This is a genomic window from Paraburkholderia dilworthii, from assembly GCF_000472525.1.
GTDB classification, from domain to species: domain Bacteria; phylum Pseudomonadota; class Gammaproteobacteria; order Burkholderiales; family Burkholderiaceae; genus Paraburkholderia; species Paraburkholderia dilworthii.
In genome coordinates this window covers 1-57,671 of sequence record NZ_AWZT01000041.1, presented here as the reverse complement: position 1 = coordinate 57,671, position 57,671 = coordinate 1, and the positions used below count along the sequence as shown (strand labels likewise).

General features: G+C 63.9%; 48 protein-coding genes and 1 pseudogene (1 of these 49 running past the window's edge). 36 read left to right on the top strand and 13 right to left on the bottom strand.

The window, feature by feature from the left end:
* A protein-coding gene (gene kdgT / locus F759_RS0127375; RefSeq protein WP_027802673.1) for a 2-keto-3-deoxygluconate transporter crosses the window boundary here: on the top strand, positions 1–759 show its 3' portion. 258 nt of this gene lie to the left of the window's left edge; the window shows 759 of its 1,017 coding nt (coding positions 259–1,017); its start codon lies beyond the left edge, outside the window; it ends in the stop codon at positions 757–759.
* Positions 760–808: 49 nt separating this feature from the next.
* Here the strand turns inward: kdgT and F759_RS0127370 are convergent, their stop codons facing one another.
* Both F759_RS0127370 and F759_RS0127365 read right to left on the bottom strand, forming a co-directional pair.
* The gene (locus F759_RS0127370) at positions 809–1,387 is read right to left on the bottom strand and encodes a GNAT family N-acetyltransferase (protein ID WP_027802672.1); all 579 of its coding nucleotides are present in this window, start codon (positions 1,385–1,387) and stop codon (positions 809–811) included.
* Positions 1,388–1,551: 164 nt separating this feature from the next.
* Entirely contained in the window at positions 1,552–2,997 is a 1,446-nt protein-coding gene (locus F759_RS0127365) for an NAD-dependent succinate-semialdehyde dehydrogenase (protein ID WP_027802671.1), read from the bottom strand.
* 324 nt (positions 2,998–3,321) lie between these two features.
* On the opposite strand from F759_RS0127365, the gene F759_RS0127360 reads away from it, so the two are divergent.
* The 5 genes from F759_RS0127360 (at position 3,322) to F759_RS0127340 (ending at position 8,063) form a co-directional block, all read left to right on the top strand.
* The gene (locus F759_RS0127360; protein WP_027802670.1) at positions 3,322–3,525 is read left to right on the top strand and encodes a cold-shock protein; all 204 of its coding nucleotides are present in this window, start codon (positions 3,322–3,324) and stop codon (positions 3,523–3,525) included.
* Between the two features lie 98 nt (positions 3,526–3,623).
* Complete coding sequence (locus tag F759_RS0127355; protein WP_027802669.1) at positions 3,624–4,004, top strand: hypothetical protein; 381 nt, start codon at positions 3,624–3,626, stop codon at positions 4,002–4,004.
* 229 nt (positions 4,005–4,233) lie between these two features.
* Complete coding sequence (hpnJ, locus tag F759_RS0127350; protein ID WP_027802668.1) at positions 4,234–5,655, top strand: hopanoid biosynthesis associated radical SAM protein HpnJ; 1,422 nt, start codon at positions 4,234–4,236, stop codon at positions 5,653–5,655.
* Positions 5,652–6,812, top strand: coding sequence for a bacteriohopanetetrol glucosamine biosynthesis glycosyltransferase HpnI (gene hpnI / locus F759_RS0127345; RefSeq protein WP_027802667.1), 1,161 nt, complete (start codon positions 5,652–5,654; stop codon positions 6,810–6,812). Before hpnJ ends, hpnI (F759_RS0127345) begins: the two co-directional genes overlap by 4 nt.
* 114 nt (positions 6,813–6,926) lie before the next feature.
* Positions 6,927–8,063, top strand: a complete 1,137-nt coding sequence (locus F759_RS0127340; RefSeq protein ID WP_036025372.1) for a lysylphosphatidylglycerol synthase domain-containing protein — start codon at positions 6,927–6,929, stop codon at positions 8,061–8,063.
* On the opposite strand, the gene F759_RS0127335 is transcribed toward F759_RS0127340, so the two are convergent.
* Both F759_RS0127335 and F759_RS0127330 read right to left on the bottom strand, forming a co-directional pair.
* A complete protein-coding gene (locus tag F759_RS0127335) occupies positions 8,060–9,484 on the bottom strand; it encodes an ATP-binding protein (protein ID WP_027802665.1) in 1,425 nt (474 codons plus the stop codon). The genes F759_RS0127340 and F759_RS0127335 overlap by 4 nt on opposite strands.
* Before the next feature lie 3 nt (positions 9,485–9,487).
* Positions 9,488–10,144 (bottom strand): response regulator, encoded by a 657-nt coding sequence (locus F759_RS0127330; RefSeq protein WP_027802664.1) that lies wholly within the window; start codon positions 10,142–10,144, stop codon positions 9,488–9,490.
* A gap of 238 nt (positions 10,145–10,382) precedes the next feature.
* On the opposite strand from F759_RS0127330, the gene F759_RS0127325 reads away from it, so the two are divergent.
* The 3 genes from F759_RS0127325 to hpnK are packed head-to-tail and all read left to right on the top strand — an operon-like array spanning position 10,383 to position 12,978.
* The gene (locus tag F759_RS0127325) at positions 10,383–10,733 is read left to right on the top strand and encodes a hypothetical protein (protein WP_027802663.1); all 351 of its coding nucleotides are present in this window, start codon (positions 10,383–10,385) and stop codon (positions 10,731–10,733) included.
* Between the two features lie 12 nt (positions 10,734–10,745).
* Complete coding sequence (hpnI, locus tag F759_RS0127320; protein ID WP_027802662.1) at positions 10,746–12,119, top strand: bacteriohopanetetrol glucosamine biosynthesis glycosyltransferase HpnI; 1,374 nt, start codon at positions 10,746–10,748, stop codon at positions 12,117–12,119.
* The gene (gene hpnK / locus F759_RS0127315; RefSeq protein ID WP_027802661.1) at positions 12,109–12,978 is read left to right on the top strand and encodes a hopanoid biosynthesis-associated protein HpnK; all 870 of its coding nucleotides are present in this window, start codon (positions 12,109–12,111) and stop codon (positions 12,976–12,978) included. The genes hpnI (F759_RS0127320) and hpnK overlap by 11 nt, the downstream gene beginning before the upstream one ends.
* Positions 12,979–12,990: 12 nt before the next feature.
* Here the strand turns inward: hpnK and F759_RS0127310 are convergent, their stop codons facing one another.
* The gene (locus tag F759_RS0127310; RefSeq protein ID WP_027802660.1) at positions 12,991–13,914 is read right to left on the bottom strand and encodes a LysR family transcriptional regulator; all 924 of its coding nucleotides are present in this window, start codon (positions 13,912–13,914) and stop codon (positions 12,991–12,993) included.
* A gap of 325 nt (positions 13,915–14,239) precedes the next feature.
* On the opposite strand from F759_RS0127310, the gene F759_RS0127305 reads away from it, so the two are divergent.
* The 9 genes from F759_RS0127305 to F759_RS0127265 all read left to right on the top strand — a co-directional run bounded on the left by F759_RS0127305 (position 14,240) and on the right by F759_RS0127265 (position 26,564).
* On the top strand, positions 14,240–15,724 hold the full coding sequence (locus F759_RS0127305) for a UbiD family decarboxylase (protein WP_027802659.1): 1,485 nt from the start codon (positions 14,240–14,242) through the stop codon (positions 15,722–15,724).
* A complete protein-coding gene (locus tag F759_RS0127300; protein WP_244438923.1) occupies positions 15,717–16,373 on the top strand; it encodes a UbiX family flavin prenyltransferase in 657 nt (218 codons plus the stop codon). The genes F759_RS0127305 and F759_RS0127300 overlap by 8 nt, the downstream gene beginning before the upstream one ends.
* The gene (locus tag F759_RS0127295) at positions 16,370–19,447 is read left to right on the top strand and encodes a xanthine dehydrogenase family protein molybdopterin-binding subunit (RefSeq protein WP_027802657.1); all 3,078 of its coding nucleotides are present in this window, start codon (positions 16,370–16,372) and stop codon (positions 19,445–19,447) included. Before F759_RS0127300 ends, F759_RS0127295 begins: the two co-directional genes overlap by 4 nt.
* Positions 19,444–20,265, top strand: coding sequence for an FAD binding domain-containing protein (locus tag F759_RS0127290; protein ID WP_027802656.1), 822 nt, complete (start codon positions 19,444–19,446; stop codon positions 20,263–20,265). The genes F759_RS0127295 and F759_RS0127290 overlap by 4 nt, the downstream gene beginning before the upstream one ends.
* A gap of 32 nt (positions 20,266–20,297) precedes the next feature.
* Entirely contained in the window at positions 20,298–20,831 is a 534-nt protein-coding gene (locus F759_RS0127285) for a (2Fe-2S)-binding protein (protein WP_027802655.1), read from the top strand.
* Complete coding sequence (locus F759_RS0127280; RefSeq protein WP_027802654.1) at positions 20,824–22,431, top strand: AMP-binding protein; 1,608 nt, start codon at positions 20,824–20,826, stop codon at positions 22,429–22,431. The genes F759_RS0127285 and F759_RS0127280 overlap by 8 nt, the downstream gene beginning before the upstream one ends.
* A gap of 5 nt (positions 22,432–22,436) precedes the next feature.
* Positions 22,437–23,243 carry an enoyl-CoA hydratase/isomerase family protein gene (locus tag F759_RS0127275; RefSeq protein ID WP_027802653.1) on the top strand — a complete coding sequence of 269 codons (807 nt, stop codon included), beginning with the start codon at positions 22,437–22,439 and terminating at the stop codon, positions 23,241–23,243.
* A 102-nt stretch (positions 23,244–23,345) separates the two neighbouring features.
* A complete protein-coding gene (locus F759_RS0127270; RefSeq protein ID WP_027802652.1) occupies positions 23,346–25,088 on the top strand; it encodes a GMC family oxidoreductase in 1,743 nt (580 codons plus the stop codon).
* A 90-nt stretch (positions 25,089–25,178) separates the two neighbouring features.
* Entirely contained in the window at positions 25,179–26,564 is a 1,386-nt protein-coding gene (locus tag F759_RS0127265; protein ID WP_027802651.1) for an MFS transporter, read from the top strand.
* A gap of 84 nt (positions 26,565–26,648) precedes the next feature.
* Here the strand turns inward: F759_RS0127265 and F759_RS0127260 are convergent, their stop codons facing one another.
* The gene (locus F759_RS0127260) at positions 26,649–27,560 is read right to left on the bottom strand and encodes a LysR family transcriptional regulator (RefSeq protein WP_027802650.1); all 912 of its coding nucleotides are present in this window, start codon (positions 27,558–27,560) and stop codon (positions 26,649–26,651) included.
* A 155-nt stretch (positions 27,561–27,715) separates the two neighbouring features.
* Between F759_RS0127260 and F759_RS0127255 the strand changes: the two genes are divergently transcribed.
* Positions 27,716–28,564 (top strand): ProQ/FinO family protein, encoded by an 849-nt coding sequence (locus F759_RS0127255; RefSeq protein ID WP_027802649.1) that lies wholly within the window; start codon positions 27,716–27,718, stop codon positions 28,562–28,564.
* 36 nt (positions 28,565–28,600) lie between these two features.
* Here F759_RS0127255 and F759_RS0127250 read toward each other — a convergent pair whose 3' ends face one another.
* The gene (locus F759_RS0127250; RefSeq protein WP_027802648.1) at positions 28,601–29,941 is read right to left on the bottom strand and encodes a TAXI family TRAP transporter solute-binding subunit; all 1,341 of its coding nucleotides are present in this window, start codon (positions 29,939–29,941) and stop codon (positions 28,601–28,603) included.
* A 53-nt stretch (positions 29,942–29,994) separates the two neighbouring features.
* Here F759_RS0127250 and F759_RS0127245 point away from each other — a divergent pair, with 53 nt between their 5' ends.
* The 3 genes and pseudogenes from F759_RS0127245 to F759_RS41340 form a co-directional block, all read left to right on the top strand.
* Entirely contained in the window at positions 29,995–30,177 is a 183-nt protein-coding gene (locus F759_RS0127245; RefSeq protein WP_027802647.1) for a hypothetical protein, read from the top strand.
* Between the two features lie 414 nt (positions 30,178–30,591).
* Positions 30,592–31,338 (top strand): glucose 1-dehydrogenase, encoded by a 747-nt coding sequence (locus F759_RS0127240; RefSeq protein WP_027802646.1) that lies wholly within the window; start codon positions 30,592–30,594, stop codon positions 31,336–31,338.
* Positions 31,339–31,460: 122 nt separating this feature from the next.
* A pseudogene (locus F759_RS41340) lies at positions 31,461–31,677 on the top strand (2-aminoethylphosphonate--pyruvate transaminase); the annotation flags it as partial.
* A gap of 82 nt (positions 31,678–31,759) precedes the next feature.
* Here the strand turns inward: F759_RS41340 and F759_RS0127225 are convergent.
* The 4 genes from F759_RS0127225 to F759_RS0127210 form a co-directional block, all read right to left on the bottom strand.
* Positions 31,760–34,954, bottom strand: coding sequence for an Hsp70 family protein (locus tag F759_RS0127225; protein ID WP_027802645.1), 3,195 nt, complete (start codon positions 34,952–34,954; stop codon positions 31,760–31,762).
* Complete coding sequence (locus F759_RS0127220; RefSeq protein ID WP_027802644.1) at positions 34,951–36,813, bottom strand: Hsp70 family protein; 1,863 nt, start codon at positions 36,811–36,813, stop codon at positions 34,951–34,953. The genes F759_RS0127225 and F759_RS0127220 overlap by 4 nt, the downstream gene beginning before the upstream one ends.
* Complete coding sequence (locus F759_RS0127215; protein ID WP_027802643.1) at positions 36,810–37,391, bottom strand: DUF2760 domain-containing protein; 582 nt, start codon at positions 37,389–37,391, stop codon at positions 36,810–36,812. Before F759_RS0127215 ends, F759_RS0127220 begins: the two co-directional genes overlap by 4 nt.
* 392 nt (positions 37,392–37,783) lie before the next feature.
* On the bottom strand, positions 37,784–38,683 hold the full coding sequence (locus F759_RS0127210; RefSeq protein WP_027802642.1) for a LysR family transcriptional regulator: 900 nt from the start codon (positions 38,681–38,683) through the stop codon (positions 37,784–37,786).
* Positions 38,684–38,768: 85 nt separating this feature from the next.
* On the opposite strand from F759_RS0127210, the gene F759_RS0127205 reads away from it, so the two are divergent.
* From F759_RS0127205 to F759_RS0127165, 8 genes are all read left to right on the top strand, one after another.
* A complete protein-coding gene (locus F759_RS0127205) occupies positions 38,769–39,479 on the top strand; it encodes an NADPH-dependent F420 reductase (protein WP_322787118.1) in 711 nt (236 codons plus the stop codon).
* A gap of 335 nt (positions 39,480–39,814) precedes the next feature.
* Positions 39,815–40,822, top strand: a complete 1,008-nt coding sequence (deoC, locus tag F759_RS0127195) for a deoxyribose-phosphate aldolase (RefSeq protein WP_027802640.1) — start codon at positions 39,815–39,817, stop codon at positions 40,820–40,822.
* A 13-nt stretch (positions 40,823–40,835) separates the two neighbouring features.
* Positions 40,836–43,223, top strand: coding sequence for an aldehyde dehydrogenase family protein (locus F759_RS0127190; protein ID WP_027802639.1), 2,388 nt, complete (start codon positions 40,836–40,838; stop codon positions 43,221–43,223).
* A 138-nt stretch (positions 43,224–43,361) separates the two neighbouring features.
* The gene (gene rbsK / locus F759_RS0127185; RefSeq protein WP_027802638.1) at positions 43,362–44,324 is read left to right on the top strand and encodes a ribokinase; all 963 of its coding nucleotides are present in this window, start codon (positions 43,362–43,364) and stop codon (positions 44,322–44,324) included.
* 34 nt (positions 44,325–44,358) lie between these two features.
* Entirely contained in the window at positions 44,359–45,432 is a 1,074-nt protein-coding gene (locus F759_RS0127180; protein WP_027802637.1) for an ABC transporter permease, read from the top strand.
* Positions 45,433–45,533: 101 nt separating this feature from the next.
* The gene (locus F759_RS0127175; protein WP_027802636.1) at positions 45,534–46,538 is read left to right on the top strand and encodes an autoinducer 2 ABC transporter substrate-binding protein; all 1,005 of its coding nucleotides are present in this window, start codon (positions 45,534–45,536) and stop codon (positions 46,536–46,538) included.
* Between the two features lie 60 nt (positions 46,539–46,598).
* The gene (locus F759_RS0127170; protein ID WP_027802635.1) at positions 46,599–48,146 is read left to right on the top strand and encodes a sugar ABC transporter ATP-binding protein; all 1,548 of its coding nucleotides are present in this window, start codon (positions 46,599–46,601) and stop codon (positions 48,144–48,146) included.
* Positions 48,147–48,161: 15 nt separating this feature from the next.
* Entirely contained in the window at positions 48,162–49,244 is a 1,083-nt protein-coding gene (locus F759_RS0127165) for an ABC transporter permease (protein ID WP_027802634.1), read from the top strand.
* A gap of 151 nt (positions 49,245–49,395) precedes the next feature.
* Here the strand turns inward: F759_RS0127165 and F759_RS0127160 are convergent, their stop codons facing one another.
* A complete protein-coding gene (locus tag F759_RS0127160; RefSeq protein WP_027802633.1) occupies positions 49,396–50,121 on the bottom strand; it encodes a DeoR/GlpR family DNA-binding transcription regulator in 726 nt (241 codons plus the stop codon).
* 243 nt (positions 50,122–50,364) lie between these two features.
* On the opposite strand from F759_RS0127160, the gene F759_RS0127155 reads away from it, so the two are divergent.
* From F759_RS0127155 to F759_RS38690, 4 genes are all read left to right on the top strand, one after another.
* A complete protein-coding gene (locus F759_RS0127155) occupies positions 50,365–50,664 on the top strand; it encodes a DUF2934 domain-containing protein (protein ID WP_027802632.1) in 300 nt (99 codons plus the stop codon).
* 32 nt (positions 50,665–50,696) lie between these two features.
* Entirely contained in the window at positions 50,697–50,963 is a 267-nt protein-coding gene (locus F759_RS0127150; RefSeq protein WP_027802631.1) for a hypothetical protein, read from the top strand.
* A gap of 212 nt (positions 50,964–51,175) precedes the next feature.
* Entirely contained in the window at positions 51,176–52,231 is a 1,056-nt protein-coding gene (locus tag F759_RS0127140) for a glycosyltransferase family 4 protein (protein ID WP_027802630.1), read from the top strand.
* A 37-nt stretch (positions 52,232–52,268) separates the two neighbouring features.
* On the top strand, positions 52,269–54,092 hold the full coding sequence (locus tag F759_RS38690) for an HAD hydrolase family protein (protein ID WP_051377473.1): 1,824 nt from the start codon (positions 52,269–52,271) through the stop codon (positions 54,090–54,092).
* Between the two features lie 95 nt (positions 54,093–54,187).
* Here the strand turns inward: F759_RS38690 and F759_RS0127130 are convergent, their stop codons facing one another.
* Positions 54,188–55,099, bottom strand: a complete 912-nt coding sequence (locus tag F759_RS0127130) for an MBL fold metallo-hydrolase (protein ID WP_027802629.1) — start codon at positions 55,097–55,099, stop codon at positions 54,188–54,190.
* Positions 55,100–55,310: 211 nt separating this feature from the next.
* On the opposite strand from F759_RS0127130, the gene F759_RS0127125 reads away from it, so the two are divergent.
* Both F759_RS0127125 and F759_RS0127115 read left to right on the top strand, forming a co-directional pair.
* Positions 55,311–56,102 (top strand): phytanoyl-CoA dioxygenase family protein, encoded by a 792-nt coding sequence (locus F759_RS0127125; RefSeq protein WP_027802628.1) that lies wholly within the window; start codon positions 55,311–55,313, stop codon positions 56,100–56,102.
* 1,183 nt (positions 56,103–57,285) lie between these two features.
* Positions 57,286–57,671, top strand: a 386-nt coding sequence (locus tag F759_RS0127115) for a type VI secretion system baseplate subunit TssG (RefSeq protein ID WP_209440518.1), incomplete at its 3' end; no start/stop codon positions are given.

Genomic DNA, 57,671 nt, shown 5'->3' with positions numbered 1-57,671 from the left:
ATCGCGACTATCGTGGCGTCCCATTTCATTCCGATCGACGGCGTCAAGGCGGGGCTCTTTGCCGGGCTCTCGGTGCTCGCGATCACCACGTCGATGGATATGACCAACGGCGGTCTCTACGCGGCGGTGATGCAGCAGTACGGCACGAAAGAAGAGGCGGGCGCGTTCGTGCTGATGTCGGTCGAGTCGGGGCCGCTCGTCAGCATGATCATTCTGGGCGCGGCGGGCGTCGCGTTCTTCGAGCCGCGGCTTTTCGTCGGCGCGGTGCTGCCGTTTCTGGTGGGCTTCGTGCTCGGCAATATCGACAGCGACCTGCGCGAGTTCTTTGGCCGCTGCGTGCATCCGCTGATTCCGTTTTTTGGCTTTGCGCTCGGCAACGGCATCGACCTGAACGTGATCGCAAAGAGCGGCATGGCAGGTGTGCTGCTGGGCCTCGCGGTGATTGTCGTAACCGGCATTCCGCTGATTCTCGCTGACCGCTGGATCGCGGGCGGCAATGGCGCGGCGGGACTCGCGGCGTCGTCGACGGCGGGCGCGGCGGTGGCGAATCCTGCGATCATCGGCGAGATGATTCCGAGCTTCAAGCCGCTCGTGCCGGCCGCGACCGCGATGGTTGCGACCGCATGCCTCGTGACCGCGATTCTGGTACCGATGCTGACCGCGCTATGGGTGCGCCGCCATCACGCGAGCGACGCGCTGCGTGAGGAGTTGCGGGCGTCGAACGCAGCGCCGCTAAAGGAAAGCGACGTGCATGTGTGAGGCTTGCCGCTGAGCGGTGCTGTAGGCAAGCACGGCGCGGGGCCGCCATTCAACGCGGTCCCAGCTTCGTTTCGAGCATGGCCTTAACGTGCGCCCATTCGTCGTCGACGATGCTAAAGCGCACGGAGTTGCGCTTACGGCCGTCGGGCATGATGCGTTCATGGCGGACCACGCCTTCCTGTTTCGCGCCGATGCGCAGGATCGCCGCGCGCGAATTGTCGTTGAGTTCGTCGGTGGTGAACTGCACGCGCACGCATTGCATTGTTTCGAATGCGTGGCGCAGCAGCAGATATTTCGCCTCGGTATTCGCTGCCGAGCGTTGCGCCGATTCGCCGAGCCATGTGTGGCCGATTTCGAGCTTGCGATTCGCGCGGTCGATTTTCCAGAACCGTGTGCTGCCGATCACCATGCCCGTGTCGCGGCGCACGATCACGAACGGCATCACCGTTCCCGCATCGCGTCCCGCCAACGCGGTGTCGATATAGCCTTCGATCGTGTCGGGCCCAGGCACGACAGTGAGCTTGAGATTCCACAATCGGCCGTCGGCGGCTGCATCGAGCAGTGCTTGCACGTGGTCGCGTTCGAGCGGCCTCAGTTCGACCGTCGTTCCGGTCAGCGTGGGTTGCATGAGTTTCAAGGACGGTTTTGTCGATAGAAATAAAAAGTCCGCGAGCAAGAACTCGCGGACCCGGCACGGCTAGCAACAAACAGGCGCTGCGTGCGTTACGCATGTCTGATTGCACGCCTTAGTAAACACGTTACTAAGCGCGCGCTAAACGCGTTATAAGCGCCTTAGGACGACATCACCGTCACGGACTTCGTAACCAGATAGGCTTCCATTGCTTCCGGCCCGCCTTCCGAACCGTAACCCGAATCCTTCACGCCGCCAAACGGCATTTCCGGCGTAGGCGTGGCGGGCTGGTTGATCCAGAGCATGCCGACCTCCAACTGCTGCGACAGCAGATGCACGTTGCTGAACGACTTCGTGAACGCATAGCCCGCAAGGCCGAACGGCAGGCGGTTCGCCTCGGCAATCGCTTCTTCCAGCTTGTCGAAACCGCGGATTGCCGCGATCGGGCCGAACGGCTCGTTGTTGAACACGTCGGCTTCGAGCGACACGTTGGTCAGCACCGTCGGCGCAAAGAAGTTGCCTTCCGACCCGACCCGCTCGCCACCCGTCTCGATCTTCGCGCCGGTCTTGCGCGCGTCTTCGAGCACCTTGCTCATGGCCGTCAGACGGCGTGCGTTGGCGAGCGGCCCAAGGGTCGTGCCTTCCGCGAGGCCGTCGCCGAGCTTGAGGCTTTCGGCGTGCTTGACGAGCGCCGCGGCAAATTCCTCGCGAATGCTGTTGTGCACGAGAAAGCGCGTGGGCGAAATGCAGACTTGGCCCGCATTGCGGAACTTGGCGCCGCCCGCCGCCTTGACGGCGAGCGCGACATCGGCGTCTTCAGCGACGATCACCGGCGCGTGACCGCCCAGTTCCATCGTGGCGCGTTTCATGTGCGCACCGGCCAGCGCAGCCAGTTGCTTGCCAACCGGCGTGGACCCGGTGAAGGTGACCTTGCGGATCACCGGATGCGGGATCAGGTAGCCCGAGATTTCGGCCGGATCGCCGAACACGAGGCCCACGGTGCCAGCGGGCACGCCTGCTTCGACGAAAGCCTGCAGCAGACCTGCGGGCGACGCCGGGGTTTCCTCCGGTGCCTTCACGAGGAACGAACAGCCGCTTGCGAGTGCCGCGCTCAGCTTGCGCACGATCTGGTTGACCGGGAAGTTCCACGGCGTGAAGGCGGCGACCGGACCGATCGGTTCCTTCAGCACGAGTTGCTGCGCGGCGAGATTGCGCGACGGCACCACGCGGCCATAGAGGCGGCGGCCTTCGTCGGCGAACCACTCGATGATATCCGCCGCGGCCAGCACTTCGATCTTCGCTTCGGCAAACGGCTTGCCCTGTTCCTGCGTCATCAGACGGCCAATGTCCGACGCGCGCTCGCGCACCAGCGCGGCGGCCTTGCGCATGATCGCGGCGCGCTCGTGAGCCGGCACCTTGCGCCATGCTTCGAAGCCGCGTTGCGCCGCTTCGAGCGCACGGTCGAGGTCGGCGATGCCGGCGTGGGCCACCTTGCCGATGGCCTGGCCGGTGGCGGGGTTGACGACGTCGATGGTCTTGCCGCTCGCGGCATCGCACCACTCGCCGTTGATCAGAAGTCGGGTATCGGTATAGCTCGAAATTGCCATGCTGGTTCCTGTAAATGGGAAAACGACAGGCTGCGCGGCGTTCGGATAATGAGCCGAACCCGCGCGGCCGAGAATGGACTGCCGATAAGGAAACATCTTAGCTGATTGTGCTCAAACGCACCGGTGACCGCGCCGGTCACGCAGGCGCGGCACGTATCTTGCGACGCATGCTTTCGGGGCCGCAGCCTCCACCGGTAGAACGACGGTGAGGGCGAGCGCGCAATGAGCACGGCCGCGGCGCCGTCGCCTGAACAGGCGTACAGTCGAGCGGCAGTCCCGCCCCAAACTGCAGTCCAGCTAACCAGATGCACATGAGGAATCGACATGCCTACCGGTACAGTAAAGTGGTTCAACGACGCGAAGGGCTTCGGCTTCATCACACCCGACGACGGTGGTGAAGACCTGTTCGCCCATTTCTCGGAAGTTCGCGCCGAGGGTTTCAAATCGTTGCAGGAAAACCAGAAGGTCAGCTTCGAAGTGAAGCAGGGACCGAAGGGCAAGCAGGCAGCGGATATCAAGCCCATCTAAAGGGCAAGCGAGACGATAGTCAAACGACGGTGGCCGGTGTGCGCGCCCGGCGCACGGCCGGCACGTCGTGCCCGGCGCCGCGCGCACGCGAGGTTCATGTGGACAGGCAATCCGCTTACCAGGAAATCGACGCTAACGGCGGCGAAGCCTATGCGAAGTTCTTCGCCGCGCAAAATCCCGATGCTCCGCTGACGCCGTTCTGTCATCGCTATCTGTTCGAAAAAGAACAGGCGAGGGCTGGTGACGAGCGGGGCTTCGCATTGAAGTCGCTCGCGCAGATGGAGTCGTCGTCGCATGTGGCGCAAGCGGCGGCGAGCGCCTCGCGCGATGCGGCCAACGCCGCGCACACCTCCGCAACGGCCGCGCGGCGCTCTGCATTCTGGACGATGATCGCCGCCATTGCGTCGGCGCTCGGCGTCGCGGTAAACGCAGCGCTCAATCTCGGTTGGCTGGAGTGGGCGCGACACGTTGCACGTTGATCCGGCGGCTCCATCGAGCTACTGTGCAGGTCATTGGTAAGCATACCGAAACCAACTGGTAATCCGTGCGGGTGCAACGCCCGCTCGCCCCATCGTGCTTAAGGTTTCCTTCAGCTTTGCTCCGTAGCATCTGCGCGAATAAACGCCTTGCTCGCCGCCCGGCGAGCGCCGGTTCCGACAGTTGTTCGACAGAAAACAGAAAGCCCGTTCAAGGCTCGCTGGAGCATCCATGAAAACTCTGTTCTTGCAGGCGCCGTCGTATGACGGCTTCGATGGCGGCGCGGGGTCGCGTTATCAGGCGAAGCGTGAAGTGCGCTCGTTCTGGTATCCGACATGGCTTGCGCAGCCCGCCGCACTCGTGCCCGACAGCCGTGTGCTCGACGCGCCCGCCGATGGTTTGTCGGTCGATGCCACACTCGATATCGCGCAGCAATACGATCTGGTGATCATCCACACCAGCACGCCGTCTTTCCCCACCGACGCGCTTTTCGCGGAAGACCTGAAAAAGCGCAAGCCGTCGATGCTCGTCGGCATGGTAGGCGCCAAGGTCGCGGTGGACCCGCACAACTCGCTAACGGCGAGCGACGCTATCGACTTCGTTTGCCGCGAGGAATTCGACTTCACCTGCGAGGAAGTGGCGGCAGGCAAACCGTTCGCGCAGATTCTGGGTCTCAGCTATCGCGCGGCCGATGGCTCAATCGAGCACAACGCGGCGCGTCCGATTCTCGAGAACATGGACGAACTGCCGTTCGTCGCGCCCGTCTACAAACGCGATCTGAAGATCGACAACTACTTCATCGGCTATCTGAAGCACCCGTATGTGTCGATTTACACGGGACGCGGCTGCCGCTCGAAGTGCACGTTCTGCCTATGGCCGCAAACGGTGGGCGGACATCGCTATCGCACGCGTTCGGTCGAGAACGTGCTGGAAGAAGTGAAGTGGATTCGCGACAACATGCCTGAAGTAAAAGAGATCATGTTCGACGACGACACTTTCACCGACTTCAAGCCGCGCGTCGAGGAAATCGCCCGCGGTCTCGGCAAGCTCGGCGTGACATGGTCGTGCAACGCGAAAGCGAACGTGCCGTATTCGACGCTGAAGATCATGAAGGAAAACGGCCTGCGCCTGCTGCTGGTCGGCTACGAATCCGGCGACGATCAGATTCTGCTGAACATCAAGAAGGGTTTGCGCACCGACATCGCGCGGCGCTTTAGCGCCGACTGCCGCAAGCTCGGCATCAAGATTCACGGCACATTCATTCTGGGTTTGCCCGGCGAAACGCAGCAGACCATTCAGAAGACGATCGAATACGCGAAGCAGATCAACCCGCACACTATTCAGGTGTCGCTCGCTGCTCCTTATCCCGGCACGCGGCTTTACGAGCAGGCGGTTGAAAACGGCTGGCTCGAAGAGAACAAGGTGATCAACCTCGTGAGCAAGGAAGGGGTACAGCTTGCGGCAATCGGCTATCCGCATCTGTCGCGCGAGGAGATTTATCATCAGCTCGAAAACTTCTACAAGCGCTTCTATTTCCGTCCGTCGAAAATCTGGGAAATCGTGCGCGAAATGCTGATGAGTTGGGACATGATGAAACGGCGCTTGCGTGAAGGCGTCGAGTTCTTCCGCTTTCTGCGCGCACACGAGGCGTGAACGGCGCGCATGAGTTCGTCGCCGTCGTCGCTTATGCATGCGCCGCGTGTGCAGTGTTGGGCATCGGCTACACGATCGCGGCGAGCGTGCTGATTGGACGGTTCTTCGCGCGTGCGGCGGCCGAGCCGGGCAGCTTTCCGCCGGTAACGGTCGTGAAGCCGCTGCACGGCAGCGAGAGCGCATTGCTGCACAATCTGTCGAGTTTCTGCGAGCAGCGTTATCCTGGCCCCGTGCAGTTCGTGTTCGGCGTGCACGACCCGGCAGACCTGGCATTGCAAGCCGTCCACGAATTGCAGCGCCTGCATCCGCAAGCGGATATCACGGTCATCGCCGACACCGGCCTGTACGGCCCGAATCGCAAGATCAGCAACATCATCAATATGCTGCCGCACGCGCGGCACGAGGTGCTCGTGTTCGCCGATAGCGATGTCGGCGTCGGGCCCGACTATCTGCGCCACCTCGTCGGCGAACTGGAGAAGCCGGGCGTTGGACTCGTGACATGCGTGTATCGCGGCGAACCCGATCCCGGTTTCTGGCCGCGACTGTCGGCGGCGGCGACTCACTATCAGTTCTTGCCGGGTGTCGTGACCGGTCTCGCGCTCGGCCTCGCGCGGCCTTGCTTTGGGCAGACCATTGCACTGCGGCGGACCACGCTTGAAAAGATCGGCGGCTTCATGCCGTTCGTGCGTCATCTTGCTGAAGACCACGCGATAGGCGAAGCGGTGCGCGCAATCGGCGAGAAAGTGGCGATCCCGCCGTTTGCCGTCTCGCATGCCTGCGTGGAGGTCAGCGCGGCGCAACTCGTCTCGCATGAGTTGCGCTGGAGCCGGACGATACGCAGCGTCGATCCGCTCGGCCATCTGGGCTCGGCGTTGATGCATCCGTTCGCGTTTGCATTGCTCGACGTGGCGTTCTCGGGCGGCGCATCATGGGGTTGGCTGATTGCGGCGCTCGCCATGTCCGCGCGCTTCGTACTGAAGCTCTGCGCCGATCGTGCGTTGCGGCAGACACACAGCGGCCTATGGTTGCTGCCGATATCGGATATCGTTGTGTTTGCCATTTTTATCGCGAGCTTTGGGTCTTCGCGCGTGATGTGGCGCGGGTTCAGCTTCGAGGTGGACGGCGACGGCCTGCTGTCGGCCGCGCGGGACGAGTAGGGATGCATAGCGATGAGCGGCATAAAGTAGCGAACGAAGGGCAGCAATAATGCGCAGGTCTTCTGGACTGAACAACGAGCGGCAAGCCGCGCGCAGGGACGAGGTGTCCGCGTGATGAAGCATCTCGGCCGCCTCGCCGCGCTGACAGGGCTTGTCGCGTCGCTGTGGCTCGTCTGGCAGGACAACCCGGGTGCGGTGCTCGGCGCGCTGCGCGCGGCCGGCGCGGGTCTCGTGCTCGCGGCGCTCGCGCATGTGCTGCCGATGCTGGCGAATGCCTGCGACTGGCGCTCGCTGATTCGCGGTGCGAACCGGCCTCACGTCCTGAACATGCTGCACCTCGTGTGGGTGCGCGAATCCGTCAATAGCATGCTGCCGGTCGCGCGTATCGGCGGAGAAGTCGTGTCGTTTCGCATGCTTCGGCGTTGGGGCGTGCGGCCGTCGACGGCGGTGGCGAGCATCATCGCCGACATGCAGTTGACGGTGATCAGCCAGTTGCTCTTCACGATGGTCGGCATCGGCTTTCTGTTCGCGCATGCGCATTCCGACACGCTGCGTCTCGCCGGGCAACTCGCGTGGGGCGTGGTGGTGCTGACACCGCTGCTGGTACTGTTCGCGCTGGTACAACACGCCAGTCCGTTCGAGCGCATCACGCGCGTGCTGAATCACATGACGAGCGGCAAGCTCGCCGCGCTCGTCGGTCAGTCAGCGCAGATCGATCGGGCAATCAGGTTGATCTGGCGACGCCGCGGCGTCGTGCTGCGCTATCTGTTCTTCTGGCAGCCCCTGCAGTGCTTTCTGACCTCGCTCGAGATCTGGCTCGCGCTGTATTTTCTCGGCGCGCGAGTCACGCTTGTCGAAGCGGTGGTGATCGAGTCGTTGATCCAGGCCATCAGCAGTGCGGCGTTTTTCGTGCCGGGCGGCCTCGGCGTGCAGGAGGGCGGCTTCATACTGATCGGCGGCGCATTGGGCCTCGATCCGTCGACATGTCTGGCGCTTGCGGGCGCACGGCGCATTCGCGATCTGCTGATGTTCGTGCCGGGGCTGATTGCATGGCAGTTTGCGGAGACGTCGAAGCGCGTGCGTGTGCAAAGTTCGACGCCGCGCGTGAGTCCGCCTGCGAGTCCGCGCGTGAGTCCGCATGAGGAACCCAGCACGCATGCAGGCGCGGCTGGCGGTGCGCGGCACGCGCCACTTGCTGAAGGCAGACCACTCGCTGAACACAGCGTCGCTGGCGAAGCGGAGCGCCGTTAGGCGGCGGGCTTCAACCGTTCGGCGGATACGGCCGTATAAGCGGGAAACGATACGTCGACGGCGAGTCCGCGCCCGTTCAGACCGGTGCCGAATCGCACCGTCGCGCCGAAGTGTTGCGCAATGCGCTCGACGATCGACAGGCCGAGGCCGCTGCCCGTCGCCTGGTTGCCGGTTGCGCGAAAGAAGCGGTTCGTGAGACGCGCGAGATCTGCGTGCGCAACGCCGGGACCGTCGTCGCGCACGCTCACCAGAACCTGCTCTTTGTCACGCTGCACCGCGACTTCGATGCTGCCGCCATCGCTTCCGTACTTGATTGCGTTGTCCAGCAGATTGTCAAAAAGAATGCCGATCAGCACGGGCTCTGCATCGATCTCGGCGCGCATATCGCAGTTCAGTGTCACGCGGATATTTTTCTGCTGTGCGTCGCCCGCGTTCGCCAGCAATGCGTTCTTCGCGACGGCGCCAGGCGCAAGCGGCGCCGTCGACAGTTTCTCCTGCATGTCCAGACGCGCGAGCAACAGCAATTGCCCGGCGAGCCGGGCACTGCGATCCACGCCCTGCACGACGCGCTCCATTGCGAGCCGCTGCCGTGCCGGATCGGTTTCGGCGAGCGCCACTTGCGCCTGAACCTTGATCGCGGCAAGCGGCGTCTTCAGTTCATGAGCGGCGTCGGCAGTGAACGCGCGTTCCCGTTCGAACGAATACAACAGCCGCGAGAGCAGTAGATTGAGCGCGTCGACGAGCGGCCTCACCTCGGTCGGCGCATGACCGATATCGACAGGCTCGAGGCGGTTGATGTCGCGCGAACGGATCGCATCGGAGAGCATGCGCAGCGGCGCGAGACTCCAGCCGATGCTGGACCACACGAGCAGCGCGAGCACCGGCAGCGCAATCAGCGCGGGGCGCGCAATGCGGCTCGCGACGCCGCTGACCAGGTCGCTACGGGTGTTGGCCTGCTCGAAGACGCGCACCGTGTGACCCAGCGCCGTGTCCCGCAGCGTGAACGAGTGGTACATCTGGCCGCCGAGCACGACGTCCTGCACGCCGGTGACGGGTGGCACAGGCAGATCCCACGCATTCAGCGCATGCAGGGGCGGGCTGCCGGCAATCACTTCGCCATTGCTCGCACGCACCTGGAACAGCGCGTCGCGCGGCAGCGAGTCGTCGTCGTCGCTGTCGTTCGCACTGGTTTCGCCGCCTCTTTCTTCCTCGCGCACGTCGATGTGGGCGTTGGCGAGCGTGACGAGATTCGACTGGTCGAGCAGCGCGAGCATCTGTGCGAGTTCCGCGAGCCGAGCCTCTTCCCACTCGGCGACTTCGCGGGTGGCCTGACGATAGCTGGACGCAAGCGCGATCGCCCAGACGAGCGCGATGCTGGCGAGCACGAGCAGCATCAGCCGCCGGCGAATGGATGCGCTCATTGACTATTTCTCCACTACGTAGCCGATATTGCGCACGGTTCGTATCAGCTTCGCGCCGAGCTTCTTGCGCAGGTTGGATACGTGCACCTCGATGGCATTGCTTTCGATTTCCTCCTGCCATCCATACAGGCTTTCTTCGAGGCGCGAGCGCGATTGCGGAATGCCCTGGTTGGTCAGCAACTGGATCAGGATGGCCCATTCGCGCGACGTGAGCGACACGCGCGCGCCGGCCACCTCCACCGTTTGAGCTATCGGATTGACGGTGAGCTCGCGATAGCGGATCAGTTCGATGCTGCGGCCTTGCGCGCGTCGCAGCAGGGCGCGGCATCGGGCGATTAGTTCGGTGAGGTCGAACGGCTTGCCGAGATAATCGTCCGCGCCTGCTTCGAGACCGCCGACGCGGTCCACGACCGTGCCGCGCGCGGTCAGCACGAGCACCGGCACGTCATTGCCCGCGTCGCGCAGGCGCTTGAGCAGGTCCATGCCCGACACACGCGGCAGGCCGAGATCGAGCACGACGAGCGCGTAGCTGGTGGTGTCGAGCGCGAGACTGGCTTTGTGGCCGTCGCGCGCCCAGTCGACGGTGAAACCCGCTTGACGCAAACCTGCTTCAATTCCACAGCCGATCAGATCGTCGTCTTCTACGAGGAGTACACGCATTAGGCGGAAATTCCGTTGGGTGTTTTTAGTGTGGCGGTATGCATCGAATAAACATCTTACAAACGCAGCGACGCTGCACGTTCGCACATGAGCCATGCTGTGCGCTAGCTGCGTTATACCGCGTTTTGCTTAAGGTTTCCTTCAGCTTGAATCGATACTATCGCTCATCAACGGCTTACTGTCGCCGGTTGCTCGCGGGGAGCCGCACGATGCGTTCATCAGGCCACGAAACGAAGCCATGAAGCCAGTCACCGTCGATATGCTGCGAGCCCATCTGATGGTGGCCTCACTCACGGCTGTTGTTGCCGACATTCTCGCCTGTATCGTGGTAGCGGCGCTGCCGGGCGCGCGGCACCTGTTTGTCTCGGGGGCTTTCCGGCTCGCTGCGCTTGCAATGGTGGCAGGCGGCGTGATCGTCGCGCGGCAGCTGGCGCAGGCCGCATTCCAGCTTGCCGTCGACGACCGCTATGCGAGCGTCGCAGGCCTTTACGCGCGGCCAGTCGCCGTCGCATCGGATTGCCCGCGGCTTTGGCTCGTCATCTTGCATCTACGCCTTACGGGCACATCGTTCGTCTTGCGCGGGCACTGACGGAATCCGCCAATGATTGCGCACGCATTCACGGTATGCGAATGGACTCTCTTCGCCGGCTGCGTCGCCGCGTCGCTGTATGCGGCGGTGGCGGCAGTGACGATGCTGTTCTTTACCGTTGATGGCCGCATCGCATTTCCCTTTGGCAGTCTCTACAAATCCGCGCTTGCAGTCGATCCGATCAGCCTCGTACACGATGCCGAAGCTGGCGCATCCGGCTCGCGCCCGGGCTGTCTGTTTGCACATGTAGGCGTGAGTGTGCTGAAACCGTTGTGCGGTGCCGAGCCGCGCCTCTACGAGAACTTGCGGACGTTTTGCGAGCAGCGTCACGCGCATTTTCAGCTTGTGCTCGGCGTGTGTTCTCCTAACGATCCCGCGATTGCCGTGGCGCGCCGTTTGCAAGCCGCGTATCCGGCGCTCGATATCGAACTTGCCATCGACACGCGCGTGCATGGCAGCAACCTGAAAGTCAGCAACCTGATCAATATGGCCGAGCGCGCACGTCACGAGGTGATCGTGATTGCCGATAGCGATATCGCTGTGCAGGCCGATTATCTGGAGCGTGTGGCCGCGCCGCTCGCCGATCCGTGCGTCGGTGTTCTCACCTGTCTTTATGTTGCGCAAGGCGTCGGAGGTTTCTGGCCGCGCGTGGGGGCGCTGTTCGTCAACGAATGGTTCGCGCCCTCGGTGCGCGTTGCGCATATAGCCGGATCGCGCCGCTTCGGCTTCGGCGCCACGCTCGCTTTGCGGCGCACGACGCTCGAACGCATCGGCGGTTTCGAGGCCCTTAAAAACTGTCTCGCCGACGACTACTGGCTAGCCGAACGCGTGCGTGCGCTCGGACTACAAACGGTGCTTTCGCGCGTGATGGTGACCACCGACGTCACGGAACCCACGCTTGCAGAACTGTGGCAGCGCGAGACCCGCTGGTTGCGCACGATCCGCTCGGTGAATCCGCTCGGCTTCGCTTTTCTGTTCATCACGTTTCCGACTCCCTGGCTCATTGCTGGCGCATGCCTCTCCCGTGTATTCGCCGCGGGCGCATACGGCGGCCCGCATGGCTGGGCCACCATCGTCGGCGCGGCTGCGGCAACGGGCGGACTGGCCGCGCGTTTGCTGCTGCATGCGCGTGCAGCGCGCCCTGAAGCCGGGTTACGGTGCGCGTTTCCGGGTGCACCAGCGGATTCGCTCGGGCGTGCGTTCTGGCGCGACCTTCCGCTCGTGCCGTTGCGCGATACGTTGCTGTTGTTGCAATGGCTCGTTGCTGCTTTCGGTTCGCACGTGACATGGCGCGGCACGCGGGTTCCCGTCGAAAGTTCGCATTCGACGGCGCCTGCCAGGCAAGTGCGCATGATGGATGTGATGGAGGCGTCCGATGGCGGCTGAACCTCGGATCATCGTGTCGCGTGCATTCGAGCTGCGTGCCGCCGTGCCCCGCGCGCTGATAATCACCGCCGACGACTTCGGCTTGCATCCCCGCGTCAATCTGGCGGTGGAACGCGCGTATCGCCACGGCGTACTGACCGCCGCCAGCCTGATGATCGGCGCGCCTGCCGCAATCGACGCCGTCGAGCGAGCCCGTGCATTGCCGCATCTGCGCGTGGGCCTTCACCTCGTCCTCGCCGAGGGCGACGCGGTGCTGCCGCGCGCGCGCATCCCCGCATTGCTCGACGAGCATGGCCGCTTCGGCAGCAACATGGTCCGCGACGGCGCGCGGTTCTTCTTTCTTCCACACGTGCGCGAGCAGCTCGCATGCGAAATTCACGCGCAGTTCGAGGCGTTTGCAAAGACCGGCCTCGCGCTCGACCACGTCAACACGCACAAGCATTTTCATCTGCATCCGACGGTGCTTGATTTGATCATCGAGATCGGCCGCGAATTCGGCATGAAGGCGATGCGTTTGCCGTTCGAGGCAAATGCGCCGCTTTGGCTTCGACCGTGGATCGCGCGGGTGAGGGCGCGTCTTGAGCGCGCGGGAATTTTTCACAACGACTATGTGGTCGGCATCGCCCGCAGCGGTTGCATGGATGAAGCCGCGTGGCTCGCGGCGCTTGCTTCGCTGCCAGGCGGGGTTGCAGAGATTTACTGCCATCCTGCGATTGCAGGCGAGCGCGCTTTGACCGACGGCATGCGCGATTATCGCCACGCCGATGAGCTCGAGGCGCTGCTGTCGTCGAACGTCGCTTGCGCGCTTCGAGCGCTCGGAGCAAAGCTCGGCGGCTTCACCGACGTGTTCAATGGCTAGCGCTTGCTGTTGCTATTCGATCGAAGCCTCCAGTTCCGACGCACTCGATACCTTGCGTAACTCATCGGCGATCACCGACACCAACGCATCCGCCGCCGCGTTCAAGGGCCGCCGCGGATGCGTCACGCACACGATATGCCGCACGATGCGTGGCGCGAGAATCGGATACGCGCGCAGGCTGCCCTGACGCACTGCGCGCTGCACCGCGATGCGCGGCAGGATGGTCGCAAAGCGCGTGCTTTCCACGAGCTTCACGATCGTACTCAATACGTCGATCTCGAAGCGCGGCGCGAGCAGTACGTCTTCGTGCTGGGCCGCCGTATCGAGCACGCCGCGCAGACCGTGGCGCTTGGTCGGCAGCACGAGTTCGAGTTCGGGAAGCTGTGCGAGCTCGATCGCGTGCGGCAAGTCGGGGCCGTTCGCGGCGCTCGTTACTAGCACCATTTCCTCGTCGAGCAAGGGTTGTGCATCGAGTGAAAGACGCGCGCGCGGTTTGTTGATGAGCGCCGCGTCGAGCTGGCCGCCCGCCACCCAGTCGATGAACGTCGCGCTATAGCCGTCGGCCACCGTCACTTCCACATGCGGATAGCGCGCGTGAAAACGCGACAACGCATCTGCGAGCACGCTTTCCGTCACCGACGCGATCAGCCCGATCGATACGTGCCCGGTTACCACTTCGTCGCGTTGCACGAGTTGCTGCCGCGCGTGAGCGAGGTCGCGCATGATCGGCAGAAAGAGGCGATACATCAGCCGCCCGGCTGCCGTCGGCGCCATGCCGTGCGCGTTGCGCTCGAATAGCTGCTGATGCAGTTCGTCTTCGAGTTTCGCGATCTGCATGCTGAGCGCGGGCTGCACGATATTGAGCCGTTTCGCGGCGCGCGTGACCGAGCCGTCCTCGAACAATGCGATGAAGTACTGGATTTGCCGGAGGTCCATGTTGGTATGAATAAAACATCAGCAAACGTAATGAGCGCGGCGCGGCTTATCACAATACACGCCGCGAGCCCGTAGCGCGCGGCCCATAGTGAACGAGCGAACCTCCGCATGTGCCCTCGCACGCGGGTCAATGATTGATAACCTGCCTACAAACCCCTGTCATTGGTGCTAACACCCATATCATCGGGAATGATTCGAAGCATCAATATTCAATATTAGAAGTTATACGCGGATCTAGTTACGCTTTCGTCATCAACTGGCGCCCCGTTGCGATATGAAGTGGGACAGCAGCGAGGCATGAAGCCAGCCATCGATGGAGACGCAAATGAACACACGCGATGCTGCACCGCACGGCACCTCAGATATGAACTGGACGCGCGCAGGCGAAGCGCTTACGTTGCGCGACTGGCTCGCGCATCTTGCACGTACCGGACGCCTTGCGACGATCGATCGGCCTGTCGCGCTGGAACACGAGCTGGCAGCCATCGCCAAACGCCTCGACGGCACGCAGGCGGCTTTCTTTACGCAAGCAGGCGCTCATCGCATGCCGGTGGTGAGCGGTTTCATGTCCCGGCGCGCGTGGATTGCGGAGGCGCTGGGCGTTGACGAGAGCGAACTGCTCGCGCGCTTTAGCGACGCTGCCGAACATCCGCTCGCATCACGACTTGTCTCGCGGGAAGAAGCGGCGTGCCAGCAGGTCGTGCATACGAAGAACATCGACCTTCACGCGCTGCTGCCGATTCCGACGCACAGCGAACACGATAACGGCCCGTACATCACCGCCGGTCTCGTGATTGCGCGCAATCCGCATACCGGCGTTCAGAACGTGTCGATCAACCGGATCCAGGTGCATGCTCCCGACCGCATGGCGATCCTGCTGTTGCCGCGCCATCTCCATGCGTTCCAAAAGGCGGCCGAAGCGGCGGGTGACGCGCTCGACCTGGCCGTTGCAATCGGCGTCGATCCGCTCACGATGCTCGCGTCGCAAGCCATATCTCCGATCGACTTCGATGAACTGGAGATCGCCGGCGCGTTGCATGGCGCACCGTTGCCGGTAGCGCAATGCGTGAGCAACGGGGTACATGTACCCGCTTTCGCTGAAATCGTGATCGAGGGCCGCATCTTGCCGAACGTGCGCGAGATGGAAGGTCCGTTCGGCGAGTTTCCAAAGTACTACAGCGCTCGGGAAGCACGCGAGGTGATCGAGGTCACTGCCGTCACGCATCGCAAGGAGCCCATCTTTCATACGATCGTGCCGGCCGAAATGGAGCATTTGCTGCTCGGCGCGATTCCCCGCGAGGCGACGCTGCTCGCGCATCTGCAACGCAGTCATCCGAATGTGAAGGACGTGCACCTGTCCGTCGGCGGAGTGTGCCGTTATCACTTGTGGGTACAGTTCGAGAAAAAGCGCGAGGGCGAGGCGAAGAACGTTATTCTGTGCGCGTTCGGCGCGCACTACGACATCAAACAGGTGGTCGTGGTCGATACGGATGTGGACGTGCACGATCCCGCCGAAATTGAATGGGCGATCGCGACGCGCTTCCAGGCCGACCGCGATCTCGTCTTGATCCAAGGCGCGCAAGGCTCGCCGCTCGATCCGTCGACCACCGTCGGCCAGCCCGAGGACGCACCCGCGTATCTTCAGGGCATCAGCGCAAAGATGGGACTCGACGCCACGCGTCCAGTCGCATATGCATCGCACGTGTTCACGCGCGTGCGGATTCCGGGGCAGGACACGGTCGATCTGACCGCGCTCGTCGCGGCTGACAACGCCGCGTTCGACGCTTATCTCGGTGACGGTCATGTCTGACGCGAGGCTCGACGACATCCGGCGAGATATGCGCGCAAGCTGCGCGCAGCGCATCGTCGTGGGCATTTCAGGTGCAAGCGGTGCGCTGATCGGCGTGCGCCTGCTCGCTGCATTGCGCCGTCTGCGCACGCATGAGACGCATCTGATCGTGTCGGCATCGGGCGCGATTACGGCCGCGCAAGAACTCGGCATGACGCGCGGCGATCTGGAAAGCCTGGCCGACGTGGTCTACAACGTGCGCGACATCGGCGCGGCGGTCGCAAGCGGTTCGTTCATCACGGCGGGTATGGTGATCGCGCCGTGCTCGATGAAAACGCTCGCGGGCGTGGCGAACGGTTTCGCCGACAACCTGCTCACGCGCGCCGCCGACGTGATGCTCAAGGAGCGTCGCCGCCTCGTGCTGGTCGCGCGCGAAACGCCGCTGAATCTCGCGCATCTGCGCAACATGACGCACGCGACCGAGATGGGCGCCATCGTGATGCCGCCGGTACCTGCGTTCTACGCGCATCCGAAAACCATCGAAGACGTAGTCGATCACACCGTCGGGCGGATTCTCGATCTGTTCGGTATCGAGCATCGCGAAATCGCGCAACGCTGGAGCGGCCTCGCCGATGAATTCGCGCAACGGCGTGCGGGAGACGATCAATGAACCGGCGAGATCCGCTGAATACTGCCGATATGGCCACACGCGAGCGCGAGGCCGAACCCGCGCAAGGCGCGCAGCGTCATGTGGGGCGCTCGATGCAGCGTCTCGAAGACCCCGCGATTCTCGCAGGCCGCGGTCGTTACGGCGACGATATCGGTGTGCGGCCCGGCACGTTGCATGCGGCCATCTTGCGCTCGCCGCATGCGCATGCGGAACTGCTTGCAATCGACACACAAACCGCTTCGCAACTGCGCGGCGTGCGCGCGATTCTCACACGCGACGACCTGCGTGCCTGGTCGCGCCCGTTCGTGGTCGGCGTGAAATCGCCGATGGAGCAGTGGGCGCTTGCAATGGACCGTGTGCGCTATGTCGGCGAACCGGTGGCGGTGGTGCTGGCCGAATCGCGCGCCATCGCTGAAGATGCGCTCGATCTGATCAAGGTGGAGTACGCGGCACTGGAGCCGGTCACGTCGATTGAAGAAGCTGTCGGCGAGAACGCTGCCGTGCTGCATGAGAAGGTCGGCAGCAACGTGATCAGCGACCGGCATTTCCGCTACGGCGAACCCGAAGCGGCATTCGGGAAAGCGCCGCATCGCGTGAAACTGATCGCGCATTATCCGCGCAATACGTGTGCGCCGATCGAATGCGGCGTCGTGATTGCCGAGTACCTGCCGGGCGACGAAGGTTACGACGTTACGTCGAATTTCATGGGGCCCTTCTCGCTGCACGCGGTGATGGCGATGGCGCTGAACGTGCCCGCGAATCGGCTGCGTCATAAGGCGCCGCGCGATTCGGGCGGCAGCTTCGGCGTGAAGCAGGCGGTGTTTCCGTACGTCGTGCTGATGTGCCTCGCCTCGCGCAAAGCCGGCGCGCCGGTCAAGTGGGTCGAGGACCGGCTCGAGCATCTGAGCGCGGCGACATCCGCCACGGCGCGTTTGTCGACCATCGAAGCGGCAGTCGAAAACGATGGGCGCATCACTGCGCTTTCCTATGATCAACTCGAAGACTGCGGCGCCTATCTGCGCGCGCCGGAGCCCGCAACGTTCTATCGCATGCATGGGTGTCTCACGGGCGCCTATGCAATCGACAATTTACTAGTGCGTAACCGCGTCGTGCTGACGAGCAGGACGCCTACCGGGCTCGTGCGCGGCTTCGGCGGACCGCAGGTGTATTTCGCGCTCGAACGGCTGGTGCAGCGTATTGCGGTCGAACTCGGGCTCGATGTGCTCGACGTGTATCGCCGCAACTTCGTGCGCGCCGATGCGTTTCCGTACCGCGCGGCGGCTGGCGCGCTGCTCGATTCGGGCAATTATCAGGAAGCGTTGCGCCGCGCGCTCGACGAAGGCGGCTATGACGAACTGCACGCGCGTCGCGAGAAGGCACGCAACGAAGGGCGCTTGTACGGCATCGGCTTCTCGGCGATTGTCGAGCCGTCGGTATCGAACATGGGCTACATCACGACCGTGATGCCCGCCGAAGCGCGCCGCAAGGCCGGTCCGAAAAGCGGCGCGATCGCAAGCGCGACGGTCAGCGTCGATTTGCTCGGTGGCGTGGTTGTTACGATCGCATCGACGCCCGCGGGCCAGGGTCACATGACGGTATGCGCACAGGTGGTGGCCGACGTGCTCGGTCTTTCGCCGCACGATATTGCCGTCAACGTCGAATTCGATACGCACAAGGACGCGTGGTCAGTTGCGGCGGGCAATTATTCGAGCCGCTTCGCGGGTGCCGTGGCCGGCACGGTGCATCTCGCTGCGGTGCGCGTGCGCGAGAAGATCGCGCGCATCGTCTCGAAGCAGTTGAACTGCGCGCCGCAAGACATCCGCTTCGAAGGCGGGCGCATTTTTGCCGAAGGCGCGGAAGATCGCGCGCAACCGTTCGGCCGCGTCGCCGCGAATGCGCCGCATTGGGCGCCCGCGTTGCTGCCCGAGGGCGAAGAGCCCGGTTTGCGCGAAACGGTGTTCTGGAATCCGCCGAACATGACGGCGCCCGACGAGAACGACCGCGTGAACACATCGGCGGCCTATGGTTTTGTGATGGACATGTGCGCAGTCGAAGTGGATCGCGCGACGGGCCGCGTGCGCATCGACCGTTATGTGACCGCGCACGACGCCGGCACGCTGCTCAATCCCGCGCTCGCCGACGGCCAGGTGCGCGGCGCGTTCGCGCAAGGAGTTGGCGCAGCGCTCATGGAAGAGTTCCGCTATGGCGCGGACGGCAGCTTTCAGTCGGGGACGCTCGCCGATTATCTGATGCCGACCGCGTGCGAAGTGCCCGATCCGGTGATCGTGCATATGGAAACGCCGTCGCCGTTCACGCCGCTTGGCGCAAAGGGGCTCGGTGAGGGCAACAACATGAGCACGCCGCCTTGCATTGCAAATGCGGTGGCCGATGCGCTCGGCGTCGAAGACATCCGTTTGCCGCTGACGCCGTCGAAAGTGATGACGCTCATCGGCATCGACGACCCCGAGCCGTCGCGGCCCGAGTTGCGCGAAGCGCCAGCACCGAAGAACGCGGCGATGTCCGGCGGCGGCAAGGCACTGACCGCGCAAGGCAGCGTGGATTTGCCCGCGACGCCCGAAGCCGTGTTTGCGGTGCTGCTCGATCCTAAAGCGCTGGCGAAAGTGATTCCCGGCTGCCACGCGCTCGAAGCCGAAAGTCCGAATCAATATCGCGCGGACGTTACGGTGGGCGTCGGCATGATCAAGGCGCGTTTCGAAGCCAGGATCGGTTTGTCGGAGATCGACGCACCGCACCGGTTGCGGCTTGCGGGCGCGGGCATGTCCTCGCTCGGCAGCGCGCGCGGCAGCGGTCTTGTCGAACTGACGCCCATCGCGAACGGTACGCGGCTTTCCTACGACTACGAGGCGCAGGTCTCGGGCAAGGTCGCGGCAGTCGGCGCACGCATGCTCGAAGGCGCGGCCAAGGTCGTGTTGCGTCAACTGTTCGAATCGTTGGGGCGCCAGGCCGCTGGCAAGCCGCTCGACACGTCTGCCGACAATTCCGTTGACGGCGGCGGTTCGTGGTTGACGCGCCTGTTGTCGACCTTCTTGACCCGTTTCAGGAGGCAGCGATGAAACCCGCACCGTTCGATTACCTGCGCGCGATAACCGCGCAGCATGCGCTCGACGCACTGGCGCAACATGGCGAAGACGCACGCGTGCTCGCCGGCGGCCAATCGCTGATGGCCGTGCTGAACATGCGTCTCGCGCAGCCGCAAATGCTGATCGATATTTCGCGCACCGGCGAACTGGACTCGGTGCGCGTCGACCGCAAGGCCGGTTCGTTGACGGTAGGTGCGGCGGCGACGCAAGGCAGCGTCGAGTGGCGCGCGTCGCTGCGCGAAGAAGTGCCATTGCTGGCGATGGCTTTTCCGCATATCTCGCACTTTCAGATCCGTAATCGCGGCACCGTATGCGGCTCGATCGCGCATGCGGACCCGAGCGCCGAACTGCCGCTCGTGCTGAGCGCGCTCGGCGGCGACGTGATGTTGCGCTCGAAAAAGAAGCCACGCGTGCTGCCTGCCGACGCGTTTTTCCAAGGCATGTTGATGACCGCGCGCGAGCCCGACGAACTCGTCGAAGCCGTGCGTTTCCCGCTCAAGCGCGAAGGCGAGCGTTATGGCTTCGCGGAATTCTCGGCACGTCACGGCGATTTCGCGATTGTCGCGTGTGCCGCGGTCGTCACCGACGATGCGATCCGTCTCGCGGTGGGCGGCGTAGCGGACCGGCCGGTGGTCGAGCAATGGCCGCGTCTGCGTGGAGACGATTTGCGCGCAGCGTTGAACGATTTGAGCTGGAAGCTTGGCGCGCAGGACAACGCGCATATCAGTGCGAGCTATCGCCGGCATCTGGTCCGGCAACTCGGATGGCGCGTGATCGAGGAGGCGAAGTGAGCAACACATCGAATAGCAACGGTACACAACGGATGCCGCAAGTCGTGCGGCGAGACGAACGGCAGTGCGTGACGCTCACGCTCAATGGCCGCGAACGCAACGGCTATTGCGAGTCGCGCGAGCTGCTGTCGGACTTCATCCGTCATGAACTTGGCGCGACGGGCACGCACGTCGGCTGCGAACACGGCGTGTGCGGCGCATGCACTGTTCAGGTCGACGGCGTCGCCGCGCGTTCCTGTCTGATGCTGGCCGTGCAAGCGCAAGGGCGGCGCATCGACACTGTTGAAGGCCTTGCACCGGACATGGTGTTGGGCGATCTGCAAGAGGCGTTTCAACGCCATCATGCATTGCAATGCGGCTTTTGCACGGCGGGCATCCTGATGTCATGCGCCGACTATCTGCAACGCGTGCCTGACCCGAGCGAAGCGCAGGTGCGCGAGATGCTGTCCGGCCACCTGTGCCGCTGTACCGGCTATACGCCGATCGTCGCGGCCGTACTCGACGTGGCCGCGCGCCGCCGGCATCGCAACGAAACGGGCGACGCGCTGGAGGCGAGCCATGCTTGACCTTGGGCGAACTTTTTTGCAAAGCGTGGAGCGCAGCCCCAACGCGTTGGCGCTCGTCGACGGCGAGCTTGCGCTGACGTATGCGCAGTGGCACCGCATGGTCGCGGTTGTGGCCGACGGTTTGCGCGGGCTTGGCCTCGCGCACGGCGACCGGCTGCTGGCCGTGCTGCAAAACCGCTGGGAAATGGCGACACTGCATTGGGCCTGTCAGTTTGCGGGCATCGTCATGGTGCCGTTGAACTGGCGTGCAAAACCCGAGGAGCTCGATTACTGCGTGAGCGACGCGGGCGCGAAGGCAATCGTCTACGAGCCGGTGTGCGCAGAGGCGGTGATGCAAAGTCCCGCAGCGCAACGTGTGCCGCGTATCGGACTCGACGATGCGCCTGGCCGCAGCGCGGGCTTCGACAGTTTGCTGACGGAGCATGCGGGCAGTGAGCTGTCCAACGCACATGCTCATGCGCAAGCCCATACCCATGCCAACGCGGACGATTATTCGCTGATCCTCTACACATCGGGCACGACGGGCAAGGCGAAGGGCGTGCCGCGGCGTCATCGGCACGAACGCGCGGCGGCGCTCGCGCATGTCGCTCAGAATCTCTATCGTCACGGCGAATGCACGCTCGGCGTGATGCCGCTTTATCACACGATGGGCGTGCGCTCGCTGCTCGCAATGGGCCTCGTGGATGGCACGTTCGTCTGCGTGCGCCGCTGGAATGCGCGTTTTGCGCTTGAGGCCATCGCGCGGCACAAGGTTACGTGTCTCTATCTCGTGCCGACGCTTTATCACGATCTGCTTGGCGATCCTGACTTTGCCTCCACTGATACATCCACGGTGACCAAGCTCGGCTTTGCCGGCGCGCCGATGAACGACGGTCTGCTCAAGCGCCTGTCGGCGGCGTTCGAACCGGAACTGTTCGTCAATCACTATGGCTCATCCGAGGTCTACACGTTCAGCATCGATCAGGACGCGACGAAAAAACCGGGCAGCGCGGGACGCGCGGGCATCAACACGCGTCTGCGAGTCGTGAAGCTCGACGCCGGCACGCCAGACGATCTTGCGGAAGTCGGCGAGGAAGGCCAGATCATCGTGGACCTGCTTGGCGACGAAGCATTCGAAGGCTACTGGAACCGGCCGGACGCGAATGCGAAATCGCTGCGCGACGGCTGGTACTTCACGGGCGACACGGGTTTTATCGACAGCGAAGGCGATCTTTTCGTGTCCGGCCGCGTCGACGACATGATCATCAGCGGCGGCGAAAACATTTCGCCGGTCGATATCGAGTCGGTGCTCTCACTGCATCCGGCAGTCGACGACGTCGCGGTGGCCGGCGTGAAGGACGAACGCTGGGGCCAGCGCGTGGTGGCCTTCATCAAACGGCGCGAATACGTCGACGCCGAAACGCTCGATGCGTACTGCCGCACATCGGACCTCGTCAACTTCAAGCGTCCGCGCGAATACGTGTTCGTCGACGACATACCGAAGTCGCCGGTCGGCAAGATTCTGCGCCGCAAGCTGTCCGCAGGCGAATACTTGCGAGACGAGCGTGGCGGCGAGCGCGGCGAAACTATTCAGAAGCACACAGAAATCAACAAGGAGTGACTTTCATGACCGAGCTGACCCACCGCGGCCAGAGCCTGCTGCAAGACCTCGACGGCTTTTCTATCGAGCTCGATGCCGAACGCGAGCGCGCCGACATCGTTCTGCACCGGCCGCCGTTCAACGTGATTTCGATGCATGCGCGCGACCAGTTGCGCGCGGCCTTCGAGGCGCTCGACGAAGACGAACGTGTGCGCGTGATCGTGGTGCGCGCCAACGGCGAACATTTTTCGAGCGGCGGCGACATCAGGGGCTTTCTCGAAGCGTCGCCGGAACATGTGTCGACACTTGCGTGGAATATCGCTGCGCCAGCCCGCTGCTCGAAGCCGGTGATCGCCGCTAACCGTGGCTTCTGCTTCGGCGTGGGTTTCGAACTGTCGCTCGCGTGCGATTTTCGTATTGCCACCGACACCACTTTCTACGCGTTGCCCGAACAGAAGCTTGGCCAGATTCCAGGCTCGGGCGGATCGGCGCGCTTGCAGCAGATGGTCGGCATCGGCCGCACGAAGGACATCGTGATGCGCTCGCGCCGCATCCCCGGCAAGCAGGCCTACGAGTGGGGCATCGCGGTGGAGTGCGTCGCCGACGCGCAACTGGAAGCCGCCACCGATGCGCTCGTCGATGAACTGCGCGCGTTTTCGCCTCTCGCGCAGCGAACCGCAAAGAAGTTGCTCAACGATACCGAGGACGCGCCGCTGTCGATCGCAATCGAACTCGAAGGGCATTGCTACAGCCGCTTGCGTACATCGGACGATTTTCGCGAGGGCGTGGAGGCGTTTCATGGCAAGCGCAAGCCGGTGTTTCGCGGCAGCTGAGCGGCAACTGAGCACTAGTTAAGCGGAAATTAAGCGGCAATTAAGCGGCGCTGAACGACTCGCGAGCCCAAAGCACATAAAACGATTCAAGGAGACACGCAGATGGAACACTTCGATTACGTGATCGTCGGTGGCGGATCGGCGGGGTGCGTGCTCGCGCAGCGCCTCTCTGCTGTACCGTCGCTGCGCGTCGCGCTGATCGAAGCCGGCGCGGACACGCCGCCGGGCCGCGTGCCCTCCGAGATTCTCGACAGTTATCCGATGCCGGTGTTTTGCGGCGACACGTACATCTGGCCTGAATTGAAGGCGCGCGCGACGCGCGATTCGGCGCCGCGCGTCTACGAACAGGGCCGCGTGATGGGTGGCGGCTCCAGCATCAATGTGCAGTCGGCCAATCGCGGTTTGCCGCGCGACTACGACGACTGGGTGGCAAACGGCGCGAGCGGCTGGAGTTGGCAGGACGTGCTGCCGTATTTTCGCAAGCTCGAACGCGATGTCGATTTTCCCGATGGTGAACTGCACGGCAAAGACGGGCCGGTGCCGATCCGGCGCATCATGCCCGCCGATTGGCCGCCGTTCTGCGATGCGTTCGCGACCGGCATGCGCAAGAACGGAATCGCGGCACTGCGCGACCAGAATGCGGAATTCGGCGACGGCTTTTTTCCCGCCGCATTCTCGAATCTCGACGACCGTCGCGTATCCACAGCCATCGCGTATCTCGACGAGGCCACGCGGAAGCGGGGCAATTTGCATATCCATGCCGGGCTGCGAGTGGAACGCATCGTGATGGAAGGACGCGCGGCGCGTGGTGTGGTTGCGCTTGCACGCAACGGCGAGCGCGTGCATTTCAACGCGAACGAAGTGGTGCTGAGCGCGGGCGCGCTGCAATCGCCGGCGATGTTGATGCGCGCGGGCATCGGCGCAAAGGCCGAACTGAATGCGCTCGGCATCGACTGTGTAATCGATCTGCCGGGTGTGGGCCGCAATCTGCAGGACCATCCGTCGCTCACGTTCTGCCACTTTCTCGAGCCGCGATTGCGCATGCCCTTGTCGCGGCGACGCGCGAGCATGACGGCCGCGCGCCTGAGTTCGGGGATTGCCGGCGGTGAAGCGTCGGACCTGTATCTGTCGAGTGCGACCCGCGCGGCCTGGCATGAACTCGGCAACCGGCTGGGCCTCTTTTTTCTTTGGTGCAACCGTCCTGACTCGCGCGGCCGCGTGCAACTCGTTTGCGCCGATGCCGCCGTGCCGCCGCGCGTCGATCTGAATCTGCTCGACGACCCGCGCGATGTCGCGCGGCTTGTTTGCGGCGTGCGGATGCTTGCGCAAATCGTCGCGGCCTCCGGTCTTGGCGGAGACTCGCGCGACTTCTTTCCCGCTGCGTTTTCACCGCGCGTCAAAGCGCTAAGCCGTGTCGGCAAGGGTAATGCGCTGCTGACGTCACTGCTCGGCCGCTTGCTCGATGCGCCTGCGCCGCTGCGGCGCAGGTTGATCGAACGCTTCTTCACGCGTGGTCAGCGTCTCGCGAATCTGCTCGCCGATCAGGCCGCGCTCGAAGATTTCATTCGTGCGAACGTGTTCGGCGTCTGGCATGCGAGCGGCACCTGCCGCATGGGCGACGCGAACGACCCGGCAGCCGTCACCGATACCGCGGGCAGCGTGCGCGGCGCGCACGGCTTGCGCGTGGTCGACGCGTCGTTGATGCCGCGCCTGCCGTCTGCGAATACGAATATCCCAACCATCATGATGGCCGAGAAGATCGCCGACACGATGCTCGCGCGGCGTCTCGCCGAGCGCGCCGGCGATGCATTGCGTGCGGCGCCGGTTGTCGCCACGCATTCCTGAACGTTTCTTAACACCACCCAAGCACGCGATAGAACGTGCGCCAAATCGCGGACGATCGAAAGACGCCCGCAGACAGTCAAGGAGATGACGATGTCCGTAGCAGCGCAAAATGGCGCCGCCTTGCCCGCGATCGATCAGCGGCAAGTGATGGGTGCGGTATTGGCCTCGTGCCTCGGTTGGGCACTGGATCTGTTCGACCTGTTCGTATTGCTGTTCGTCGCGCCAGTGGTCGGGCGGCTCTTCTTTCCGTCCGAGCATGCGATGCTTTCGCTCGCGGCGGTGTACGCGTCGTTTGCGGTGACCTTGCTGATGCGCCCGCTCGGTTCGGCATGGTTCGGCTCGTATGCGGACCGCCACGGACGCAAGGGCGCGATGATCATTGCCGTGGTCGGCGTGGGAGTTTCCACGGCCGCGTTCGGGCTCCTACCCACCGTCGCGCAGGTCGGCCTGGCGGCGCCGATCATCTTTCTCGCGCTGCGTCTCGTGCAGGGCGTGTTCGTCGGCGGCGTGGTGGCGTCGACTCATACCATCGGCACGGAATCGGTTGCGCCGAAATATCGCGGCGCGGTGTCGGGTCTGATCGGCGGCGGCGGAGCGGGGCTCGGCGCGCTGCTCGCGTCGCTCACCTATCTCGCGATGTCCACGCTGTTCCCGGGGCAGCTCTTCGACGTATGGGGCTGGCGCTGCATGTTCTTCACGGGCATCGTCAGTTCGATGCTGGGCTTGTTTGTCTTCAGCAGCCTCGAAGAATCGCCGCTGTGGAAAAAGCTCGCGGCCGAGAAAGCAGCCAAGGCCGCGGCTGCATCCACGTCGGCGGTGAAGGCGCCGGTCGAAGTGGTGCGCTCGCCGGTTCGCACGCTCTTTTCGCGCGACTACCGCTCGATCCTCCTCGTCAATCTGCTTCTGACGATAGGCGGCGGCAGCGGCTATTACCTGACCTCAGGTTACCTGCCGACTTTTCTGAAGGTGGTGAGCCATGCGCCGAACGGCGCGGCGGCGGCAATCCTGATGCTGTGTAGCGTGGCAGTGGTGATTGCATCGGTTGGGGCGGGTCATTTGAGCACCTTCATCGGGCGCAAGTCGGCGTTCCTGTGGCTCGGGACGATTCGTCTCTTTGCGTTGCCCGCGCTGTTCCTGCTATTGCCGGGCGCGTCGAGCATTACGATGGTCGGCGTCTACGCGGTGATTCTGAGCGCGCTCGGCAGCGCCGGCTATGCGCCGATCCTGATCTTTCTGAACGAGCGCTTTCCGACCGCGATTCGCGCGACCGGTACGGGATTGTCGTGGAATATCGGCTTCGCAATTGGCGGGATGATGCCGACGGCGGTCTCGCTGGTGGCAAAAGATGCGAGCCAGTTGCCGCTGACGCTCGCGATTTTTGTCGGCGCAATCAGCGTGATCTTCCTGATCGGCGCGTTTATCGTGCCGGAAACGCGCGGCAAGCTCGACAGCGGCTCGGTTCGGGAAACGGTGTAAAGCGCTGCAAGGTGATGGTTTTTGCATTGGGCGAACGCGCACGGCGCCGATGTTCACGTCACGTCACGTCGCATGACCTCACGCTCACGCGAGCGCCCTGCCGGTCGTCACCCTGCGAATCTCTTCTGTGATGATGTCGATGAGCGCAAGCGCGGCCGGATCGAGCGGACGCTTCGGATGACTCACGCGGATGATGTGCCGCACGATCGGCGGCGACGCGATTGCGCGCACACACAGCACGCCTTCGTCGACCTTGCGCTGAACCACCACGCGCGGCAGGATCGTCGCCACGCTGCTTTGTTCGACGAACTGCACGATCGTGTTGAGGAGGTCGATTTCGAACTTCGGCTTGATCACCACGTTGGCCGCGAGGAGTGCAGCATCGAGCACGCCGCGCAGGCCGTTGCGCCGCGTGGGCAGCACGAGCTCGATGCCGGCGAGCGCGGCGAGCTCGAGCGCAGGCGGCAGTTGCGGACCGAGTGCGGCGCTCGTCACGAGCACCATCTCTTCGTCGAGCAGCGGTACGACGTCGAGTGTCAAACGTCCCCGCGGCTTGTTGATGATGGCCGCGTCGAGCCGGCCTGCCTCGACGGCGTCGATCAGCTGCGCGCTGAAGCCGTCCGCGACCGATACCTCGACTTGCGGAAACATCGCGTTGAATCTGGCGAGCGATTCCGGCAGCACGCTTTCCGCCTCGGACGACACCATGCCGAGCGCGACGCGGCCAGTGACAATCGCATCGCGCCGGCTCAACTGCTCGCGTGCGCGCTCGATGTCGCGCATGATCGGGGTGTAGAGGCGATACATCTGGCGCGCGGCGTCGGTCGGCGTCATGCCGTGCGGCCCGCGCTCGAAGAGCTTCTGATGCAGTTCGGTTTCCAGCTTCGAAATCTGCATGCTGAGCGCCGGCTGCACGATATTGAGCCGCTTCGCCGCGCGCGTGACCGAGCCGTCCTCGAAAAGCGCAATGAAATACTGGATTTGCCTGAGGTCCATGAAGCGCGAAAGCGAGCCGGGGATGCCTGAAACGTCGAGTGTAATCGCAAGCCGGCGCAAAGCTCGCGGCGGCGGCCCGGACGGCGTTGCAACGCCGTCACGAACGTCTTACCGAGCGCTGCTACAATCTCGTCTTTCTCGATTGGTTGTGCGCTATGGGTTTCGAACAACTCGCTGAACTGAAGAAGCAACTGGCCGCGGCACGCGCCCAGGCTGCGCCTGCCGCGAAGGCTGACGTCCGGTCCGGTGCAAAGGCCGAGGGCAGGTCGGATGCAAGGCGCGATGTCAGGAGCGATGGCAGGCCTGGTGCGAAGGCCGCGAAGCCTGGCGCGGCGTCTGGCTCCAAGCCGGACAGACGGCCTGGCGGCAAGCCGTCGCAGCCTCGCGGTGGCCGCGGCGGTGGCGCGGGCGCAGCAGCGCAGGCGGCGCCCGCGGTGGATGCGCGGCCGGTCGATCCGGTGGTGAAGTCCATCGGGCGTCTGCAAAAGCGCTTCCCGAACGCGTTTCCGAAGAACCCGGCGCCGAAACTGCCGCTGAAGGTCGGCATCTTCGAAGACCTCGTGGTGCACGCGAAGGAACTGTCGCTGAGCGAAGCAGAACTGCGCGACGCGATCAAGACGTGGTGCCGCGGCAGCCGCTACTGGAAGTGTCTCGTCGAAGGCGCGGCTCGCGTCGATCTGACGGGCGCCGAGGCAGGCAAGGTCACGGCTCAGGAAGCGGCGGGCGCACAACGTTTGCAGGCGCATCGCGCTGCGAAAAGCTCGAAGGCGGCGGCTGCATCGGCTGGTTCGGAGAAGGAAACGCCCGCCGCAAATTCGGTGGATGCAGGGGCGCACTCGCAGGAAGCCCCGCAAGAAGCCCCGCAGGATGCGTCGCTCGAAACCCCGCAGCAAACCGGGGAGATCAAGGCGCAAGCCGGTTCCGCGGATGCGCCGCCTGACGACAAAGTTGCTGCGCAATCCGCCAACGTCTCCGAGACGACTCCCGGCGCCCCTGAAGCCTAATATCCGGGCCGGCTACCTGAAACACACGGTGGCCGTTCAGTGCGCAGCGGCGCCCAGCCTGCTGCGCACGAAGCCGACGTGTTCGCGCAATACATAGAACGCATCCGCGTAAGCGAGCGGCATGCGTAGCCCATTCAGCGATTCCTCGATCTGATCCAGTTCCGCGAAGAGCCGCTTGCGCTCTTCGTCGGTCGTCTGGGCGAGCGCGCCGCGCTCGATTGCAATCAACGAACCGTAATAGCGGTAGATGCGCGAACGCACGCGCCACCGGTACAGCGCCGGGATCAGCCGCATCGCGGGAAAAAGCAGCACGGCCACCGGCAACAGCAATACGAGCGTGCGGTCGCCGATGCTCGCGAGCCAGAACGGCAGCGTCCGGTACAGAAAGCTCTTGCCGGTGCGGTAGTAGCGTTGCGCGTCTTCGCTGATCTGATACTCGTGCGCGATCGGACTCGGAAATTGGCCCGCGCGCTGTAACAGGCCCGGCATGCCGTGCACTTCCTGCGCCGCTTCGATAAGCAGGTCGGAGATCGCCGGATGCAGATTGGTGCGCGCTACGAGCTCGACCGTCGGGCTAATCAGATGCACCGTCTCCGGCGGGATTTTATGCCGCAGATCGAGCACGCCTGGCGGTAGATCGATCTGATCCAGATACGGAAAAAGCCGCGTATAGGCGCTCGCTTCGTCGAAATTCATCACCGAAATGCCGGGCACGCGAAGCAGGCGCAGCATCAGCGCGCGTGTCGCCGAATCGCCGCTCAGGATCGCCGCGTCCACGTCGCCCGTGACGAGTTGCGTGGCCGCTTGCAGACCGTCACTCGGCACGAGTGTCGTGTCGCCGCCCGGCTCGATGCCGTTTGCATCGAGCAGCTTCAGCGCAAGCAGGCGCGTGCCGCTGCCTTCGCGGCCCACCGCGATCCGCTTGCCTTCGAGTTGCGACAGCTGCGTCACGCCGGTGCCGCGATAAAACACCGCGACGGGGATGTAGAAGACGCTGCCAAGCGACATCAGCGACGACGTATCGAGCCCATCCGCGACGCCGCCTTGCACAAGCGCAAGGTCGACGTGCTGTTTCGGGTCGAGCAGGCGCTGCAGGTTCTGCACGGAGCCATCGGATTCGAGCACCTTCAGCGTGATGCCGTTTTGCGCGAGGATTCTTCTGTATTGATCGGCGGCGACGACAAACGAGCTGTCATGCGGGCCCGCGCTGAGCGTGATGGTTTTCGGCGGAGCAGGGTCGACGAGCCACACGATCAGCGTGACCACGAGTACGGTCATCGCGGCCACGACGATATAAGGCAGTGTGTGGTCGCGCCACTCGGCGTGCGGAGAATCGCCGGGAAACTGCGGAGGACGACGCGGACGCTGCGCTTTCATAGGCATTCCGTGCAGTTGCCGGGATAGGGCATTGTCCACCGTCGCAGGCGGACTTGTCGTCGGCAGTTTGCTCTATTGACGGCGCGCGCGACAACACGCTCGCCGTAATCGGCGGCGCCGAAACCACCATTACGCGCGACGCGCCGCAGCAAAGCATGCGCCATCCGGCGAAGCCGAAGCCCAAACCCAAACCCGAGCCGCCCGCCGTAACCGAATACGGAACGCAGGCGGGCTAAGCCCGCCCGGCGAGCCACTACAGTTGCCGAATTTCCGCAAAAGTCCTTTAATCGATAAGGTAGCCAATCGTTCCTGAAGCAGTGGCCACGCTAGCAAGGAGACGATCGTGTTGTCTGCCGCATTGGATACCTTGGGTGCGTTGGCGGTGCTATTGAGCATCGCCACGCATATCGCGCTTAGGCGCAAGCGCTGAAGCTGCGCCTGCAAGTCGCCAAATCGCTCGTTTACAGTCCGTTTGCCGATTGTTCGGCTGTCCCGACGTATCTATTCGCCGCGAGCCGCTTTATCCACGCAGCCATCGTGCCTACATTGTGTCCAGTGCCAGCGCCGCAGCAGTTTTGCTGAAACAGCGTGAATGCCGCCAATCTTCGCGGCAGCATGCCGGCGCTAACTCAACTTAAGGACACACGATCATGAGCAAGCTCGCAGGCAAGGTAGCAGTCGTAACAGGCGCATCGAAAGGTATTGGCGCGGCAATCGCGAAGGCATTGGCCGCGCAGGGCGCGTCGGTGGTGGTGAACTACGCGTCGAGCAGGTCTGGTGCCGACGACGTGGTCGCCGCCATCACCGCCGCCGGCGGCAAGGCGTTGGCCGTGGCAGGCGACGTGTCGAAGGCCGCGGATGCGAAAGGCATCGTCGATACGGCGGTCGAGACTTATGGCCACCTCGATATCCTCGTCAACAACTCCGGCGTGTACGAATTCGCGCCGATCGAAGAGGTCACCGAAGAGCACTTCCACAAGCACTTCAATGTGAACGTGCTCGGCCTGCTGCTAGTCACGCAGGCGGCGGTCAAGCATCTGGGCGAAGGCGCGAGCATCGTCAACGTGGGCTCGGTTGTCAGCCGTATCACGCCGCCGGGCAGCGCGGTCTATACGGCGACAAAGGGCGCGGTGGACGGCATCACGGGCGTGCTCGCGAAGGAGCTCGCGCCGCGCAAGATTCGCGTGAATTCGGTGAACCCGGGCATGGTCGCGACCGAAGGTACGCATAGCGCGGGCATCATCGGTTCCGATCTGGAGGCGTGGGCGTTGAGCACGACACCGCTTGGGCGCATCGGTCAGCCGGACGATATCGCCGACGTCGTCGCGTTCCTCGCGTCCGACGAAGCACGCTGGCTCACCGGCGAAAGCCTGATCGCGAGCGGCGGTGCACGTTAAGAGAACGATGCTTGCGATTCGACCGTGCGTGCGCTGCCTGATTCGCACGCCGGTTGGAATGCATCGCACGGGTTGAAGAGAAGCAGCACGAAGGCAAGCGGCGCAGAAAAAGGTTGCCAGAGTTCGAATTGATGAAGCAGCACGGGTTTCATCATCGATCCGGGCAAGCTGACGGTAGTCGAGAGTTTTAGGATCGGCTGTATCGGTCAGGTGGACGAACATGTGATGCGTCGCGTCGTCAAAGCGTACGCAAGCTCACTGCAAACGATGGGCGTGGATCACGCTGCGCCGCCCGCGGCTGCCATCGAGGAGCGCAACCTGCTCGCCGAGGCGGCTTGAACAGCAACACACGACAACAACGGTGGCAACAACGGTGGCAACAACGCGGCTACACGCGCGAGGCGAGCGGCCCTGAGCGCTGTCAGTCCGAGATGAGTTTCAGCCCCGCCGGCAAGGACTCGCCGAACACGCGGCCTTCGTCGGCGTTATCGAGTTCGACGGTTTCGCTAACCATCGTGACCCACACGCGCGGCGCGCTCGCCGCTTCGAGCCGGCGCAGCACGGCATTGCGCATCTCCTCCGGCACATCGCGCGAACGGTCGCCCGTCATGCGCGCGATCTGGACCGCGGCAAAGGCGGCTGGATCAACCTTCTTCCAGTCGAGCGCGAGAATCGCGTCGAGCCATTGACTGGCCACTTCAGGCGGCACGACGCTATGCGCGCTGCCATAGAATGGCCGGCGCGCGCCGATGCGCCCAACCGCCCACCAGCTTTGATGATTCTCCGAAGGTTTCTGCAAACGCGCGAGCACCGACTCGCCGAGCTCGATTTTGCGCGCGACAGGAATGCGTTCGAGCGACGCGCTCAGGCGCACCATATCGGCGATGCCCGTTTTCGACACGTCGAACGGCAGCTTGTGACGCGATTGCGCGGCCGTCTGCAAATAGTGCATCGCATCGAGCACCCGCAGTTGCGCGCTTTCATCGAGGCCGCCCGCCGCGCGGCGCCACAGCGTCCACCATTCGGACCAGACCTGGCTTTCCTGGACGTACTGAATACCGTCATCGAATAGCGACCACAGCTGCTCGACGCGCCATTCGTCGAGCGGATAGCCAAAGCCTGGGCGCACGCAATAGCCGGCGAGATTCAGCCACAGCCGCTCATGATCCGCCGAGCGGCGGCGCCTGCGCGCGCGTTCCCACAGCGCGCCGAACAGTTCCCGCAGCAGCGCGCTGTCCCAGCTTTCGCGCGAGCCGAGCAACTGCTCGAGTTGCGCGCGCAGGCGTTTGACTTCCTTTTTATCGACGTTTTGCGAGCGTGAACCGAAGCAACGGTCGATCTGCTCGATGGCTTCGTTCAGCCGCGGATGACGCGCTTGCGTCGAATCGTCAGCGAGGTTCACCTGCGCGTCCTCGCGACGCAGCTGGAATTCCAGAAGCCAGCGCTCGGCGGGATTGTCGCGGTCGATGCAGTGCACTTCGAGCGTGCCGAGCTCGGTGAGCGACGTGGCGATCCGCACGGCGGTCTCGCGCGCGCTGCTCGCGCCGCGCGGCTGGACAATCGTCGCGATGGGCGGCAAGCGAACGAAGTCGCCGCTCGTGAGATCCGCGAGTTCGCCGGGCGCATAAACCGTGTCCGCGCTCGACGACACGAGGTGAAAGCGCACTGGGTGCCCGAGCCGCAGCGCGAATGTGCGGTCCGCAATCAGGATTTCGTGGCCTTCTTCGGTGCCGCGCGGCAGCAGGCAGATGCCGCGTTGCGCGGGCTGCGATTCCTGTTTGCCGCCGGCGGTTTCGTCGAGTACGAGGAAGTAGCTGCGCGGCGAGCCGCCGCCGATTTTCGGCGCGCCGCCCGCGCGCGCGAGGCTATAGGCGACCGCACCGCGCGCGACTGCGACATCGGGATTGTCGTTGTGCAGCACGTTGAGCGGCTCGCCGCGCCATGTGCGTAGCGTGTTCGCGAGGCGCTGCGTCAATGCGTGCGCGCGAAAGACGCCGCCGTTCAGCAGCAGGGTGTCGGGCACGGGTAGCGGTGAGGGCTGGGCGCTCGCGTCGGACGCTGCGTCGACGCGTGGAGTGGGGTCGGAAGCGGCCTCGGCACCCGCATCCTTTGCGGTCCTCGCATCGCCACCGTTCGCCGCACCGGCATCCCGCCCGTCCCGGCCATCGCGACCCAACGCCTTACGCGACTGCGCCTCAAAGCGGCTCAAAAAAGCGGCGATATGGCGCGTGACGGCGGCATCGGTCGCATAGGGCAAGCCGAACTCGACGATTGCGCCACGCGGCCGCCCGGGCCGTTCGTGCGACGCCACCGCCGGAAAAAATCCGTCGACGATCACGCGCTCCACTTCATCGCGCGTGATCTGAGCCGTGCGCGCGCCGCCGACGAGCCTGGAGCCCGCACCGAGCAGCGTGATCGACGCCGACTCGGGCGCCTGCGCTCCGAGCAGTAGCTCCTTCGCGCCCCGGCAACGCTCGACCAGTTGCGAAAGGCTCGCCGCCGACAAACGCGTGCGCTCACCGCCGCCGGCGAGGCGCGCTTCGACCAGATGCGCGAGCGCCAGATCCATGTTGTCGCCGCCGAGCATCAGATGATTACCCACGCCGATACGCGTGAGTTGTGGCTCGCCATCCGCCATGCTGACTTCGATCAACGTGAGATCGGTGGTGCCGCCGCCCACGTCGCAGATCAGCACGAGACGCGTGTGCGCGAGTTCCGCCCGAAGCCGTTCGCGATGATGGAACAGCCAGTCGTAAAACGCCGCCTGCGGTTCTTCGAGCAGCCGCAGCGCGGGCAGGCCGGCCATGCGGGCCGCTTCGACAGTCAGCGCGCGGGCGCCTTCGTCGAAAGAAGCGGGGACCGTGAGCACCACGTCCTGGTGTTCGAGTGGCGCGTCGGGAAAGCGTTGATTCCACGCTGCGCGCACGTGCGCCAGATAGCTCGCGCTGGCTTCGACCGGCGAGACTTTGTGGACTTCGTCGGCGGCGCCCCAAGGCAGAATTGGCGCAACCCGATCGACCGATGCATGCGAAAGCCAGCTTTTCGCGCTCGTCACCAGACGCCCCGGGATCTGAGCGCCGAGTAGCCGCGCGAGCCGGCCTATTACGACCGCTTGTGCGTCCGAGCCATCGCCGAAGGGTACGGCGGCGTTATTCGCGCGTTGGCTTGCGGTGTGAACTGCGTTCTCAGTCGCGCTTGGGCTCGTGGTTCGGGTTGCGTTCTGATCCGCGCGTTGGCCATCGACTTGCCGAGCGTTTTGAACCGCGCGTTGGCCCACGGCTTGCCGAGTGTCCTGATCCGCGCGTTGGCTCGGCGTTTGCCCTGTGCCTGCGTTCGCACCTGGACCAGCAGCTTGCCCCGCGCCCTTATCCGCAACTGCCGATGAAGCCCATTGCCCCTCGCTCCACGGCAATTGCAGATCGCCCGCGCTTAGCTCGCCTTGCGCGGCGTGATACCGCACCGACGGCAGCAGCGCACGCGCGGCAACTTCGCCGGGACTCACAAGCTGTTCGATCTCGAACACGCGAATCTCATCAGACCCGGCTTGCGCATAAGCGAGCACCGTATTGCTGGTGCCGAGATCGATGCCGACGCTGTACCGCTTCATCTCACTCATGCATTCGCGTTGCCGCGCACGTCGAACTCGACCTTCCAGCGCTCGTCGGTGCCGCGCGGCACGGCTTCGAGTTCGAGCGTGCCCGCTTCGGTCACGCGCGCGTGCAGCTTGACCGGCACGACTTCACCCGTGGTGCGGCCCGCGGCGGGCAGCGTCGCCTGGATCTCCTCGAGTTCCTGCAATTCGTCCGGGCCCCAGAAGTCCAGCAGCGTGCCGACCTGATCCTGGCGGCGCACCGACGACCCGAAGAACCGGAAGTGCACCGGCTCGCCGACGACGAGCCCGAACTCCTGTGCGGGGAGTTCCGCCTCAGTGCCTTCCTCCATGCCGAAGGGTGCTACACACAACGCCTGGATCGGCGGCTCCAGCCCGGGCACGGCGGGCATCGCCGATTCGATCGCAATGTAGTAAGCGCGCGCGGTGCCGCCGCGAATCCGCACGCCCTGGCCGCGTCGCACGTAGCCGTAGTAGGCCGCACCGCGTGCGACGGCCAGGTCGAGATCGGCGCCTTCGAGCAGCCGCGCCGGCGCCGCGCCTTCTGCGGCGAGCCAGCCGTTCAGCGTGTCCATAATGCGCTCGACGAGCAACGGCGACTTGAATACGCCGCCGTTGAACAGCACCGCCGTGGGATGCAGGAAGCTCGCACCTTGCGCGGCGGCGGCGTCGGATGCGCTCTCGCGCAGACCATCGAGCTCGGCGAGCGCGCCGACCTGACGGCCGAGGAACGCCGCCAGATGCCGCGTGATGCCGGCGTCCTGCGCATACGGCAAACCAAGTTGCGTAAGACCGGCCCGCGCGCGGCTCACCGGACGCGCGGCGCTGTCCACCTGCGGGAAGAAGCCGTCGAGGATGGTCTGCGTCAACTCCGCGCGCGTGAGCTCGGTGCGGATCGATCCGCCGATCAGCTTCGAGCCGCGGCTCGGCACGACGAGCGGCACGGTGTCGGTGGCGGGATCGCTGAGCAGCGTTTCCTTGGCCGAGCGGCATGCATAGGTGAGGGCGCGCAACTGCCACGCGTCGGCCTGAGTGCCTTGCGCCGCGAGCTTGCGCGCGACCACGTGCGCCAGCGCGAGGTCCATGTTGTCGCCGCCGAGCAGAATGTGTTCGCCGACCGCCACACGATGCAGTTCGAGATTACCGTCGCGCTCGATCACGGCGATCAGCGACAGGTCCGTGGTGCCGCCGCCCACATCGACCACGAGAATGATGTCGCCGACCTTGACCTGCTTGCGCCACTGGCCGCCGCTCTTCTGGATCCAGCTATAGAGCGCCGCCTGCGGTTCTTCGAGCAGCGTCATGCGGCCGTATCCCGCGGCCTCGGCGGCTTCGGCGGTCAGCTCGCGCGCGGCCGGGTCGAACGATGCCGGAATCGTGACCGTGACGTCCTGCTCGCGAAACGGCGCGTCGGGATGCAGGTGGTCCCAGGCTTCGCGCAGATGCGTCAGATAGCGCACCGAGCTTTCGAGCGGCGACACGCGTGCGACTTCGGCCGGCGCATCGTTGGGCAGAATGGCCGCGCGGCGATCGACGCCCGGATGGCAGAGCCAGCTTTTCGCGCTCGACACGAGCCGGATCGGTGTCGACGCGCCGCGGCTGCGCGCGAATTCGCCCACCGCGAACTCACGCTCGCCGGTCCACGGCAGATGGAGGTCACCCGATGCAAGTTCATCGGGATGCGGCAGGTACAGGAATGAGGGCAGCAGATCGAGATCGGCAACGGCGCCGGGCCCGGTGAGCTGGGCGATGGACAACACCGTCAGCGTGGTCTTCTCGCCGTCGCTCGCGCTTGTGTCCACGTAGGACAGCGCGCAGTGCGTCGTGCCCAGATCGATGCCGATGGAATAGCGCGCGCCGTTCATAGCTCCACCTCGGCCGGCGCTATCACGTTTGCGTTGTGGCTCTCGGCGAGCTTCGGCAGACGCACTTCGTCGACCCGCCAGCCGCGATGGCTGATGTTGCCGCTAAACGGCGCCTTGCCGACGACGTTGCCGGTCAGGCGGATCGCGCTGGCGTCGAAACCTTCCTGAAGCGTCACGCGGCTGCCTTCCGCTTCGTCGCGCACCGGGCGGATCGTGAAGTGCTCACGCAGCGTCGCGCGGCAACCTTCGTGGACGAGGCGCGCGGCGGCGCCGATATCGGCGTCGCTGAAACGCTTGATGTCTTCCTCGACGAAATCGATAAAACGCGCGTCGCGTTGCAGCAGGCCGAGCAGTTGCAGCGCGGCGTCGGGGTTGGCTTCTTTGAGCGACGGCGCGGGCTGTGAAGCGGGCTGTGAAGCGGGCGACGGCGCGGGCGTTTGCGTCCGGGTCTGCGCAGCCGTGCCGCCGTCGCGCACGCGCAGCACGCCGGCGGCGAATTCGCCGTCGCCGAGTATGCGGAAAAACGCGCTGACGGCCAGTGAAATCCTGCCGAGGAAGGACGGGTTCGAATCGGTCATAAATGCTCCTGAGATGCTCTGTTCAAGGACGAGCTGTCCTGTGTGCGCGACGCGCGACGGGTTGGCCTGGCCGTTATCGCGCGATGTGGTGAGGGCGTGCGGCGCGGCGGCGGCCGGTGCATCACCGCTTCCTGCCGCGCGGCGCTTCGCGCGCGCAAAACCCGTATTTTGCCTTGTGCGGCGCCCAACGCGGGCAAAGCCGATCATTCTCGCGGGCAATGCAGTGAGATTGGCGGCTTTCCGGGGAGCGCTTGAGCACGCTCTTGGCATGTAGATCCAAAGCTGATCTGGGCGGCGCATTCGTGCCCGCATGCAGGAGCATGTTTCTTACGACGCGGCCTGCAAAAGCCCGCGGCGCCGCGCTAGGCATCATGTCCACGTTCTTCGATTTCTTAGGCACCAGACGGCCCGAACTCCGCAACCACTTGCTCGATGAACGTGCGCAGTTTCGGCGTGACGCGGCTCGCCGGAAACACAAGGTGCATGGGCCGCGCGGGCGCTTCATAGCCGGTGAGCAGCCGCACCAGCCGTCCCGCCGCGAGTTCGTCGCGCACGGCAACTTCCGGCGCGAGGACGATGCCGGCGCCGTTGAGCGCGGCGGCAAGCAGCGCCTTGACGTCGTTGGCCTCGAAGCGGCCGGAAACCGGCACGGCGTGTTCCCGCTGCGCGGCGTCGATGAAACGCCATTCGGTCGCGGCCGGCATGCTCGTGAACATGAACGCGAGGCAGTCGTGCGCCGTCAGCGCCTGCGGCGTGGTCGGCTCGCCGCGCTTGGCCAAGTAAGCCGGCGACGCGCAGGCGACCAGCCGGTACGGCATCAACGGCCGCGCGATCAGCGTGGAATCGGATAGCGCGCCAAGCCGGATCGCAGCCTCGTAAGCTTCGTCGACCAGATCGACGAAGCGGTCGGTCAGCGTCAACTCGACCCGCACGTCCGGATGCGCTTCCAGGTAGTGCGTAATCATCGGCGCAAGGCAGCAGGCGCCGAACGTGACAGGCGCGGTAATGCGCAAGCGTCCGCGCGGCGAGGCCGACAATTCCTGCGCGACCGACTCCGCCGCTTCCGCGTCGGCAAGCAGCGCCTTGCAGCGTTCGTAAAAAATCTGACCGATCTCGGTGAGGCTCTGGCGACGCGTCGTGCGGTTCAGCAGCCGCGCGCCGACGCGCTCTTCCAGCATGCTTACATGCTTGCCGGCCATCTGCGACGAAATGCCGAACGCGAGCGCGGCTGCCGCGAACGAACCGCTATCGGCGGTTTTGACAAACACAGCCATGCTGGTGAGCCGATCCATGCACATTCCCCACTATTGCTTTCGACAGTCGTCGTGACAGGCGCGTTTATCACGCGTGAGTTTTGAATCATAGTCCGTGTCACCGATGAGCGTGTGCTCAGCGGAACGGTCCTCAGACATGCATGGAGTGTGGAACATGAAGATAGGCATTCTCGGCGCGGGTTTCCTCGGTCGCGCGATGGCGACCGTCGCACAGCGCAACGGCCACGAAGTAATGATCGCCAATTCGCGCGATCCCAAAACCTTGATCAGCACGGCGGCGGCGCTCGGCTGCGCGACGGGCACGGCACAGGAGGCAGCGAAGTTCGGCGACATCGTCGTGGTGGCGGTGCCGTTCGGGCAGATCGGTGCGCTGCCGGTTGCCGCGCTCGACGGCAAGATCGTTATCGACACATGCAATCACTATCCGGACCGCGACGGTCGAATGGAAGCACTGGAGAGCGGCGTGACGACGACGAGCCTGCTGCTTGCCGCCGCCTTGCCGGGCGCGAGAGTGGTGAAGGCGTTCAATGCCATCCTCGCGAAAGACCTGGAAACGGCCGGCACGGCGACCGGCACACCGGATCGCCGCGCGTTGCCGCTAGCCGCCGACGATCCGCAAGCAAAAGATGTCGTGAGCGCACTCGTGGATCAGTTCGGCTTCGATCCCGTCGATGCGGGCCCGCTCGCCGACAGTTGGCGCTTCGAGCGCGCGAAGCCGGTGTACTGCATCGCGCACGACCGGGCGGGCATGGTCGCGGGCCTCGCGGCCGCTCGCCGGGACGAGGAATTACCGCATGGATCGTGGCGGCACTAAGGCTCTTTTGCGTGGGTGACTCGTGCAAAGGCTCGGTCAGCGATGGCGGGTTCGCTGCTCGCCATCTCGGCGGATCGGCTCGGCTGCGACGCGGACTGCCGCAACTCTCGCGAATCGTTTTCAAGTCTCCAGGCGAGCGGCCGCCGCATATCGTTGTGACGTTTGCATCAGATAGCTTGCGACGTGATAACAACGGTGAACGCGACGCATGGCGAGCGAGTGCGAAATGTGAGAATCCGCGCGTCCCGCTTGTGATAATCCTATCAAATGGAGTACGATAGCCCGGAGTCATACGCCGGCCCGCCGTTGTGCCGTGCACCAACCCCGGACGTCTCATGCCTGATCCTTCAAAGTCGTCATCGGTCGTCGCGTTGCGCGGTGGGCCGCTCGTTTATCCGGTGCGTAATCCGGGCATGCCGTTCGACGCCTCTTGGCTCGACGCGCTTCGCGTCAACCAGTCGGCGGTCGAACGGCGCGCGGCGACGCTCGCCACACGTCGCACGGTCAAGAAAGACGCGCAGGCCGCGTGGTTGCTGAAAGCCGCCACCTGCATCGACCTGACCACGCTCAACGGCGACGACACGGAAGGCCGCGTGCGCCGTCTGTGCGCAAAGGCGCGCCAGCCGGTGCGCGCCGATATTCTCGAAGCGCTCGGCATGGCGCCGCAGCGCATCACCACGGGCGCGGTGTGCGTCTATCACCGCTTCGTCGCGACTGCCGTGGATGCGCTAAAAGGCAGCGGCATTCCGGTCGCGGCGGTGTCGACGGGCTTTCCGGCCGGGCTGATTCCGCATCCGTTGAAGCTGAAAGAGATCGAGGCGTCGGTTGCGGACGGCGCGGCGGAGATCGACATCGTCGTCACGCGTGAACATGTGCTCACCGGCAACTGGCAGGCCCTCTACGACGAAGTGCGCGAGTTCCGCGCGGCCTGCGGCCCCGCGCATCTGAAGGCCATTCTGGCGACCGGCGACATTCGCACGCTGTCGAATATCGCGCGCGCATCGATGGTCTGCATGATGGCCGGCGCCGACTTCATCAAGACATCGACGGGCAAGGAAGGCGTGAATGCAACGCTCGACGTGTCGCTCGTCATGGTGCGGATGATCCGCGAATATCACGAGCGCACTGGCGTGCCGATCGGTTTCAAGCCCGCAGGCGGCGTGTCGAACGCAAAGTCGGTGCTGTCGTATCAGATTCTGATGAAGGAAGAGCTCGGCCGCGCGTGGCTCGAACCGGAGCTTTTCCGCATCGGCGCATCGAGCCTGCTCGCCGACATCGAACGGCAGCTCGAACATCACGTGAGCGGCCGTTATTCCGCTTTCAACCGTCACCCCGTAGCCTGAAGCAGACCCACCCATGAGCGTAGCGGAGTACTTTTCTTCGATGGAATACGGTCCCGCACCCGAGGACGATCAGCCTGCGCGTGAATGGCTTGCGCAACATGACGCGCGCTTCGGCCATTTCATCGGCGGCGCGTGGCATGCGCCGGCCAGTGGCGCGCATTTCGTCTCGCATGCGCCCGCAACGGCCGAGCGACTCGCCGATATCGCGCAAGGCGACGCGGCGGATATCGACGCCGCGGTAGCCGCCGCGCGCGCCGCGCAAGCGGGCTGGTTCGCGCTAGGCGGCGCGGGGCGCGCGCGGCATCTGTATGCATTGGCTCGAATGGTGCAGCGGCATAGCCGGCTCTTTGCGGTGCTCGAAGCGCTCGATAACGGCAAGCCGATACGCGAAACGCGCGACATCGACGTGCCGCTCGTCGCCCGGCATTTTCTGCATCACGCGGGTTGGGCGCAGTTGCAGGACAGCGAATTCGCGGACCATGCGCCGCTTGGCGTGATCGGCCAGATTGTGCCGTGGAATTTTCCGCTGCTGATGCTTGCGTGGAAGATCGCGCCTGCTATCGCAACGGGCAATTGCGTCGTGTTGAAGCCGGCAGAATACACGCCGCTGACCGCGCTGCTATTCGCTGAACTCGCACATCGGGCCGGCTTGCCCGCAGGCGTGCTCAATGTCGTGACCGGCGACGGCGCGACGGGTGCGGCGCTGGTCGAGCATCCGCAAGTCGACAAGATCGCATTCACCGGTTCGACCGAGGTCGGCAAGCTGATCCGCGCGGTCACGGCGGGCTCGGGCAAATCGCTGACGCTCGAACTGGGCGGCAAGTCGCCGTTTATCGTATTCGACGACGCCGACCTCGACGGCGCGGTCGAAGGCGTCGTCGACGCGATCTGGTTCAACCAGGGGCAGGTTTGCTGCGCGGGCTCGCGCTTGCTGGTGCAGGAAGGCATCGAGGCGCGCTTCATCGCGAAGCTCAAGCGCCGCATGCAGACGCTGCGTGTGGGAGCGTCGCTCGATAAGAGCGTCGACCTGGGCGCGATCGTCGATCCGGTGCAACTTGAGCGGATTCGCTCGCTCGTCGAAACCGGGCGGCGCGAGGGTTGCGCGATCTGGCAAGCGAGCGACACCGCGTTGCCCGCCGACGGCTGCTTCTATCCGCCGACGCTCGTCACCAACGTTGCGCCCGCATCGACACTCGCCCAGCAGGAAATCTTCGGCCCGGTGCTCGTTACGATGAGCTTTCGCACGCCCGACGAAGCCATCGCGCTCGCGAACAATTCACGCTATGGACTTGCCGCCAGCGTGTGGAGCGAAACGATCGGCCGCGCGCTCGATGTCGCGCCGCGGCTCGCGGCAGGCGTCGTATGGATCAACGCGACGAATCTGTTCGATGCGGCGGTCGGTTTCGGCGGCTATCGCGAATCGGGCTATGGACGCGAGGGTGGACGTGAGGGCATTCACGAATATCTGAAACCGCGTGCGTGGCTCAATCTTCCGAAGCGCCAGCCGGTTAGCGCGGTGACGAACGTGAGCAACGATCGTCAAGTCTCGAACGTTGCGTTGATCGACCGCACGGCCAAGCTCTTTATCGGCGGCAAGCAGGTGCGTCCGGACAGCGGCTATTCGTTGACGGTGCATGCGCCGGATGGAACGCTGGCCGGCGAAGTGGGCGAAGGCAATCGCAAGGACATTCGCAATGCGGTCGAAGCGGCGCGTGCCGCGCACAAGTGGTCGCAGGCGAGCACGCATAACCGTGCGCAGGTGCTGTTCTATCTCGCGGAGAATCTGGCGGTGCGTGCGGATGAATTCGCGCATCAACTGGTCGTGCGAAACGGCGCAAGCGAAACGGCGGCGCGCGCGGAAGTCGAAGCCTCGGTCACGCGTCTTTTCACTTACGCGGCGTGGGCCGACAAGTTCGACGGCGCCGTGCATACGCCGCCGCTGCGAGGTGTCGCGCTGGCCATGCACGAGCCGCTCGGCGTGATCGGCATTGCATGTCCGGACGAGGCGCCGCTGCTCGCGTTCGTTTCGCTCGTGGCGCCGGCGCTGGCAATGGGTAATCGCGTGGTGCTGCTGCCGGGCGAGGCCGGTCCGCTTGCGGTCACGGACTTTTATCAGGTCGTCGAGACGTCGGACGTGCCGGGCGGCGTCGTGAACATCGTCACCGGCAAGCGGGAAGCGCTGCTGCCGGCGCTTGCGAGACACGACGATGTGGACGCGGTATGGTGTTTCGGCAGCGCGACGGATGCGACGCTGATCGAGCGCGAGTCGGTCGGCAACCTGAAGCGCACCTTCACCGACTACGGACGCCAGTTCGACTGGTTCGACCGTGCAAGCGAAGGGCCGCTATTTCTCCGCCAGGCAGTGCAGGTGAAGAACATCTGGATACCGTACGGAGACTGAGCGCACAGCGTACGCACGCCAACCAGAAAATGGAGAAGACAACGTGCTGAACACTCTGAACTTGCTGTTGACGAACAACGTGGCGCCGCGCGCATCGCGTCGCGCTGCGCTAAACGCCTCGCGAGGAGGGCTGCGCTCATGAGCTTGCAGCAACAACAGCTCGGACGTGTCGTCATTCTCGGCATTTACGTGACCGATCTGACGTTTCGCGCGGCGCGCATGCCGCTGATCGGCGAAACCGTTGCGGGCTCCGCGTTCGCGATGGGGCCAGGGGGCAAGGGCTCGAATCAGGCAGTGGCGGCGGCACGCGCGGGCGCTGAGGTTGTATTCTGCACGCGCATCGGCAACGATGCATTCGGTTCCATTGCACAAGCAACATGGGCACGCGAAGGCATCACGGCGCGGGCCTCGGTTGTCGAAGGCGTCTCCACAGGCGCCGCCCATATCTTCGTCGACGACACCACCGGCATGAACGCGATCATCGTCGCGGCGGGCGCGGCGGGAACGCTGAGCGCAGCCGACGTCGACGCCATCGATGCCGACATTGCCGGCGCGCGCGTCTTCGTCACGCAACTGGAACAGCCGCTAGCGGCCGCGCGGCGCGGACTCGAAGTCGCGCGCAAGCACGGCGTCACGACCGTGTTCAATCCCGCGCCCGCATTGCCGCTCGACGACGACATCTTCCCGCTGTGCGACTACATCACGCCGAATGAAACCGAAGCCACCGCGCTGACGGGCGTGCCGATCGCGAACGTCGACGATGCACGGCGTGCGGCCGACGTACTGCTCTCGAAAGGCGTCGGCACCGTGATCGTGACGCTCGGCGAGGGCGGCGCGTTGCTGCATGACGCGACGCAATCGGTATGGTTGCCCGCGTTTCATTGTGGCGCGGTGGTCGAAACCGCCGGCGCCGGCGACGGCTTCACGGGGGGCTTCGCGGCCGCACTCGCACGCGGCGAAGGTGCGATCCAGGCCATGCGCTTCGGCTGCGCGCTCGCGGGCGTTTCGGTTACGCGCGCGGGCACGGCGCCTTCAATGCCGACGCTCGCCGAAGTGAACCAGGTATTGAGCGAGTCAAATCAGACGGCACAGGTTTCGTAACCATTCGTGCAGTGCCAAGGAGATCATCAGCGCCATGAAGTCTTCGTTTGCTGCGGGAAAACTGTTTGCCGACCGGCAACTGAATTTTCTTCTGATCGTCAACGTGCTCGTCGTGCTGGTCGCGACGTGGCTCTCGCGCGGCCAGTTCGTCGACATCGACAACCTTCAGTCGATGGGCGGCCAACTGCCCGAACTCGGTTTGCTCGCGCTCGGCATCATGCTGTCGATGGTGTCGGGCAACGGCGGCATCGACCTGTCCGGTGTCGGGCTCGCAAACCTGTCGGGCATGGTCGCGGCGATGCTCGTGCCGCGCTTCGTCAACGGCGACGATTCGCCGATGCTGTACACGTCGCTCTTTTGCGTGATCGTCGTGATCATGGGTCTGCTTGGCGGCCTGCTCAACGGGGTGGTGATCGCACGCCTCAGACTCACGCCGATTCTTTGCACGCTCGGCACGCAACTGCTCTTCACCGGCTTTGCGGTTGTGATCAGCAACGGCGCGTCGGTGCATGTGGACTATGTCGAGCCCTTGTCGGATATCGGCAACGGCACGGTGTTTCAGGTGCCCATAGCGTTCTGCATCTTTCTTGCCGCGGTGATCGTGCTGGGATGGCTGCTCAAGCGCAGCCCCTTCGGGCTGCGTCTCTATCTGATGGGCACGAATCCCAAGGCCGCGTTCTATGCGGGCATTCCGCGCGCACGCATGCTGATCACCACTTACGCGATGTGCGGCGTGCTTGCTTCCCTCGCGGGCCTGATCAGCGCGACGCATACGTCCAGCGCGAAATGGGACTATGGCAACTCCTATCTGCTGATCGCGATCCTGATCGCGGTGATGGGCGGCGTGAATCCGGCGGGCGGGCATGGCCGCATCGTCTGCGTGTTTTTCGCGGCGACTGTGCTTCAGTTTCTGTCGAGCCTCTTCAATCTACTCGGCGTGTCGCAGTTTTTCGGCGACTGCGCGTGGGGTTTTCTGCTGCTGCTGTCGTTGGCGTTCGCAGGCGGCGAACGGGTGCGCGCGATCTTCGGTCTCGGCGGCGGAGGAGGTCCCGTGAAGCCCGCGCAAGCTCCAGCTTCTGGCAGTGCGGGCGCAACGCCGAGGCGTTAGCGCACGGCGAGGATACGTTAAAGGCGGACAGGTTGCCCTGCCTGTTCGCGACGGCTGACACGGCCAGCACGGGCGACATCGAACGATAAAGGAGACATTGCATGAAATTGACTCGACTGGGTGCCGCGCTCGCAGCAGGTGCTCTTACGGTGGGCGTGATCGCCGCGGCGCAGGCGGCGACCAACGAGACGATTGTCACGGTCGTCAAGGTGACGGGCATCAACTGGTTCAACCGGATGGACGAAGGCGTCAAGGAGTTCGCGAAGGACAACCCCGGCGTGACCGCCTATCAGACCGGCCCGGGCCGTGCGGATGCGGCGCAGCAACTGAAGATCATCGAAGACCTGATCGCGAAGAAAGTCACCGCGATTGCCGTGGTGCCCTACGATCCGCCGACGCTCGAACCGGCGTTGAAGAAGGCGATGGATCGCGGCATCAAGGTGGTCACCCACGAAGCGGACAACGCAAAGAACACGATGGTCGACATCGAGGCGTTCGACAACACCGCCTATGGCGCGGGCCTGAACGAACGACTCGCGTCGTGCATGCATAACGAGGGCAAGTGGGCCGTGCTGGTCGGCTCGCTCGGCAGCCGCTCGCAGGTGCAATGGGCCGACGGCGGCATCGGCAACGCGAAGGCCAGGTATCCCAAGATGAACCTGGTCGAGCCGAAACTCGAAACCAACAACGACGGCGAGCGCGCGTATGAAGTCGCGAAGGAAGTACTGCGCAAACATCCGGATCTGAAGGGCTTCCAGGGCTCGTCATCGCTGGATGTGATCGGCATCGGCCGTGCGGTTGAAGAAGCGGGCATGCAAGGCAAGATCTGCGTATACGGTACGGGTCTGCCGACCGAGGCCGGCAAGTTCCTCGAAAGCGGCGCGATCAACGGCATCGCGTTCTGGGACCCGAAGCTCGCTGGCATCGCGATGAACAAGGTCGCGAAGATGCTGGTCGACGGCAAGACAGTGCAGAACGGCGCGGACCTCGGCATTCCTGGCTACACGAAGGTGACGGTCGCGAAGGGGCCGGGCAAGGGCATCATCGTGCGCGGCCAGGGCTGGGTGAATGTCGACAAGTCGAACTACAAGCAGTATCCGTTCTGATTCCGTTGTTCACTTCGAGGCGTGTCCTGTGGGCACGCCTCGACACCGCGACCGATCATCATGAATCAAGAAGACGTATCTTCTGCGCCGTTGTCACAGCCGTTTTTACAAGTGATCGGAGTGCATAAGCGCTTCACCGGCGTGCATGCATTGCGTGGCGTGACTCTCGCATTCGAGCGCGGGCAGATCTATCACCTGCTCGGCGAAAACGGCTGCGGCAAGAGCACGCTGATCAAGATCATTTCCGGCGCGCAACCGCCGGACGAGGGCGAACTCGTGATCGAGGGCGTGCCGCATGCGCGGCTCTCCGCGCTCGAGGCGCTCGCCGCCGGCATCGAAACTGTGTATCAGGATCTTTCGCTGCTGCCTAACATGAGCGTCGCGGAAAACGTCGGGCTCACGTCGGAACTTGCGGCACACGAAGGACGGCTCGCGCGCACGTTCGATCGCCGCGTGCTCGCCGCCACCGCCGCGCGCGCGCTCGAAGCCGTCGGCCTGCCGGGGAATCCCGAGTTTCAATCGACGCTGATCGAGCAATTGCCGCTCGCGACGCGCCAGCTCGTGGCAATTGCCCGCGCGATTGCGAGCGAAGCCAAGTTCGTGATCATGGACGAGCCCACCACGTCGCTCACGCAAAAGGAAGTCGACAATCTGATCGCGGTGCTCGCGAATCTTCGCGCGCAAGGCGTGACGGTGCTGTTCGTGAGCCACAAGCTCGACGAGTGTTATGCGATCGGCGGCGAAGTGATCGTGTTGCGCGACGGACAGAAAATGGCGCAGGGGCCCATCGCGCAGTTCACCAAGGCGCAGATCAGCGAATTGATGACGGGCCGCCATCTGTCGAATGAACGTTACCGGGAGAGTGCTCACGCACAAGACATCGTGCTCGACGTGCGCGGCTTCTCGCGCGCGAGCCAGTTCAGCGACGTGTCCTTCAAGCTGCAGGGCGGCGAGATTCTCGGCGTTACGGGGCTGCTCGATTCCGGGCGCAACGAACTCGCGCGCGCGTTGGCGGGCGTGGCGCCGGCGCAGTCGGGTGACGTCATGCTCGACGGCAAACGTATCGCGCTGCGCACGCCTTCCGATGCGAAACGCCATCGCATCGGCTATGTGCCCGAAGACCGCCTGAACGAAGGGCTATTTCTCGACAAGCCGATTCGCGACAACGTGATTACCGCGATGATTTCGAGCCTGCGCGACCGCTTTGGTCAGATCGACCGCGCACGCGCGCAAGCGCTCGCCGAACAGACCGTGAAGGATCTGCAGATCGCGACGCCTGGCGTGGATAAGCCCGTGCAGTCGCTCTCGGGCGGCAACCAGCAGCGCGTGCTGATTGGACGCTGGCTCGCCATCGACCCGCGCGTGCTGATTCTGCACGGACCGACTGTCGGCGTGGATGTGGGCTCGAAGGACATCATCTATCGCATCATGCAGCGGCTGTCACAACGCGGCATCGGCATCATTCTGATCAGCGACGATTTGCCGGAACTTCTACAGAACTGCGATCGCATTCTGATGATGAAGAAGGGACGCGTGGCCGCCGAATATCGCGCCGACGAATTGAGCGAGGCCGATCTGTATCACGCGCTGCTTTCCGAAGCGGCATAGAGGACGTCAACCGCCATGAACTCGCGCATCCAGTCGCGCAGCGACTCGCCAATCGACTCGCCCATGAAGCAGACCATGACCACTCCCACCGTCGTCGAAGTCGCGCCGAGCATCGAACCGCCGGGATTGCGCACGAGACTCGCGCGCAATCCCGAGTGGTTCACGGTGGCGCTGATCGTGGTGACGTGCCTGATCGTCGGCGCGATCAATCCACGGTTCTTTCAGGTCGCAACGCTGTTCGACCTGCTGCATTCCGCGACCACGATGTCGCTGTTCGCGCTCGGCACGCTCGTCGTGCTTGCGTCGGGCGGCATCGATGTGTCGTTCACCGCGATTGCCGCGCTGACCATGTACGGCATCACGAAAGCCGTGTTCGCGTGGTGGCCCGATGCGCCGTTCGCGCTGATCCTCGTCACCGGCGCGCTTGGCGGTGCCGTGCTCGGCGTGGTGAACGGGCTGCTGGTGCATCGGCTAAAAGCGCCTTCGCTGATCGTTACGATCGGCACGCAATATCTATATCGCGGGCTGTTGCTGACCTTTATCGGCACGACGTTCTTCATGAACATTCCGCACAGCATGGATCACTTCGGTCGCATTCCGCTGTTTTTCTATCACACGGCGGACGGACTGCGCGCGGTGCTGCCGGTGTCGGTGCTCGCGCTGGTGGCCGCCGCGGTCGTCACATGGTGGCTGCTCAATCGCACGATGATGGGACGCGGCGTCTATGCGATGGGCGGCTCGCTCGCGATTGCCGAGCGGCTCGGCTACAACCTGCGTGCAATCCATCTGTTCGTGTTCGGCTATACGGGCATGCTGGCGGGCATTGCGGGCATTCTGCATGTTTCGAACAACCGCCTCGCGAATCCGTTCGATCTGGTCGGCTCGGAGCTCGACGTGATCGCCGCGGTGATCCTCGGCGGTGCGCGCATCACAGGTGGCACGGGTACGGTGGCCGGCACGCTGCTGGGTGTAGTGCTGGTCACCCTGATCAAGAGCGTGCTGATTCTCGTCGGCGTGCCAAGCACCTGGCAGAAGGTGATTATCGGCGCGTTTATTCTGCTTGCCGGGACGCTGTTTGCCCTGCAACGCAAGCGCTGAGTGGGTCCTGGGCTCGGCGCGCGCTGCGTTTTACGTATGTCGCATTACGTGCGTCGTGTGTCGTGTGTGGCATGTCGGGCCGCCACGCCGCGAGAACTGCAACAAGCACGTAAAGAATGTGAGAAGAGCGTGAAGCGCGCGAGCGTGTGCGCTATCCTCGCTTGCGTTGCTCCTGCCCCAACTCGGTGATGATCGAATCGAAGTCGTCGACCTGCGAGAAGCGCACGGCCTTGACGACGCCGAACTTGCTCATGTCAACCACGAGGTGCCGCTCGACGGCGCTCGCCATCGCGGCCTGCTTCAAGGCGACTTCGTGAAAATTCCAGCACGTAACGCCACGCGCGCGGTCCACGCCGCCCGCTGAAATGAACGCCTTGTTGATGCCCATGCGGCGCAACATCTCAAGGCTTTCCTCGCCCGCAAACGAATCCGATGAAGGCACGTACACGCCGCCAAGCAGAATCATCCGCACATTCGGCTTGCGCCGCAAAATCTCCGCCACGTTCAGCGAATAGCACACCACCGTGACATGCCGCTCCGGCGGAATCAGCCGCGCGAGTGTGGTGAGCGTCGTGCCGCAATCGATGAAAAGCGTTTCGTTATCGCCGATAAGCCCCGCGGCAATTGACGACGCTTCTGCCTTGGCGTGCGCGAAATGATCCTTTTCCTGTTCCAGCGAATAACCGGCGTTGTTCGGCACGTCGGTCGCGCTGACGATATAGCCGCCGAGATAGGTGAAGCGATCCGAGTTGGCCGCGATGTCGCGGCGCACTGTCATTTCGGACACACCGAGCAGAGCCGCGGCGTCGCGCAGGCGCATCACATTTTGCCTCGTCAACGCGTCGGCGAGAGCGCGAAGGCGGTCGGGTTTCAGCATGGAGATCCTAGCGCGTGGGAGTGCGTGAGCGGCGTTATATTTGAATCAGAACTGCTGAAAGAATTATAACAACAGGCCGACGCCGCGGCGAGCAAGGGAGCGGCGCCGAACCTAGCCCTGGCTCGCCTTGGCTCGGCAGTTCATGCAATCAGCCCGCAATGGGAACGCGCTTTGCTGGGTCACCGGCGCAGCCGCCGCATCGCGTGCGTGCTTTGCGCTGACAACCAACGTTTGGAGATTGCAATGGACGGCCTACCGGGCGAACCCACAGTAGAGGACCGAATCCGCAAGCGCGCGTATGAGCTATGGGAAAGCGACGGCTCGCCCGAAGGACGGCCCGACGACTACTGGCTGCGCGCGCAGGCACAGATCGAGGCCGAAGGGGACGCGGGCGACGCCGAGCCCGCGGCGGCTGTGGATCAGTCGGGCAAGGGACGGCGAGCGGCCGAGGCAATCGGTGACGAGAGCGCGGAAGCGCCGGAAGCCGGCCAGCCACGGAGCGCCAGCAAGGCGCACGGCGACGCGGGCACGAAGCGCAGCTAGCGCGGCCTGACCACCACACGCAGGAGGACATTATGGACTTCGAGTACGGAGGGTGCATCGTTCATGTCACGGCAGGTGTCGACGACGGCACGATCGTCGCGCATGCAAGGATCGAGGTGACGCGAGGCGCGGTGAGTTCGAGCGACGATACGCACGACATGGAGTTTCATCGGGATTTCGTCGACGAACATGAGGCGATCGAGTTCGCACGCGAGCGGGCGACGGACTGGATCGACGAGCATGTCGAACGGGTCGAGCCGGCGTCGCCGGCCGACGGCTATGCGGGCCCCGTCGCGTAGCTGCGCTTGCAGCGTCGTGCGTGTGCGTGTGCTTGGCCTCGTGCATCTGTCGGGAACGCGGCGATGGCAGCGCGCCGCTTCGCACAACGCTTAAATTTCATCGCCGACCTGTACATTTTTCCATCGGCGAAAAATGCTGCGGCTCACGCGTGACATCGTCGGGCATGCACCATGCGGCGCGCTACGCATCGGTTGGCAGAAGGGAGCCGCGCATGCGTATTGCCCAGGTTTCACCGCTGTATGAAAGAGTGCCACCCGTCGCTTATGGCGGCGTCGAAAGGGTAGTGGCCTGGCTGGTGGACGGCCTCGTCTCGCTGGGCCACGACGTGACGCTCTTTGCAAGCGGCGATTCCCGCACGCGAGCGCGGCTCGTCTCGGGAAGCGACTGCGCGATTCGCCTGATCGAAGATACCGCCGACCCGCAGGCGTTTCACTTCGCGATGCTCGAGGAAGTCGTGCGGCGCGCGGACGAATTCGACATCGTGCATTTTCATACCGACTACACGAGCTTTCCGTTTGCGCGGCGACTGCCATGCGCGTCGCTGACCACCTTGCACTGGCGACTCGACATACCGGGCTTCAGCACGCTGTACCGGCAGTTCGCCGACATGCCGCTGGTGTCGATCTCCGATGCGCAGCGCGCGCCGCTTCCGTGGCTCGACTGGCGCGCAACGGTTAATCACGGCTTGCCCGCCGACTTGCTGCGCTTTCATAAAGAGCCGAGCGATTACGTGGCGTTTCTCGGCCGCATCGCACCGACCAAACGGCCCGACCGCGCAATAGAAATTGCACGGCACGCAGGCGTGCCGATTCGCATCGCCGCGAAAATCGACAACGGTGATCGCGACTACTTCGAGCAGGACATTGCGGGCCTTTTCGACTTGTCGCATGTCGAGTACTGCGGCGAAGTGGACGACGCGTGCAAGAACGATTTTCTCGGACAGGCACGCGCCTTACTGTTTCCGATCGACTGGCCCGAGCCTTTCGGCCTCGTGATGATCGAAGCGCTCGCGTGCGGCACACCCGTGATTGCGTTCAACAACGGCGCGGCGCCTGAAATCGTCGAGCACGGCGTGACGGGTTTCCTCGTCGATTCTGTCGACGAAGCGGTGGCCGCGCTCGCGAAAATCGACACTATCGACCGCGCCGCGTGCCGCGCGGCATTCGAGCGCCGCTTCACGGTCGAGCGAATGGTCAGTCAGTACTCGCGCATTTACGAAGCGATGCTGCGCGACACTTGCGATGCGCAATCGGCGCGGGCCGACTGAAGCAAGCCGAAACCGACAGAATCACGGAGCGCTTTCCATGCGATTTTTTGCCATTGCGACCGACTACGACAACACCTTGGCATCCGACGGACGCGTTGCCGACGCGACGTGGGAGGCGCTCGAACGCCTGCGCGCATCGGGCCGTCAGGCGATCCTCGTGAGCGGCCGGGAGATGGACGACCTGCTCGCCATCTGCCCGCGGCTCGATCTGTTTTCGCGGGTGGTCGCCGAAAATGGTGGCGTGTTGTACACGCCATCGACGGGCGCGCGGCGTCTGCTCGCTCCGCCGCCGCCGCCCGCTTTCGTCGACGAATTGAAGCGTCGCGGCCTGCATCATTTCAGCGTCAGCGAAACGCTGGTCGCGATGATGAAACCCGCTGAGCAGATCGCGCTTGCCGCTATTCGCGACCTGGGCCTCGGCTTGCACATCATCTTCAACGGCGATGCGGTGATGATCGTCTCGCCGGGCATATCGAAAGCGAGCGGCTTGCAGGAGGCGCTCAACGAACTCGCATTGTCTGCCTTCAACGTGGCGGGAGTAGGCGATGCCGAAAACGATCATGCGCTGCTCGACGCGTGTGGTTTTTCGGTAGCGGTGGCCAATGCGCTGCCCGCCTTGAAAGAGCACGCCGATATGGTCACCAGCCGCGCGGCGGGTGCCGGTGTGGCCGAGTTGGTCGACGCGCTAGTCAAGGACGATTTGTGCGAAAGGGCAAGCGTCACGTCGCGCAGCCGCGTGCTAATCGGACATTCACGCGACGACGCCAGACCCGCGGATCTGTATTGCGCGGCGCACGGCACCGTCGCGCTGCTCGTCGGGGAATCGGGATGCGGCAAGTCGACCGCGTGTGCGGGTCTGCTCGAACGGTTAGCGGGCATGCATCAGCAGTTGTGCATCATCGATCCGGAAGGCGACTATCAGAACGACGAGGATACGATCGTGGTCGGCGATACGCACACGGCGCCGCAGATCGAAGAAGTCGTGCAGTTGCTGCTGCGTCCTCCGCGTGCGGCGGTGGCCGTCAATCTGCTGCGCGTGCCGTTGCCCGAGCGGCCTGCATTCTGCGCGTCGTTGCTGCTGGAAGTGCAGCAGTTGCGTGTGAAAACCGGCCGGCCGCACTGGCTCGTGTTCGACGAGGCGCATCATCTGTTTCCGGCTGGATGGGCTGGTGCGAGCCAGACCATTCCGCAGACGCTGGAGACCGCGCTCGCGATCACGGTTTCTCCGCAGCAACTGGACAGCGCATTCCTGCGCCAGGTGAACCTGGTGCTCGCGATGGGCCCGAGCGCCGGCACCGCCGTGCAGGAACTCGCGAAGGCCACAGAGCGGGATATGCCAGGCATCGACGACGTCATGGGTCAAGCGCAACTGAAGCCTGGCGAGGCGCTGTTATGGCGTCTCGCAGAACCGGCGCCCGAAGGCGTGATCCGGCTCGAACCGGGCAGTAAGCATCGGCTCAGGCATCGGCGAAAATATGCAGAAGGGCTGCTGATTCCCGAGCGCAGTTTTTATTTCCGCGGACCCGAGGGTGCGTTGAATCTGCGCGCGCATAACCTGGTGTTATTCGTGGAGATAGCGGAGGGCATCGACGCCGGCACGTGGCAGTATCACCGAGAGCGGGGCGATTATTCGCGCTGGTTCGAAAAGGAGATCGGCGACCCCGATCTCGCGGCGCAAGCGCGGCAGATCGAGCAGGATGCTTCGCTCGATGCAGCCGCGAGCCTTGCGCGGATCAAGGCAGCCGTGCACGAGCGCTACACGCAGCCTGAGAACCCATCGATGCCCGCCGTGCTGACCACGAAGACGGCGGATGCGACGCCGCGCGACGGTTCGCCGGGCGACGACGGATCGTCGCCATAGATATTACGGATACCGTACTAATTCGGCGCGCAGACCACGCCATCTAGTCGGCGTGCGCAGCGGTGCGCGACTTCGATCCCACAGCAGCGCGAACGTCATGCGATGCGATCGTTACGTGAAGACGGATCGCGACCCGCGCGAGGCGTATTCATGAATCGCTCCGCCGGCACGTTCGCGGCACGCTTCGCGAGCCGTTCGAACTCGGTCACGTCGTGGCTGCAGAACACGGTCACGGCTTGACTGGTCAGCGCGAGTTCACGCAGGCGGCGCTGATTGTCGAAACGGGCAGTGCGGTCTTTCTCCAGCATCCACTGATACATGCGCAGCCCTGGCGTGCAATGCGGCCTCGCATGCATCTCGGCGTGATGAAAGTAGGCGTCGGCGGCGTTGAAGAGCCACTGCTCGCCGGTCGTGTTCACGGCGATGCCTGCATGCCCGAACGTATGCCCGCGTAACGGCACGACGAGCAATTCAGGCGGCAGTCCGTCGAGTTGCTGCACACGCGAGAAGCCGTTCCACGCTTCGCCGTCGCCTGCCTGGTACACGCGCCAATTTCCTGAAGTCGACCACTGTTGAGGGCGAAAGCGCTGCCGGTCCATCCACGTCTTCTGCTGGAACGCATAATCGCGCTCGACGCGCAACATATGCACGGTGGCATGCGGGAAGTCGTCGAGGCCGCCGGCATGATCGAAGTCGAGGTGGCTCAGCACGATATGCGTGACGTCGCGCGGATCGAGGCCGAGCCGCTGGATCTGGCGGATCGCGGTCATTTCCTCGCGGAAATCCGGACTCACAAGCCCCAGAAAGAACCGGCTGATACGTGAGCGCGGATTTGCGACGTCGCGCAGCCCGAAGCCGGTGTCCACCAGCACCAGTCCTGCGGAGGTTTCGATGAGCAGACAGTGACAGGTGAGCAGCCCGCGCCCGGCAAGCGACCGCGTGCGTCCGTCCATCAGGCGGCCGCCTAACGGACAGGTGGAAATGCAGTTGAGGTGGTGCACGATCATCGCTTGTCGCTCGTGACGGAGGGAGTGCCGCAAGCTCGCGCAAGGCATATACCTGCCAGGGCTGGACCTTCCCGGGACTTGCGAGCTGCGGTCGCGTATCGTGTGACTGCAAAATATGGTGAGGGAAGCCGTGCGATTTTTCGAGCGCCCAAGACAGCGCGGCGGCGACGCGGTACATTTAAAGTCCGTAGAAAAAATCACGGAGACAAATGTGGGACGCTATTCAGATGACCAGCTTGACGAATTCGCCGCGGCTTTCGAGCGCGACGGAATAGTGATATTGAGGAACCACTTTCCTGCAGACAAGCTTCGTGCGTGGGCCGAGGCTTTCAAACCGCTGCTCGACGAGCGGCTTGCGTCGAAAGCGACGGCCGTGCGCGGCGAAAACCGTCACTACATCACGCTGCCGTTCACGGGCATCTTTGCCGACGAGGCGATCTTTTGCGACGCGGACGTGCTGGCAATAGTCGAGCGCGTGGCCGGCGACGATCCCGTCATGTGTCAACTCGCTACCGACACGCCGCTTAACGGGTCCACCTATCAGGACGTACACCGGGACACGCCGGCGCTCTTCGACGGCGAACCGGAAACGCCTTCATTCCAGCTCGCGGTGAACTTCCCGTTATGCGACGTCACGCTCGAGAACGGGCCGTTCGAGACTACGCTCGGCACGCATCGCATGCGTTCGGACGAAGCGTTGCAAGCGTGGCGCGACGGGCGCGTGCCCTTGCAGGCGATTCCGATGAAACTCGGCGATGTGATGATCCGCGACGTGCGTGCGCTGCATCGCGGCACACCGAATAAGACCGACGTGCCGCGTCCGATGGTGGTGATCGGCTATAGCAGAAGCTGGTATTTCCGGCCTGAAGTGCATATCGATGTGCCGGTGGCTGTTTATGAACAGCTTGGCTCGCGGGGGAAACGGTTGTTGCGGTATATGCCGCGAGTTGAGGAACTCGATACTGCGCCGCGTGGTGAGCATTATCGGAAGTTTGCTTATTGAGGTTGGGGTGTTTTTGTTTTGTTTTGTTTTGATGCAGATGCGCTGCTGTGTGGTGTTGTCGGCGTTTGGCCTTTCTTGATTTCCTGGTGGTCTATTGGTGTTGCCCCTGTGCAGGGCAGTTTCACCGTTGCACTGAGTTGCTTAAGTTGCGTAGCTGCACAAAATCAAGCCTTAGGTTGCATGGCTGTGCGTAGGGGCAGGGAATTGCACACGGCATTTCCTTAAAGTTGCTCTGCGCTTGGTTGCGCGGCCTTGAGCTGACCGGCAATCAACGAGGGCAAAAGCAGGCAACGCTACACAATCAATCGTGACTTTCTGGAAAACGTTCGCCAAGTTCGCGCCAGAAAAACAGGGATTGCGAAAAACTGGCGCAGACGCTCGTTGAATATACCGATCAGTTCAGGCAACGCGCGAATGTTGATGACGTGATGTTTTCGATAATCGCAACCAGCAATGTCCGTCTGCTGGATGAGGACGTGATCCCCATTCTGACCTACAGGGGTACCTGAGTCCGGCGCCATCCGCAACCCCGAGTGAACGGCGGAACACGACAGCGGTTTGCTGAACGACTTAGGGCGCGAAGAATCGCGCCCGTTCTTATGCTGGTGGTGTCGATCCACGACATCCAGACCCCACAGGATGGGAACAAAGGGAACCCGCCTGCTCACGCCTGCCCCTGTTCGTGGACCGACCATCCATTCGAACACAATCCCGTGTGCCGGACTGGCGTTGCGTCGAAATTTGACGAAGGGCTGCTGGTGTCCACCGCGGCCTGACAGTGCGAAGACCGGCCCCTGCCTTTGCACTGCCACACGTCAATCTGAATTTTCCAGATGCCTGTTCCTCCGAATCCAGCAGTGGTCCGGCGTTGGTCTGATACCCGGATGAAGCCGGCCTGCCCATACTCTGGAGACAGAAATTTAGCAACGGACGGCTATGGCGATGAACGACGCAAAGCGCAGGAAGCCCATGCACCGGGCGCAGCAGACAGGCCACATGTCCGGCGATTTCGGCCGCATCGAATGGGCACGTTCGGGCCGTATCGCATGACGCGCATCGTGCATTCCCATCTCCGCGATTACTGCGCTGGTAACGCGCACTGCCTGCGTCAAGCCGCAGCCGGGTCCTTGCGCATGAGCACGAGGGGCGCAGCGTGACGGAGCGCGCCCCCTTCGATCAGGGCGTGCCCGACGTGGCGCTCTCGCCGCAGCGGCTTGAGCATCTGCGAACAGAGCCGTGGCGCTACGGGTTTATCTCGCTGTTGCGCCGTATCGGCGCCGATCCCCGTATCGATCCTGTGGGCACTGCGCGGCGTCCGCTGGCCGAGCCGTTTCGTCTCGGCCAGGCGCCGAGTCTCGCGTTCGCACCGCGCGAGATTGCAGACGTGCGCACGGTCAACGGGCATCTGAAAATCCGGCTGCTGGGTCTGGGCATGCTTGGGCCCAACGGGCCGCTGCCGATNCACGTCACCGAGATCGCGCGCGAGCGTGAGCAGAACCGGCACGACCCGACGCTGGTCAATTTCCTCGACATTTTCCATCACCGTTATCTGACGCTGCTGTACCGGGC

What these genes read in the sequence shown, in the direction of transcription:
- F759_RS0127140 (WP_027802630.1), top strand. Translation starts at nt 51,176, where the DNA reads ATGCGTATTGCCCAGGTTTCACCGCTGTATGAAAGAGTGCCACCCGTC.
- F759_RS0127340 (WP_036025372.1), top strand. Translation starts at nt 6,927, where the DNA reads ATGAAGCATCTCGGCCGCCTCGCCGCGCTGACAGGGCTTGTCGCGTCG.
- F759_RS0127330 (WP_027802664.1), bottom strand. Translation starts at nt 10,144, where the DNA reads ATGCGTGTACTCCTCGTAGAAGACGACGATCTGATCGGCTGTGGAATT.
- F759_RS0127130 (WP_027802629.1), bottom strand. Translation starts at nt 55,099, where the DNA reads ATGATCGTGCACCACCTCAACTGCATTTCCACCTGTCCGTTAGGCGGC.
- hpnK (WP_027802661.1), top strand. Translation starts at nt 12,109, where the DNA reads ATGGCGGCTGAACCTCGGATCATCGTGTCGCGTGCATTCGAGCTGCGT.
- F759_RS0127280 (WP_027802654.1), top strand. Translation starts at nt 20,824, where the DNA reads ATGCTTGACCTTGGGCGAACTTTTTTGCAAAGCGTGGAGCGCAGCCCC.
- F759_RS0127210 (WP_027802642.1), bottom strand. Translation starts at nt 38,683, where the DNA reads ATGGATCGGCTCACCAGCATGGCTGTGTTTGTCAAAACCGCCGATAGC.
- F759_RS0127160 (WP_027802633.1), bottom strand. Translation starts at nt 50,121, where the DNA reads ATGCTGAAACCCGACCGCCTTCGCGCTCTCGCCGACGCGTTGACGAGG.
- F759_RS0127285 (WP_027802655.1), top strand. Translation starts at nt 20,298, where the DNA reads ATGCCGCAAGTCGTGCGGCGAGACGAACGGCAGTGCGTGACGCTCACG.
- F759_RS0127255 (WP_027802649.1), top strand. Translation starts at nt 27,716, where the DNA reads ATGGGTTTCGAACAACTCGCTGAACTGAAGAAGCAACTGGCCGCGGCA.
- F759_RS0127325 (WP_027802663.1), top strand. Translation starts at nt 10,383, where the DNA reads ATGAAGCCAGTCACCGTCGATATGCTGCGAGCCCATCTGATGGTGGCC.
- F759_RS0127250 (WP_027802648.1), bottom strand. Translation starts at nt 29,941, where the DNA reads ATGAAAGCGCAGCGTCCGCGTCGTCCTCCGCAGTTTCCCGGCGATTCT.
- F759_RS0127295 (WP_027802657.1), top strand. Translation starts at nt 16,370, where the DNA reads ATGAACCGGCGAGATCCGCTGAATACTGCCGATATGGCCACACGCGAG.
- hpnI (WP_027802662.1), top strand. Translation starts at nt 10,746, where the DNA reads ATGATTGCGCACGCATTCACGGTATGCGAATGGACTCTCTTCGCCGGC.
- F759_RS0127225 (WP_027802645.1), bottom strand. Translation starts at nt 34,954, where the DNA reads ATGAGTGAGATGAAGCGGTACAGCGTCGGCATCGATCTCGGCACCAGC.
- F759_RS0127190 (WP_027802639.1), top strand. Translation starts at nt 40,836, where the DNA reads ATGAGCGTAGCGGAGTACTTTTCTTCGATGGAATACGGTCCCGCACCC.
- F759_RS0127290 (WP_027802656.1), top strand. Translation starts at nt 19,444, where the DNA reads ATGAAACCCGCACCGTTCGATTACCTGCGCGCGATAACCGCGCAGCAT.
- F759_RS0127215 (WP_027802643.1), bottom strand. Translation starts at nt 37,391, where the DNA reads ATGACCGATTCGAACCCGTCCTTCCTCGGCAGGATTTCACTGGCCGTC.
- F759_RS0127305 (WP_027802659.1), top strand. Translation starts at nt 14,240, where the DNA reads ATGAACACACGCGATGCTGCACCGCACGGCACCTCAGATATGAACTGG.
- F759_RS0127260 (WP_027802650.1), bottom strand. Translation starts at nt 27,560, where the DNA reads ATGGACCTCAGGCAAATCCAGTATTTCATTGCGCTTTTCGAGGACGGC.
- F759_RS0127300 (WP_244438923.1), top strand. Translation starts at nt 15,717, where the DNA reads ATGTCTGACGCGAGGCTCGACGACATCCGGCGAGATATGCGCGCAAGC.
- F759_RS0127205 (WP_322787118.1), top strand. Translation starts at nt 38,769, where the DNA reads ATGAGCGTGTGCTCAGCGGAACGGTCCTCAGACATGCATGGAGTGTGG.
- F759_RS0127310 (WP_027802660.1), bottom strand. Translation starts at nt 13,914, where the DNA reads ATGGACCTCCGGCAAATCCAGTACTTCATCGCATTGTTCGAGGACGGC.
- F759_RS0127240 (WP_027802646.1), top strand. Translation starts at nt 30,592, where the DNA reads ATGAGCAAGCTCGCAGGCAAGGTAGCAGTCGTAACAGGCGCATCGAAA.
- hpnJ (WP_027802668.1), top strand. Translation starts at nt 4,234, where the DNA reads ATGAAAACTCTGTTCTTGCAGGCGCCGTCGTATGACGGCTTCGATGGC.
- F759_RS0127265 (WP_027802651.1), top strand. Translation starts at nt 25,179, where the DNA reads ATGTCCGTAGCAGCGCAAAATGGCGCCGCCTTGCCCGCGATCGATCAG.
- F759_RS0127270 (WP_027802652.1), top strand. Translation starts at nt 23,346, where the DNA reads ATGGAACACTTCGATTACGTGATCGTCGGTGGCGGATCGGCGGGGTGC.
- F759_RS0127335 (WP_027802665.1), bottom strand. Translation starts at nt 9,484, where the DNA reads ATGAGCGCATCCATTCGCCGGCGGCTGATGCTGCTCGTGCTCGCCAGC.
- F759_RS0127360 (WP_027802670.1), top strand. Translation starts at nt 3,322, where the DNA reads ATGCCTACCGGTACAGTAAAGTGGTTCAACGACGCGAAGGGCTTCGGC.
- rbsK (WP_027802638.1), top strand. Translation starts at nt 43,362, where the DNA reads ATGAGCTTGCAGCAACAACAGCTCGGACGTGTCGTCATTCTCGGCATT.
- F759_RS0127275 (WP_027802653.1), top strand. Translation starts at nt 22,437, where the DNA reads ATGACCGAGCTGACCCACCGCGGCCAGAGCCTGCTGCAAGACCTCGAC.
- deoC (WP_027802640.1), top strand. Translation starts at nt 39,815, where the DNA reads ATGCCTGATCCTTCAAAGTCGTCATCGGTCGTCGCGTTGCGCGGTGGG.
- F759_RS0127165 (WP_027802634.1), top strand. Translation starts at nt 48,162, where the DNA reads ATGAACTCGCGCATCCAGTCGCGCAGCGACTCGCCAATCGACTCGCCC.
- F759_RS0127180 (WP_027802637.1), top strand. Translation starts at nt 44,359, where the DNA reads ATGAAGTCTTCGTTTGCTGCGGGAAAACTGTTTGCCGACCGGCAACTG.
- F759_RS0127370 (WP_027802672.1), bottom strand. Translation starts at nt 1,387, where the DNA reads ATGCAACCCACGCTGACCGGAACGACGGTCGAACTGAGGCCGCTCGAA.
- F759_RS0127170 (WP_027802635.1), top strand. Translation starts at nt 46,599, where the DNA reads ATGAATCAAGAAGACGTATCTTCTGCGCCGTTGTCACAGCCGTTTTTA.
- F759_RS0127365 (WP_027802671.1), bottom strand. Translation starts at nt 2,997, where the DNA reads ATGGCAATTTCGAGCTATACCGATACCCGACTTCTGATCAACGGCGAG.
- F759_RS0127155 (WP_027802632.1), top strand. Translation starts at nt 50,365, where the DNA reads ATGGACGGCCTACCGGGCGAACCCACAGTAGAGGACCGAATCCGCAAG.
- F759_RS0127175 (WP_027802636.1), top strand. Translation starts at nt 45,534, where the DNA reads ATGAAATTGACTCGACTGGGTGCCGCGCTCGCAGCAGGTGCTCTTACG.
- F759_RS38690 (WP_051377473.1), top strand. Translation starts at nt 52,269, where the DNA reads ATGCGATTTTTTGCCATTGCGACCGACTACGACAACACCTTGGCATCC.
- F759_RS0127150 (WP_027802631.1), top strand. Translation starts at nt 50,697, where the DNA reads ATGGACTTCGAGTACGGAGGGTGCATCGTTCATGTCACGGCAGGTGTC.
- F759_RS0127220 (WP_027802644.1), bottom strand. Translation starts at nt 36,813, where the DNA reads ATGAACGGCGCGCGCTATTCCATCGGCATCGATCTGGGCACGACGCAC.